At 34.9% G+C, this 49,009-nt stretch carries 50 protein-coding genes, 1 other RNA gene and 2 other annotated features; of the genes, 5 read left to right on the forward strand and 46 right to left on the reverse strand.

Going from position 1 to position 49,009, the window contains the following annotated elements:
• Positions 1 to 155 precede the first annotated feature (155 nt).
• From ssrS to ACH6CY_RS11915, 4 genes are all read right to left on the reverse strand, one after another.
• A non-coding RNA gene (gene ssrS / locus ACH6CY_RS11900) (6S RNA) lies at positions 156 to 334 on the reverse strand.
• A 95-nt stretch (positions 335 to 429) separates the two neighbouring features.
• Complete coding sequence (gene aspS, locus ACH6CY_RS11905; protein WP_374067557.1) at positions 430 to 2,193, reverse strand: aspartate--tRNA ligase; 1,764 nt, start codon at positions 2,191 to 2,193, stop codon at positions 430 to 432.
• Complete coding sequence (gene hisS / locus ACH6CY_RS11910) at positions 2,194 to 3,474, reverse strand: histidine--tRNA ligase (RefSeq protein ID WP_374067558.1); 1,281 nt, start codon at positions 3,472 to 3,474, stop codon at positions 2,194 to 2,196. It lies immediately after the preceding gene.
• 100 nt (positions 3,475 to 3,574) lie between these two features.
• Positions 3,575 to 3,810: a binding site (T-box leader), on the reverse strand.
• Positions 3,811 to 3,862: 52 nt separating this feature from the next.
• A complete protein-coding gene (locus tag ACH6CY_RS11915; RefSeq protein ID WP_374067559.1) occupies positions 3,863 to 4,036 on the reverse strand; it encodes a hypothetical protein in 174 nt (57 codons plus the stop codon).
• 113 nt (positions 4,037 to 4,149) lie between these two features.
• Here ACH6CY_RS11915 and ACH6CY_RS11920 point away from each other — a divergent pair, with 113 nt between their 5' ends.
• Complete coding sequence (locus ACH6CY_RS11920) at positions 4,150 to 5,064, forward strand: N-acetylmuramoyl-L-alanine amidase family protein (RefSeq protein ID WP_374067560.1); 915 nt, start codon at positions 4,150 to 4,152, stop codon at positions 5,062 to 5,064.
• Between the two features lie 47 nt (positions 5,065 to 5,111).
• Here the strand turns inward: ACH6CY_RS11920 and dtd are convergent, their stop codons facing one another.
• From dtd to ACH6CY_RS11955, 7 genes are all read right to left on the reverse strand, one after another.
• The gene (gene dtd, locus ACH6CY_RS11925; RefSeq protein ID WP_374067561.1) at positions 5,112 to 5,558 is read right to left on the reverse strand and encodes a D-aminoacyl-tRNA deacylase; all 447 of its coding nucleotides are present in this window, start codon (positions 5,556 to 5,558) and stop codon (positions 5,112 to 5,114) included.
• 19 nt (positions 5,559 to 5,577) lie between these two features.
• Positions 5,578 to 7,779 carry a RelA/SpoT family protein gene (locus ACH6CY_RS11930; protein ID WP_374067562.1) on the reverse strand — a complete coding sequence of 734 codons (2,202 nt, stop codon included), beginning with the start codon at positions 7,777 to 7,779 and terminating at the stop codon, positions 5,578 to 5,580.
• Positions 7,780 to 7,991: 212 nt separating this feature from the next.
• On the reverse strand, positions 7,992 to 8,510 hold the full coding sequence (locus tag ACH6CY_RS11935; protein ID WP_374067563.1) for an adenine phosphoribosyltransferase: 519 nt from the start codon (positions 8,508 to 8,510) through the stop codon (positions 7,992 to 7,994).
• Positions 8,500 to 10,854 (reverse strand): single-stranded-DNA-specific exonuclease RecJ, encoded by a 2,355-nt coding sequence (gene recJ, locus ACH6CY_RS11940; RefSeq protein WP_374067565.1) that lies wholly within the window; start codon positions 10,852 to 10,854, stop codon positions 8,500 to 8,502. The genes ACH6CY_RS11935 and recJ overlap by 11 nt, the downstream gene beginning before the upstream one ends.
• 68 nt (positions 10,855 to 10,922) lie before the next feature.
• Positions 10,923 to 11,264, reverse strand: a complete 342-nt coding sequence (locus tag ACH6CY_RS11945; protein ID WP_374067566.1) for a LapA family protein — start codon at positions 11,262 to 11,264, stop codon at positions 10,923 to 10,925.
• Positions 11,265 to 11,432: 168 nt separating this feature from the next.
• Positions 11,433 to 13,688, reverse strand: a complete 2,256-nt coding sequence (gene secDF / locus ACH6CY_RS11950) for a protein translocase subunit SecDF (protein ID WP_374067567.1) — start codon at positions 13,686 to 13,688, stop codon at positions 11,433 to 11,435.
• Between the two features lie 108 nt (positions 13,689 to 13,796).
• Complete coding sequence (locus ACH6CY_RS11955; protein WP_374067568.1) at positions 13,797 to 14,108, reverse strand: post-transcriptional regulator; 312 nt, start codon at positions 14,106 to 14,108, stop codon at positions 13,797 to 13,799.
• A gap of 119 nt (positions 14,109 to 14,227) precedes the next feature.
• Here ACH6CY_RS11955 and spoVB point away from each other — a divergent pair, with 119 nt between their 5' ends.
• Positions 14,228 to 15,781 (forward strand): stage V sporulation protein B, encoded by a 1,554-nt coding sequence (gene spoVB, locus ACH6CY_RS11960; RefSeq protein WP_374067570.1) that lies wholly within the window; start codon positions 14,228 to 14,230, stop codon positions 15,779 to 15,781.
• On the opposite strand, the gene ACH6CY_RS11965 is transcribed toward spoVB, so the two are convergent.
• Positions 15,778 to 16,434 carry a DUF421 domain-containing protein gene (locus ACH6CY_RS11965; RefSeq protein ID WP_374067571.1) on the reverse strand — a complete coding sequence of 219 codons (657 nt, stop codon included), beginning with the start codon at positions 16,432 to 16,434 and terminating at the stop codon, positions 15,778 to 15,780. The two genes, spoVB and ACH6CY_RS11965, sit on opposite strands and share 4 nt — an antisense overlap.
• A gap of 71 nt (positions 16,435 to 16,505) precedes the next feature.
• The gene (locus tag ACH6CY_RS11970) at positions 16,506 to 17,804 is read right to left on the reverse strand and encodes an ArsB/NhaD family transporter (RefSeq protein ID WP_374067572.1); all 1,299 of its coding nucleotides are present in this window, start codon (positions 17,802 to 17,804) and stop codon (positions 16,506 to 16,508) included.
• A 145-nt stretch (positions 17,805 to 17,949) separates the two neighbouring features.
• Between ACH6CY_RS11970 and ACH6CY_RS11975 the strand changes: the two genes are divergently transcribed.
• Complete coding sequence (locus ACH6CY_RS11975) at positions 17,950 to 18,324, forward strand: TIGR04086 family membrane protein (RefSeq protein ID WP_374067574.1); 375 nt, start codon at positions 17,950 to 17,952, stop codon at positions 18,322 to 18,324.
• Between the two features lie 317 nt (positions 18,325 to 18,641).
• On the opposite strand, the gene yajC is transcribed toward ACH6CY_RS11975, so the two are convergent.
• From yajC to nadB, 15 genes are all read right to left on the reverse strand, one after another.
• Positions 18,642 to 18,914: a preprotein translocase subunit YajC gene (gene yajC, locus ACH6CY_RS11980; protein ID WP_374067575.1), complete on the reverse strand. Its 273-nt coding sequence runs from the start codon at positions 18,912 to 18,914 to the stop codon at positions 18,642 to 18,644.
• 18 nt (positions 18,915 to 18,932) lie between these two features.
• Positions 18,933 to 20,072 carry a tRNA guanosine(34) transglycosylase Tgt gene (gene tgt / locus ACH6CY_RS11985; protein WP_374067576.1) on the reverse strand — a complete coding sequence of 380 codons (1,140 nt, stop codon included), beginning with the start codon at positions 20,070 to 20,072 and terminating at the stop codon, positions 18,933 to 18,935.
• 29 nt (positions 20,073 to 20,101) lie between these two features.
• Entirely contained in the window at positions 20,102 to 21,130 is a 1,029-nt protein-coding gene (gene queA / locus ACH6CY_RS11990; RefSeq protein ID WP_374067577.1) for a tRNA preQ1(34) S-adenosylmethionine ribosyltransferase-isomerase QueA, read from the reverse strand.
• Between the two features lie 13 nt (positions 21,131 to 21,143).
• Positions 21,144 to 21,344, reverse strand: a complete 201-nt coding sequence (locus ACH6CY_RS11995) for a DUF2905 domain-containing protein (protein ID WP_374067578.1) — start codon at positions 21,342 to 21,344, stop codon at positions 21,144 to 21,146.
• On the reverse strand, positions 21,341 to 22,342 hold the full coding sequence (ruvB, locus tag ACH6CY_RS12000) for a Holliday junction branch migration DNA helicase RuvB (protein ID WP_374067579.1): 1,002 nt from the start codon (positions 22,340 to 22,342) through the stop codon (positions 21,341 to 21,343). Before ruvB ends, ACH6CY_RS11995 begins: the two co-directional genes overlap by 4 nt.
• A gap of 16 nt (positions 22,343 to 22,358) precedes the next feature.
• Positions 22,359 to 22,970, reverse strand: coding sequence for a Holliday junction branch migration protein RuvA (gene ruvA / locus ACH6CY_RS12005; protein WP_374067580.1), 612 nt, complete (start codon positions 22,968 to 22,970; stop codon positions 22,359 to 22,361).
• Between the two features lie 194 nt (positions 22,971 to 23,164).
• Positions 23,165 to 23,734: a BofC C-terminal domain-containing protein gene (locus ACH6CY_RS12010; protein ID WP_374067581.1), complete on the reverse strand. Its 570-nt coding sequence runs from the start codon at positions 23,732 to 23,734 to the stop codon at positions 23,165 to 23,167.
• A gap of 198 nt (positions 23,735 to 23,932) precedes the next feature.
• Positions 23,933 to 24,262, reverse strand: a complete 330-nt coding sequence (locus ACH6CY_RS12015; protein ID WP_374067582.1) for a hypothetical protein — start codon at positions 24,260 to 24,262, stop codon at positions 23,933 to 23,935.
• Between the two features lie 93 nt (positions 24,263 to 24,355).
• Positions 24,356 to 25,087, reverse strand: a complete 732-nt coding sequence (locus tag ACH6CY_RS12020; protein WP_374067584.1) for a YebC/PmpR family DNA-binding transcriptional regulator — start codon at positions 25,085 to 25,087, stop codon at positions 24,356 to 24,358.
• 136 nt (positions 25,088 to 25,223) lie between these two features.
• Positions 25,224 to 25,964, reverse strand: coding sequence for an NAD(+) synthase (gene nadE, locus ACH6CY_RS12025; RefSeq protein WP_374067585.1), 741 nt, complete (start codon positions 25,962 to 25,964; stop codon positions 25,224 to 25,226).
• Between the two features lie 20 nt (positions 25,965 to 25,984).
• The gene (locus ACH6CY_RS12030; protein WP_374067586.1) at positions 25,985 to 26,950 is read right to left on the reverse strand and encodes a phosphotransferase; all 966 of its coding nucleotides are present in this window, start codon (positions 26,948 to 26,950) and stop codon (positions 25,985 to 25,987) included.
• A complete protein-coding gene (gene safA, locus ACH6CY_RS12035) occupies positions 26,943 to 27,923 on the reverse strand; it encodes a SafA/ExsA family spore coat assembly protein (RefSeq protein ID WP_374067587.1) in 981 nt (326 codons plus the stop codon). Before safA ends, ACH6CY_RS12030 begins: the two co-directional genes overlap by 8 nt.
• A 191-nt stretch (positions 27,924 to 28,114) precedes the next feature.
• Positions 28,115 to 29,221 carry a quinolinate synthase NadA gene (gene nadA, locus ACH6CY_RS12040; protein ID WP_374067588.1) on the reverse strand — a complete coding sequence of 369 codons (1,107 nt, stop codon included), beginning with the start codon at positions 29,219 to 29,221 and terminating at the stop codon, positions 28,115 to 28,117.
• Positions 29,222 to 29,233: 12 nt separating this feature from the next.
• Positions 29,234 to 30,061 (reverse strand): carboxylating nicotinate-nucleotide diphosphorylase, encoded by an 828-nt coding sequence (gene nadC, locus ACH6CY_RS12045; protein ID WP_374067589.1) that lies wholly within the window; start codon positions 30,059 to 30,061, stop codon positions 29,234 to 29,236.
• A 3-nt stretch (positions 30,062 to 30,064) separates the two neighbouring features.
• Positions 30,065 to 31,621 (reverse strand): L-aspartate oxidase, encoded by a 1,557-nt coding sequence (gene nadB, locus ACH6CY_RS12050; RefSeq protein ID WP_374067609.1) that lies wholly within the window; start codon positions 31,619 to 31,621, stop codon positions 30,065 to 30,067.
• Positions 31,622 to 31,732: 111 nt separating this feature from the next.
• Between nadB and ACH6CY_RS12055 the strand changes: the two genes are divergently transcribed.
• Both ACH6CY_RS12055 and ACH6CY_RS12060 read left to right on the forward strand, forming a co-directional pair.
• Positions 31,733 to 32,845 (forward strand): IscS subfamily cysteine desulfurase, encoded by a 1,113-nt coding sequence (locus ACH6CY_RS12055; RefSeq protein WP_374067590.1) that lies wholly within the window; start codon positions 31,733 to 31,735, stop codon positions 32,843 to 32,845.
• A gap of 15 nt (positions 32,846 to 32,860) precedes the next feature.
• The gene (locus ACH6CY_RS12060; protein WP_374067591.1) at positions 32,861 to 33,403 is read left to right on the forward strand and encodes a transcription repressor NadR; all 543 of its coding nucleotides are present in this window, start codon (positions 32,861 to 32,863) and stop codon (positions 33,401 to 33,403) included.
• Between the two features lie 204 nt (positions 33,404 to 33,607).
• On the opposite strand, the gene pheA is transcribed toward ACH6CY_RS12060, so the two are convergent.
• The 18 genes from pheA to ACH6CY_RS12150 all read right to left on the reverse strand — a co-directional run bounded on the left by pheA (position 33,608) and on the right by ACH6CY_RS12150 (position 48,506).
• Complete coding sequence (gene pheA, locus ACH6CY_RS12065) at positions 33,608 to 34,465, reverse strand: prephenate dehydratase (protein ID WP_374067592.1); 858 nt, start codon at positions 34,463 to 34,465, stop codon at positions 33,608 to 33,610.
• Positions 34,466 to 34,478: 13 nt separating this feature from the next.
• Positions 34,479 to 34,928, reverse strand: coding sequence for an ACT domain-containing protein (locus tag ACH6CY_RS12070; protein ID WP_374067593.1), 450 nt, complete (start codon positions 34,926 to 34,928; stop codon positions 34,479 to 34,481).
• 66 nt (positions 34,929 to 34,994) lie between these two features.
• Positions 34,995 to 36,275 carry a GTPase ObgE gene (obgE, locus tag ACH6CY_RS12075; protein ID WP_374067594.1) on the reverse strand — a complete coding sequence of 427 codons (1,281 nt, stop codon included), beginning with the start codon at positions 36,273 to 36,275 and terminating at the stop codon, positions 34,995 to 34,997.
• Between the two features lie 12 nt (positions 36,276 to 36,287).
• Entirely contained in the window at positions 36,288 to 36,821 is a 534-nt protein-coding gene (locus tag ACH6CY_RS12080; RefSeq protein ID WP_374067595.1) for a Spo0B domain-containing protein, read from the reverse strand.
• 538 nt (positions 36,822 to 37,359) lie between these two features.
• Positions 37,360 to 37,656, reverse strand: a complete 297-nt coding sequence (gene rpmA, locus ACH6CY_RS12085) for a 50S ribosomal protein L27 (RefSeq protein WP_374067596.1) — start codon at positions 37,654 to 37,656, stop codon at positions 37,360 to 37,362.
• Positions 37,657 to 37,670: 14 nt separating this feature from the next.
• Entirely contained in the window at positions 37,671 to 38,003 is a 333-nt protein-coding gene (locus ACH6CY_RS12090; RefSeq protein ID WP_374067597.1) for a ribosomal-processing cysteine protease Prp, read from the reverse strand.
• A gap of 11 nt (positions 38,004 to 38,014) precedes the next feature.
• Positions 38,015 to 38,323, reverse strand: coding sequence for a 50S ribosomal protein L21 (gene rplU / locus ACH6CY_RS12095; RefSeq protein ID WP_374067598.1), 309 nt, complete (start codon positions 38,321 to 38,323; stop codon positions 38,015 to 38,017).
• Positions 38,324 to 38,339: 16 nt separating this feature from the next.
• Positions 38,340 to 38,417, reverse strand: a sequence feature (ribosomal protein L21 leader region).
• Positions 38,418 to 38,453: 36 nt separating this feature from the next.
• Positions 38,454 to 39,905, reverse strand: a complete 1,452-nt coding sequence (locus ACH6CY_RS12100) for a ribonuclease E/G (protein ID WP_374067599.1) — start codon at positions 39,903 to 39,905, stop codon at positions 38,454 to 38,456.
• An 18-nt stretch (positions 39,906 to 39,923) separates the two neighbouring features.
• On the reverse strand, positions 39,924 to 40,772 hold the full coding sequence (locus ACH6CY_RS12105) for a M50 family metallopeptidase (RefSeq protein ID WP_374067600.1): 849 nt from the start codon (positions 40,770 to 40,772) through the stop codon (positions 39,924 to 39,926).
• Positions 40,759 to 41,532: a peptidoglycan DD-metalloendopeptidase family protein gene (locus ACH6CY_RS12110; RefSeq protein ID WP_374067601.1), complete on the reverse strand. Its 774-nt coding sequence runs from the start codon at positions 41,530 to 41,532 to the stop codon at positions 40,759 to 40,761. Before ACH6CY_RS12110 ends, ACH6CY_RS12105 begins: the two co-directional genes overlap by 14 nt.
• Positions 41,533 to 41,694: 162 nt before the next feature.
• Positions 41,695 to 42,492: a septum site-determining protein MinD gene (gene minD / locus ACH6CY_RS12115; RefSeq protein WP_374067602.1), complete on the reverse strand. Its 798-nt coding sequence runs from the start codon at positions 42,490 to 42,492 to the stop codon at positions 41,695 to 41,697.
• On the reverse strand, positions 42,485 to 43,171 hold the full coding sequence (gene minC, locus ACH6CY_RS12120; protein WP_374067603.1) for a septum site-determining protein MinC: 687 nt from the start codon (positions 43,169 to 43,171) through the stop codon (positions 42,485 to 42,487). The genes minD and minC overlap by 8 nt, the downstream gene beginning before the upstream one ends.
• Positions 43,172 to 43,295: 124 nt before the next feature.
• Entirely contained in the window at positions 43,296 to 43,832 is a 537-nt protein-coding gene (gene mreD / locus ACH6CY_RS12125; RefSeq protein ID WP_374067604.1) for a rod shape-determining protein MreD, read from the reverse strand.
• Between the two features lie 2 nt (positions 43,833 to 43,834).
• A complete protein-coding gene (gene mreC / locus ACH6CY_RS12130) occupies positions 43,835 to 44,716 on the reverse strand; it encodes a rod shape-determining protein MreC (RefSeq protein WP_374067605.1) in 882 nt (293 codons plus the stop codon).
• Between the two features lie 14 nt (positions 44,717 to 44,730).
• Entirely contained in the window at positions 44,731 to 45,765 is a 1,035-nt protein-coding gene (locus ACH6CY_RS12135) for a rod shape-determining protein (RefSeq protein ID WP_374067606.1), read from the reverse strand.
• A gap of 222 nt (positions 45,766 to 45,987) precedes the next feature.
• On the reverse strand, positions 45,988 to 46,656 hold the full coding sequence (gene radC, locus ACH6CY_RS12140) for a RadC family protein (RefSeq protein ID WP_374067610.1): 669 nt from the start codon (positions 46,654 to 46,656) through the stop codon (positions 45,988 to 45,990).
• 203 nt (positions 46,657 to 46,859) lie between these two features.
• Positions 46,860 to 47,762 (reverse strand): SPOR domain-containing protein, encoded by a 903-nt coding sequence (locus ACH6CY_RS12145; protein WP_374067607.1) that lies wholly within the window; start codon positions 47,760 to 47,762, stop codon positions 46,860 to 46,862.
• A 432-nt stretch (positions 47,763 to 48,194) separates the two neighbouring features.
• Positions 48,195 to 48,506 (reverse strand): DUF3139 domain-containing protein, encoded by a 312-nt coding sequence (locus ACH6CY_RS12150; protein WP_374067608.1) that lies wholly within the window; start codon positions 48,504 to 48,506, stop codon positions 48,195 to 48,197.
• Between the last annotated feature and the right edge of the window lie 503 nt (positions 48,507 to 49,009).

Raw genomic sequence — 49,009 nt, forward strand, 5'->3', positions numbered from 1 at the left:
ACATTATTCCTCGTCTTTGATAGATATTCAAATAAAAACTATATCATCACTTAGAACATGAATTTAAAAATGACGTTGGTGAGTTTTTTTACTCACCAACGTCATTTATTGTATAAGATTTGGTTATGTCCCAACCTCTTTGTTATGTATAGTAATGCAATCCCGATCGTGCCGTCTTACTTAAAAGTTTTGGCCCGCTCTTCGCAGGTGGGTGCTTTGTTCTATGCATTATACGTCCAAAACAAGGCGTGTACGCAACATAAAAACGTCAAGCTCCCAATATTATAAATGTTCGGTCAAAACATTAATAATCCAACGAACACATCAGGAATATGCATTACTTTTATTAACTTATATTTGTATCTTAGCATAGAACGAATTAAATTTCAAGTGGAATTGTAAGCGTTTCTATTACGATTTTTTCGCTGTTTACTCCTGTATAGTTAGGTTCAATTCATTTAATTGATCTTCACTTACGGTACCTGGTGCTTCTGTTAGCGGATCCGTAGCAGATGCTGTTTTTGGAAATAAAATGGTGTCTCTTAAATTAGATTTACCTGCTAACAACATCACTAATCGATCAAAACCAATTGCAATTCCTCCGTGTGGTGGTGTACCGTATTGTAATGCTTGTAACAAAAAGGAAAATTGTTCATCCGCTTCTTGTTTAGTAAATCCCAACACCTCAAACATTTTATCCTGAAGTTCTTTCTTATGAATTCTTAATGAACCTCCACCTAGCTCAAAGCCATTTAAAACTAAATCATAAGCTTGCGCTTTTACTTGTTCAGGATTTGTACTAAGTTTATCAATATCTTCATTAGCAGGCATCGTAAATGGATGGTGTGCTGCGAAATATCTACCAGCATCTTCATCATATTCTAACAACGGCCAATCGGTAACCCATAAGAAATTAAATTGTGTTTCATCAATTAGATTTAATTCTTTACCTAATTTCAGTCTTAATGCACCTAAGCTATCATAAACAACAGATTGCTTATCTGCTACAAATAGCAATAAATCATTTGATTCAGCTTGAAGGGTAGTAGTTAAAGCTATTTGTTCTTCTTCAGTGAAAAATTTAGCGATTGGTCCTTTTAACCCTTCATTTTCAACTTTTAACCACGCTAATCCTTTTGCTCCATAAACATTTACAAATTCCGTTAATTTATCGATGTCTTTACGAGAATATGCGGAAGCATGTCCTTTTACATTAATCGCATTTACTTTTCCACCAGCATGAACGGTGCTATTAAATACTTTAAAACGAGAATCTTTGACAATGTCTGATACATCTATCAGTTCCATATCAAACCTTGTATCAGGTTTATCAGAACCATAACAAGCCATTGCTTCATCATACCGTAAACGTGGGAAAGGTAATGTGAGTTCAATCCCTTTTACTTCTTTCATTATTTTTTTCATCATTCGTTCTGTCATCGCCATAATCTCATCACTTGACATAAAGGATGTTTCAATATCAACTTGTGTAAACTCTGGCTGACGATCAGCACGTAAGTCTTCGTCACGGAAACAACGTGCAAATTGATAATATCGTTCAAATCCACCTACCATAATCAACTGTTTAAATAATTGTGGTGATTGTGGTAATGCATAAAAGTGTCCTGGATGAACACGACTTGGCACTAAATAGTCACGTGCACCTTCTGGCGTGCTTTTTGTTAACATTGGTGTTTCCATTTCTAAGTATGCTTCATCATTTAGAAACTGGCGGATCACTTGCGTCATCTGATGTCTTAATTGAAACGTCTGCTGCATCGACTGTCTTCGTAAATCTAAGTATCTATATTTCAAACGCAATTCCTCAGCAATATCTTTATCCTCATAAATAGAAAAAGGCGGGTTTTTCGCTTCGTTTAAAACAGTTATTTCAGATACAATTACCTCTACTTGACCAGTTATCATTTTATCATTCACTGTATCAGTACTGCGTTCAACTACTTCTCCTATCACTTCTATCACATATTCACTTCTAATTGTTTCAGCAATAGTTAACGCGGATTCTGAGACAGTTGGATTGAAAACAATTTGTACAATTCCAGAACGATCTCGTAAATCTACAAAAATTAAGCCGCCTAAGTCACGACGTTTCTGAACCCATCCTTTTAAACATACATTTTTTCCAACATTAGATTTTTTTATTTCACCAGCTAACTGTCTTGATTGCTGCATTTAATTTATACCTCCTTGAACAAATCGCTTGAATGTAGCATCAATTTCATCTATTTTTATTTGTTGTTGTTTTCCTGTAGCCATTTCTTTCAGATTCACAACATCATTTGCTAATTCTTCTTCTCCTAATATAATTACATACTTAGCATGTAATCGATCAGCTGTTTTAAACTGCGCTTTGAATTTCTTCCCCTGATAATCCTTATCCACTTGAATTCCAGCTTTTCTTAATGTGTAAACTAACTCAACAGCTTTTTTCTCCGCATCGTCTCCCATCGCTATGACATAACAATCCAATGCTTCATCTAAAGGTAAAGCTAGGTTTTCTGCTTCCAATGCCATGAGTAGACGCTCAACACTTAAAGCAAATCCAATGCCTGGTGTTTCAGGCCCTCCTAAATCTTCTACTAAACCATTATAACGGCCACCACCTGATAATGTGGTAATCGAACCGAAACCTTCCGCATTGCTCATAATTTCGAAGGCTGTGTGGTTATAGTAATCTAAACCTCGAACTAAATTTTGATCAATCACATAATCTATCCCCATCTGATCTAAATAATCTTTTACTTGTTCGAAATAGGACTTTGAGTACGTATTTAAGTGATCTAAAATAGACGGTGCAGTCTGCATTGCAGGATGTTCCTTATCTTGTTTGCAATCCAATATACGCAAAGGATTTTTTTGCAAACGTAGTTGACAATCACTACATAATTCTTTTTGATATGGCTCAAAATGCTTAATCAATGCCTTCCGATGATTCGTTCTACTTTCATTATCTCCTAAGCTATTCATAACAAGTCTCAGTGATTTAAGTCCTAATGATTGGTACAAATTCATTGCTAAGGCCATTACTTCCGCATCTATTGCTGGATCTGCACTTCCTAGCGCTTCAACACCGAATTGAACAAACTGTCTCATTCTCCCTTGTTGAGGGCGCTCATATCTAAACATAGGGCCAATATAAAATAATTTCGTTGGTTGTGTTGGGTTTCCAAATAATTTATGTTGAACAAAAGCTCTGACTACAGATGCAGTTCCTTCCGGGCGAAGGGTTAAACTTCGATCTCCTCTATCCTTAAAGGTATACATTTCTTTTTGCACAATATCCGTGGTATCACCTACACCTCTTTGAAATAACTCGGTATGTTCAAAAATTGGTGTGCGAATCTCTTTATAATTGTATGTACGACATAATGCTTTAAATTGTTCTTCAACATATTGCCACTTTTTAGTTTGTTCCGGCAATAAATCTTGTGTTCCTCGTGGTAAATTAATCACGTCACATTCCTCCCTATTTAATAACCAGTTATCATGTTTAGTAAAATTTTTAGACATTTCTGCCAATTCGAACAAACATAAATAAACTCCCATCCCTTAAAAAAGGGACGAGAGTTAACCCGTGTTGCCACCCTAGTTGAAATACACTTACTATAGCAGTATAGTATTTCCACTTTAACAGTTAACGCCTGTTATTACGGTTGCATTTACTATTTTTTTCAATACAACACCTACAGAATGTCTTTCACTTAGACGTTAAGTAAGAATCTTTTCAGCCGATGAGATTCTCTCTCTTTTCTCACATATCTAAACTACTGTTTCCCTCATTGGTTTTTATTTAATACGAAATTAGAATTGCTTATAATAATACTGTTTGCCCAATGAATTGTCAAGATCGTTTTAATTTTTCTTTTAGTTTATGCACATCCTTTAATGAAATCCCTAATTCTTCCGAAATTTCTAAGTTATGTTGTTCCACTTCTAGCAATACATATTGTTGAAAATCAATACCAAACAAAGATGTATGTTCCTGAGATAGATGCATTTTTATCGGTTTGCGCAATCGAATCACCTCTCTATCCTTTCGTTACCGATTAAAAAAATTTTGACTTACAGATGCATCATTGATTATGATAAAGAGACAAGTAACCATCCTAAAATTGGAGGAATAGGAAAATGCACCAATCTTTGAAATGGGCAACTGTTTTCATCTTATTTGCCATTATCCTGTCCTTTTCTACCATTACTTATGCAGCTGATGTAATCATTCAAGTAAATGATCTTCAGGTCCGAAATGGGCCAGGTCTAGGTTATGATGTAATTGGGGAAGTAAATCAAGGTGAAAGCTATTCACTTATGGATGAGCAACAGCACTGGGTAAAAATTAAATATATCGATCGTTCTGGTTGGGTAGCAAAGGAATACATAGAAATTGATAAACAAAATCAAATGAATATTGATGAGGATAAAGAGCCTTCTTCAGATGAAGGTACCATCAAATTAGATCAAAAGAAAATCAATCCCCAATCCATTTCCACTTTAAAACAAAAAGTGATTGTGTTAGATGCTGGTCACGGTGGAAGAGACATTGGAGCAACCGGTGTTAGTGATACTTATGAGAAAGAGTACACACTTAACACCGCATTAAATATTAAAAGTTATTTAGAACAGCTAGGTGCAATTGTTCATTTAACTCGCTCAAGTGATCGCTTCATATCACTTACGCCTAGAGCTAGCTATGCAAATCATTTGAAAGCTGATGCATTTTTAAGTATTCACTATAATAGTACACCACAATATCCAAGCGCAAGTGGCATTGGAACTTATTATTACGATGATAAAGACAAAACATTCGCCAAGTTCGTGCATGAGGAATTGATTAAAACTACAAAAAGTAACGACCGCAATGTGCAATTTGGCGATTTTCAAGTGCTTCGAACAAATCATACACCTGGATTATTACTAGAGCTTGGATTTATTTCAAATACATCTGAAGAAGAACGAGTACAGACGAACATATACCAAAAAAAAATCAGTAGAGGGATAATTGCGGGCTTACAGAGATATTTTTCAAACGCTATAAATAAGTAATCGATACAATAAAGACAAATAGTTAGAGGGAATAATGTGCCCGCTAACTATTTGTCTTTACTATCAATAATTAATGTGACCGGTCCATCATTGACACTATCCACTTCCATCATCGCGCCAAAAACACCAGTTTCAACAGGAATGCCTGCCTGTTGTATTTGTTCGTTAAAATATTCATAATATTGTTGTGCAATCTCTGGACGTGCAGCGCTCATGAAGTTTGGACGCCTTCCTTTACGCGTGTCACCATAAAGAGTGAACTGAGATACAGATAATAATTCGCCATTTTTATCTTTTAAAGAAAGATTCATTTTTTCGCTTTCATCTTCAAAAATTCGCAAATTAATTATTTTATTCGCTAAGTATGCTGCATCAGCTTCTGTATCATCGTCGGTTACTCCTAGCAAAACTAAAATACCTTCTTTTATTTCTCCAACTGTTTCTTGATTCACACGCACACTAGCTTTTGATACTCGTTGAATAACTGCTTTCATTTATAAAACTCCTTTAGAACTACTGAATAACTCTTTCTACTGTATAAACATCTTTGATTTGTTTTAAATGATCAACAATTTTTCGCAAATGATCGATATTATGAATTAATATCGTAAGGTTTACAACTGCCATTTTGTTTCGATCTGACCGGCCATTTACTGCAATAATGTTTGTTCGCATTTCATTAACGGTTTGTAACACATCATTTAACAATCCTCGGCGATCATATCCTGATATTTCAAGATCAACATGATACTGTTTCGACTGTGTACCTGCATTTTCCCACTCTACATTTAATAATCGATAATCAAGTTGTTCCGTTTGCATATTCGGACAATCTTTTCGATGAACAGAAACACCACGGCCTTTTGTAATATAGCCTACAATAGCGTCACCAGGAACAGGATTACAACACTTGGCTAAACGAACTAATAAATTATCAACACCCTCTACCTTAACACCGGAATCTTTCTTTTTAGGTGACTTTGGCTTGACGGTTTGCTTCTGTGCATCCTCAATTGTTCGTTCTAATATTTGATTTTTCTCTTCTTTTCTTAGTTTTTCAGTTAAACGTGTGGCAATTTGTGCTGCAGTAATGCCTTGATAACCGACAGCCGCAAACATATCATCGATACTAACAAAATTAAATCGATTGGCAACACGAGTTAAATTATCATTAGTAGTTGCTTCTTTCGGTTCAACTCCCAATTGTTTAATTTCCTTGTCAACTGCTTCTTTTCCTTTGACCACATTTTCATCGCGTTGTTGCTTTTTAAAAAACTGTTTAATTTTATTTTTCGCTTGTGATGTTTGAGTGATTTTTATCCAGTCACGTGAAGGGCCATAGGAATGTTTAGATGTCATCACTTCAACTATGTCGCCATTTTTTAAGTTGTAATCAAGCGGCTCCATTTTTCCGTTAATTTTTGCTCCAATCGTTTGATTACCAACTTCCGTATGGATTTTATAAGCAAAATCAATTGGAACAGACCCAGCAGGTAACTCAATTACGTCTCCTTTAGGAGTGAAAACATAGACCATATCTGAAAATAAATCAACTTTTAAAGACTCCATGAATTCTTCTGCATCATTTGTTTCATTTTGCCACTCTATAATTTCTCTAAACCAAGCAAGCTTTTCTTCCGAATTTGCTCTGTCCTGCTCTAGTTTTTGGCCTTCTTTATATGCCCAATGCGCTGCAATGCCGTATTCAGCTATATCATGCATCTCTTTTGTTCTAATTTGGACTTCTAGTGGTGCACCTTTAGGTCCAATCACTGTTGTATGAAGTGACTGATACAAGTTAGCTTTAGGCATTGCGATATAATCTTTAAATCTGCCTGGCATTGGCTTCCATCCTGTATGAATAATACCTAAAACTGCATAACAATCCTTAATACTATCCACAATGATTCGAACAGCTAATAAGTCATAAATTTCATTAAACTGCTTGTTTTGCAAAATCATTTTTCGATAGATACTATATAGATGCTTTGGGCGACCAGAGAAGTCAGCATGTATATTTACTTCTTCTAGCTGACTTTGCACTTCTTTCATTACTTCTTCAATATAATGTTCACGCTCCTGTCTTTTCTGCTTCATTAAATTAACAATTCGATAATATTGCTGCGGATTTAAATAACGTAAAGCAATATCTTCCAATTCCCATTTAATTGCAGATATTCCTAACCGATGTGCAAGAGGAGCGAATATTTCTAATGTTTCATTTGAAATTCGTCGTTGCTTTTCAGCCGGCAAATGCTTCAACGTGCGCATATTATGGAGACGATCAGCAAGTTTAATTAAAATGACTCGAATATCTTTGGCCATTGCAATAAACATTTTACGATGATTTTCAGCTTGCTGCTCTTCTTTTGATTTATATTTAATTTTTCCAAGCTTAGTCACACCATCAACAAGCATTCCAACTTCACTATTAAATGCCTGCTCTATCATTTGTACCGTCGTATCTGTATCTTCAACGACATCATGTAAAAAACCACCAGCAATTGTTTCTGGATCTAATTCTAAATGAACTAGTATGCCTGCAACTTGTATAGGATGAATAATGTATGGTTCACCTGATTTTCTAAATTGATTAGCATGCGATTTTTTTGCATATTCATATGCATGTCTAATAAAATCAGTACCTTCTGTGGAAAGATACTGGGATGCCTGTTCAATCACGTCTTCAGCTGTTAGAATATTATCCTTTGACATTTTATCACCTTTGTCCTTTTTACCTTCTGTTCATTTAGAAAAAATAATTAAATTATAATAATAACGTTATCTAGTATAATAAAAGATTTTCACCATTGATACAATGGTTTGACCTCATTTTAGCACTTTCTTTTTAACATTTCACAACAATTTCTGCAGATGAATTGCAAAATAAGGAGTACCTTGTCAAAAGGCACTCCTTTTCCGATATATTATCCTTCGTATTCCATTAGTGTAAGAATATCATAGCCATCTAATTTGTCACGACCATTTAAATATGTAAGCTCAATCAAGAAGGCGCAACCAATAACAATTCCACCTAAAGCTTCAACTAATTTTATTGTTGCTTCGATCGTACCACCTGTTGCTAACAAATCATCTGTTATTAATACACGTTGACCTGGTTTAATCGCATCTTTATGAATCGTAAGAACATTCGTTCCATACTCTAAACCATAATCAACTTTAATCACTTCACGCGGCAATTTCCCCTCTTTTCTAACAGGAGCAAATCCTACTTCTAACGCATAGGAAACAGGGCAACCAACGATAAATCCACGTGCTTCCGGTCCCACTACAAGATCAATTTGCTTTTCCTCAGCATATTTTACTATCTCATTTACAGCCGATTTATAAGCGGTTCCATTGTCCATCAACGTAGTAATATCCTTAAACTGAACACCTTCTTTTGGCCAATCTTCTACTACAGTAATATACGATTTATAATCCATAAATCATTTCCTCCTTAATCGAGCGATGTTGCTCCATTTGGCTTGTTAACCAGTCTTTTAATTCTTGATATGTTGAATAGTACATTGTTTTTTCAATCTCCGCTTGTTCTATCACTTTTTGATATAGTTGAGATTCAGTAAGGTCACGTTTTGATGGTTGATCTACCGGTCGGATAATCCCATCATTTATTTTAACAAATTCCAATTCAGAAAACACCTTAATAATGCATTCAATTTTGTCTTTTTTCCAACCTTTATGTTTTACTAATAAAGGTATATCAGATGAAAGAGAGAAATTTCTACGTTTAAGTAACATACCATAAAACCATTTGAAATCATTACGATTAGGAAAAGCTTGTGATAACTCGTTATCCTCTAGTTGATAAGTCACAACCATATTTTCAGGCGTAACCGATTCCATTAACATTTGAATATCTTTAAGGTTCTTTGGTAGTTCTACAAGAATAATTGTTTTATATTCGCTTAATACACGCTTACTCTCTTCATTTTGTAATTGATCAAAATGATAATGTTTAAAAGGATATGAAACGTTATTAGAGGTTGTTTGAAACGTAATAATTGCGGTGCTATTTTTGTCGAAATTAGCAACTTGCTTCATCCATAATTTTGATCCTCTAAAATCAAATAGTTGCCATTCTTTTACGGACACATCCTGGATCATCATTTGTGTGTTCTTTCTACCATTCCACTCATTTATTTGTAAAAAACCGACCATTTCCATATCGGCTTGTGGACTAATTAAGTGATATAGGCCACCCATTCCGAATCCGATTGCTTGCATCCGTTGACTTTCACCTTGAAAGGCTGCTTTTAAATGATTTTTTTTGCTACCAATCTGACGTAATTCAATTGGTTTAGCTTTTATATGAAATAATGGCTTTGGATTCCCCATTCCAAATGGTGCTAATTGATCTAATGACTGAATTAGCTTGATATCCACATCATCTAATGCGATTTCTTGTTCGATTTCAAGTTTTTCTTTATAATCATCGATTGCTAATTTTTGTTTAGCTAATTGATTTAATGCGATTCGGATACGATCAACATCGTCAATGGACAGCGTCATACCAGCTGCTTGTGCATGTCCACCAAATTGTTCGAATAAATCTTTTATTTCCATCCCATTTTCAAATAAGTCAAAAGCAGGTATACTACGCGCTGATCCTTTTGCTCTTTGTTTGTCTGGTTGAAGCGTTAGTACAACCGCTGGTCGTTGGTATAAGCGCACTAATTTAGACGCGACAATACCTAACACCCCTTCATTCCAACCCTCTTGCGCAACAACAATGACCTGTTTATTTGCCTCTTTATTTTCTTCAACATGGCCAATAGCTTCTTCTGTAATGCCCGAAACAATTTTTTGTCGTTTTTGATTTATATCATTAATCTCAGTTGCAATCGAGTCCGCTTGTTCTGCATCCTCGGATAAAAGTAATTCTAAAGCAGGATAAGCACTTTGTAATCTCCCAACAGCATTAATTCTAGGTCCAATTAAAAAACCAATATCTTCTTCAGATACGGCATTTGATATCCCGGCGAGTTTTTTTAATGCGCTTATGCCCGGACGCTTTGTTTGACTGATTGCTTTTAATCCATGATAAGTTAATATACGATTCTCACTTACAAGTGGAACAAGGTCAGCAATGGTTCCAATTACTACTAGATCTAAAAACTGTTTCGGAAAATAACCAAGTAGATAATGTGCTAGTTTAAATGCCACACCAACACCAGCTAGTTCCTTAAAAGGGTAAGCAGTGGAGCATTTTGGATGTATAATAGCATAAGCATCTGGTAAAACAGATTGAACCTCATGGTGATCCGTTATAATCAAATCGATGCCTAATTCTTTTGCTAATTGCGCGGGAGCAAAAGCCGCAATTCCTGTATCGACAGTTATAATTAGCTGAAAGCCTTGGTTATATGCCTTACGAAATGCTTGTTCGTTAGGTCCATACCCTTCCGTAAAACGGTTAGGTATATAATAATCACACATCGCTCCTAGCTCTCGTAGTGTTTCTATTAAAACAGCAGTAGCACTTACACCATCTGCATCGTAATCTCCAAATACTAGAATACTTTCTTCATTATCAATTGCTTGCTGAATACGTTTTTTCACTTTTTCAATATCAGTTAATAATGATGGATGATATAAGTCGTCAAGATTCGGTTCTAAAAAAGATATCGCTTCTTCTTTTGTTTTAATACCACGCTTTACTAATAAATGTTCAATTAAAGGGGGTAACCCTAAACCATGAAAAGTTGTTCCTTTCAATGCCTTCATTTCATCATTTTTAAATTCCCACTTTGCTTGACTTTGTAACATAAATTCACCCCTGACCAATTTATTATACAGCAGTGAGTCAGGGGGTTCAAATAAATTGTAATCATTTTTTAAGATTTCGTTGATTCATCTGAGGGAGATTGCTCTTCGTATGCTGTAAAATGTTGATTCGATGTATCCTCACTTAATTGATTAGTTGCATTTACCTTTAGCTCCTCATTCTCCTTTTGGAGCACACGTATTTTTCGTTGTGACTTCACTAATCGAAACAAGCCAAACCCACCTGTTATAAGTCCTCCCATGAGAGCAGAAATTAGAATAACAAGAATCAACGGGACTTGCCCTGTACCAAATAAGTAATTTACTGTTACAGCTTCTCCATTAATAACAGCGAAAATAGCCACAATAAGAGCAAAAACTAATGCAGAAATAATATATGTTTGACCTCTCAACATTAACACCCTTTCTCTAAAGTAAATACTAGCTACCCATCTACAATATTCTTTTATTTATTCCACAGAAAAACTCTCCTTAAACCAAATCAAGGAGAGCTTCCCTTATTGCTATTATCATTGGTTAAAATGATAAATTAGTTTTAAATAATATGATGCTCACTTTATTTATACTACTGGTCCATCATTCTTTTTCTTTTTAACATAGACAATAGGTTTCTCTTTGATATTTCTTCCTCTCCAAATTAACCATACCTGTGCAGCTATAAATAACGAAGAGTAAGTACCAGCGATCAATCCTACGACTAATGCGAAAGAGAAGTTAGTAATTGATGTTGCGCCAAAAATATACAGCATAACTGCCGCAACAATGACAGTTAACACCGTGTTAATACTTCTCCCTAATGTTTGCATTAAGCTCTTGTTAACAATAACAGCTAATTCGTCAAAGGAACGAACACGTTTCTTGTTTTTTAGATTTTCTCTAATCCGATCAAAAGTAACGATCGTATCATTAATCGAATATCCTACAATTGTTAAGATCGCAGCGATAATCGTAATATCAAATTCTAACTGTGTAATACTAAACAGCGCTAAAATAAAGAATGCATCATGTAATAATGCTAATATTGCTGTTAAAGCAAAATAAAATTCAAAGCGAATTGTTACATAGATGATTATCCCAATAGATGCATACAACACTGCTAACAGTGCGTTTTTAGCTAATTCTTTTCCGACTACAGGTGAAACGGTACTTATATTCGGATCAGTGCCATAAGCATCATTGAAATGTGTCTGAATCGTTGCAACCGTTTCTTTTTCTAATTTTGAATCAAAACGAGCGACAGCAATTTCATTATCATTTCCTGAAAGTACAATTTTTTCTGGCTCTAACGCTAACTGTTCAAAGTGATTTTCCATCTCTTCTACAGAAACAGTATTCCCTGCATTAATTTCAACACGAGAACCACTAGTAAAGTCTATCCCTAAGTTTAAACCAAAAATGCTTAAGAACAATGTTCCTGCTACAAACAATACGCCAGATGTTAAAAAGAATTTTCTCCGATGTTTGACAAAGTCAAATTGACGACCAAAAACAGTAGATTCTACTTCTGTCGGATCAGCAATATCTTTAATTTGCGATTCTTTCACACCAAACCAACTTGGTCGTTTATTTAAAAATCTGCTTTTCACCCAAAGGCTAAGGAAGAATCTAGCACCAAAGACTGCAGTAATGAAACTTAATACGACACTCACAATTAGTAATGTCGCAAATCCTTTTACAGAACTTGTACCAAATATAAATAAAACCGTAGCTGCGATTAATGTCGTAATATTAGCATCAAAAATAGTAGATAATGAGTTACTATTTCCCGCCTTAAAGGCTGCCATAATCGATTTACCTTCTTTTAACTCTTCCTTCATCCGTTCATACGTAATGATATTTGCATCAACAGCCATACCGACACCTAGTATTAATGCGGCAATTCCCGGTAATGTTAATACGCCATTCATTAGTTCAAATACAAGTAAGACAAGGTAAATATATAAACTTAATGATACAACGGCAATAAATCCTGGGAAGCGGTAATAAACAAGCATAAATAAAAATATAAATGCTACACCAAGCATTCCAGCAAAGATCGTTTTATCCATTGCTTGCATACCAAACTGTGCACCGACAGATGTGGTGTATTTTTCCACTAAGTTTACTGGTAGTGATCCAGCATTCAATATATCAGCTAATTGCTTTGCTGATTCAACAGTGAAATTACCTGAAATCATAATATTTTTATTATTTAACACTTCATCGAATCCAGGAGCAGAAATATACTTCGGATCTGCTTTTGACGACTCTGCTTCAAAAGAGTCCCCTTCTTGATAATCCATCCAGATTACCATGCGATTAGCTAAGTTTTGATTATTCATAATTTCTCTTGTTGCATCTCCGAAAGCGGATGTGCTTTTAAACTCTACTGTTACAATTGGTTGATTCGTATTAGGATCAAAATCTTGCCTTGCACTACCTTCGACGATATTTGATCCATCTAAATATTCCTTATCTTCGACATCTCGAAAAGATAGTCTTGCGGAAGTAGACAATAATTCTCTTGCTTCGTCTTCATTCTCAATTCCCGCTAGTTGCACTCTAATGCGATTGGGTTCCTCTATATTAAAATTCGGTTCACTAACTCCTAGTACATCAACACGCTGTCTAAGTGACTCAACGGTTGCTTCTAACACATCTATATTGATGTCTTGACTTTCATCTAGTGGCTCCACCTCATATAATATCTCTACTCCACCTTGTAGATCTAACCCTAACTTCATATCTTTTGTAATTCCTGTTATTGTTGTTCCAATTGTCCCAATAAGTGTGAGTACAATCAGAAAAAAGGCAATTATTCTGCCTCGTTTCACCATATGTATTACGCCTCCTTTGCTTGATTTACATGATAGAATCAAGCAAGTCTTTTCATATATATTCTTTTTTTAGTTTCAAACGTATTATGCTACCAATAAGTATTAATGTCAATTAGAAATTCCGTTGTCTTGGCCTTCATTTTCAGTAAGTGCTGCAATAGATGCCATTAAATCATCCTGTTGATATGATTGAACAGTTAGATAACTCATGTATATATTTGTATTCAGATGCAAAATATCCTCAACAATTTGATATAAACGTTTTTCCGGGTTACCTTTCCACACTTTTTGCTTTAAACATTGCCACACGATATTCTCGGTAGTGTCTTTATACCCCATCAACTTGAATTCTTCTGTCTTACTTTCTAATACGACAGAAAGAAACACACGCCAATCGTCTACTTTTCTTAATATTGTCAATACAACCGCTCTCCCTTTTAATATGTGAATTTTAGTTGCTTGTCATGCTTGACCAACTTATGTGCATATATATTATTGTATAGGAATTTTATTTTTTTGAGAAGGTAGGATTGGCAATAATGACAAAGCAATCATTTGTTAAAGGTACACTTATCTTAGTTTTGGCTGGATTAATTACAAGATTATTAGGTTTTATTAATCGTATTGTTGTAGCAAGATTAATGGGGGAAGAAGGGATCGGACTATATAACATGGCGCTCCCCACGTTATTTTTAATTTATACTTTATCCCAATTTGGGTTACCAATCGCTATTTCTAAGCGTGTTGCCGAAGCGGAAGCCAATAATAATACAAGACAAATTAAAAAAATATTAGTCATCTCTCTAGCCATTACCGGAACGTTAAGTATTGTGTTTACAATCGGAATGATTATTAGTGCACCTATAATTGCAAAGCATTTCTTGACGGATGAACGTACACTATACCCGTTACTTGCCATTACGCCAATGGTGCCGATTAGTGCCATTGCTTCTGTTATTCGTGGTTACTTTCAAGGTAGACAAAATATGAAACCACAAAGTTATGCACAAGTGATTGAGCAAATTGTTCGAATTTCTTGTGTTGCTTTTTTTGTTAAACTATTACTTCCGTACGGTATTGAATTTGCAGCGTGCGGCGCAATGATTTCAGTCATTATAGGGGAACTAATTTCTTTACTCTTTATGCTACGAATGTTTCGTTTTCATAAACGGATCACCTTACACCATCGATTTTTCGCTTATTTATCATCAGGAAAGCAGACGTTAAAATCATTACTTTCTATTGCTTTACCGAGTACTGGGAGTAGACTGGTTGGGTCTATTTCGAATTTTTTGGAACCGATTCTTGTCTCCCAAAGTTTAGCGATTGCAGGGGTACAAACAGTAATTGCAACCAAGCAATACGGTGCGTTAACTGGCTATGCGATTCCATTACTATTTCTCCCTACATTCATCACACACTCACTAGCAATTGCTTTAATACCTAATATTAGTGAAGCGGAAGCGAAGCAACAGCATAACTTAGTTCAGTACCGTATCCATCAAGCAATACGGATTTCATTTGCTTCTGGAGCGATTGCAACAGTTATTTTAACTATGTTCGCTAAGCCGATCTTAATGTTTATGTACGGAACAAGTAGTGCTAGTTCATTTTTAGTGCTAATGGCTCCTTTTTTTCTTTTGTTATATATTCAATTTCCTTTGAACGCAGCGCTTCAAGCACTAGACTATGCTAAACCTGCAATGTGGAATAATATTATTAGTACAATTGTTAAATTCATTTTATTAATTACTCTAACAACAAATCCAAATTATGGCATTATGGGAGCCGCCATTTCAGTCACCGTTGGCTTTGTATTGGGAACCTTTTTACATTTAGCGACATTATATAAAGTTGCTAAATTTTACATCCCTTCTCTAGACGTATTAAGAATGATCCTATTAGTTGCAGCGACTTGGTTGATTAGTTATGTGTTAAAGCAGTGGATACCATCCTACTCATCTAGCTTACAAGTGTTCCTTGGCTTACTTAGTTTACTTTTTATTTTATACATTTGCTTACTTTTCATTTTACGTTTTATTACTAAAGATGAGTTACGGCAAATCCCTTTAATTCAGCGCTTCATTAATTAACGGCGTTCATTTTTTATATCGATATACCATTCCCCTTTTTTATCAATGGAACAGAAGGATATCTCCTCTACTGATGGGTATCCTTTTTGATTTAATTGTCCAATCAACCATGCTGCTGATTTATTCATTTTTTTTAAGCTTCTTTGTTGGACTTCTCCATCCATCACTAAAGGATACACATAGCCCTCACTCCCATCTTCGTTTTTCTCAAAGATAGATAACTTACCTGATGGTTCCAAGATTGCAAAGGCAACATCATCAATACTTCTTGTCCCATTCTCACGCAATTGTTGCATTAAGTCGTTCAAATTGTATCGTTGTTTTTTCATTTCGTATTCATCTATTTTTCCATAGGAAATAATAACAGACGGCTTTCCTTCAAACCAATCTCTAAATTTTTTACTTTTCAGTGACACCCAGGCTATAAGTCGTTGAATAATTAATAAAATAAACACAGGAATAATTGCTTCCAGTAGTTGACGTTTCGGTTCTTCAATTGTAAACGCACCTATTTCAGCAACCATAATAAAGATAACAATATCTAAAAGACTTAACTCGCCAATCTCTCTTTTTCCCATCAAACGGAAAACAAGAACAATCATACTGTACGTAAAAATTGTTCTGAAAATTAATTTCCCTATTTCGATATCCATATCGTGCTCACCCCTTCTTTATTTAGCTTCACCCTTTCCTTATTTAATATCCAATCGTGATTAAAGTCGGATTAAAAATTTTGTATAAAAGGAATCAAATAACGCATGTAAACATATACACTTGATACGATTAAAGAAAATATCACCATCGGAATGCCATACTTAAGAAATTGCATAAAGGCGATTCCTTCGTCTTCTGCTTCAGCCATGCCAGCAACAACTACATTTGCAGAAGCACCAATCAACGTTCCATTCCCCCCTAAACAAGCGCCTAACGCTAAAGACCACCACAATGGGTCAACATTCGCCATACCATATGTCTGAAATTCTTGAATAACTGGAATCATTGCCGCTACAAATGGGATATTATTAATAATCTGAGAAACTAATCCAGAAATCCACAAAAGCAAAATTGCTGTGACTGGTAGATCACCAGAAGTTATCCAAATCATATAACGTGCCAATTCATCTATTGCCCCAACCTCTTCTAATCCTCCAACAAGCATAAAAAGTCCAATAAAAAAAAATAATGTAATCCATTCCACTTCTTGAAATACTTTTTCGGTTGATAGTTCTTTTTCTGTTAACAGCATTAGTAAAATCGCTCCACTAACTGCAACAGTAGTTAAATCAATATGAAGAAATGGGTGCAACAAAAAACCAGCAATCGTTAAACATAAAACAATAATTGATTGATAAACCATTGGTGATTTTTTGATATAAGCAGATGGATTCATTTGCAATAATTGTTCCACTGCTTCTGGACTTCTTTTTAATTGCTTGTGAAAATACAAACAGAAAAAAGTTAACATGCAACTAAAAATAATAAGTACAACAGGGCCTAAATGATTGACAAATGACAAAAAATTAAGATGTTCTACGGCTTGTCCGATCATAATATTTGGTGGATCACCAATTAATGTAGCCGTTCCACCAATATTAGAACTAAAAATAATAATCAATATATAGGGAAACGACGGTAAATTAAGAATTCTTATGATGGTAAACATAATTGGAACAAATAATAATACAGTCGTTACATTATCAAGTAATGCCGAACCAATCGCTGTTAAAAAGGCAGTTCCGATCAATAAAGCTATTGGCTCTCCTTTTACCTTCTGCGCAAAATAAATTGCTATAAACGAAAAAACACCTGTTTTTTTCGTAATAGATACAAGTACCATCATCGAAAAAAGTAATGCAATTGTTTCCCAGTCAATATAATGAATAAATACATCTTCTAACGTGTATATTTTCGTTAACAGGAGTAATATTCCACCTAGAAGGGCAATTAATGCCTGATTTATTTTTTCAGAGATAATAAAGACATAGCATATAACAAAAATAGATATTGCAATGATAGGTGCCAAAATGAATACACTCCCCCTTAGTCTTTATAAATAGTTATAATCAACTGCTTTATCAATATATGTATTATATTGATAAATATTTTATTCTAATTAACCTTATCTTGCATATCCTTTACTAAAGGACAAGCAAGAAAGGGGAATGTATATGAAGCGTCATTTGAACGGTTTATTATACGGATGGCTTACGATTTTAACGTTGATGATTCTGGCAAGTATTATTTTATCTCTATTACTTCGGTTTACTAGTCTAGAAGCATCCACACTCTCTCAAACTACAACGGTAATTAGCCTTATTTCTTTTTTTAGTGGAGGTATTTTTGCTGGACTTAAAACAGGAGAAAAAGGCTGGCTTGTCGGTTTATTAACAAGCCTAGGATTTAGTTTATTTGTATTTTTATATCAATACTTAGGATTACAGCAAGCTTTCTCTTGGCTACAATTAATCTACCATGGTGGGTTTTTATTGGCAGGTATAATTGGTGGCGTGATTGGTGTGAACATCAAGCGAAAGAACCGTTAATCTAACAACTACATTATTTCATGACAAATGTGGTTGATAAACGATCTCTTATGAACACATTTACCTTATTTCATTATAAATATGTTCGATAAACACTCTGTTCTATCTCATATCAAGACAATTCGGTTCGATAAACAATACGTACAATTTTTGAAGTAGTAAGTTTGGTAAAAGTTCAACTAAACGCAATGGTGCTTAATCAATACGGGGAAAGCAGGGCCTTTTGAGTTCTCTAATTAACTATAAAAACACCCCCACAAGTTAGAATGTTTCATCTAACCTGAGGGGGTGTTCATTTTGTCATCTCTTAACTACACTTATTCTTGTTCATTTTTTGAGACAACTTCTCTTATAGCTGATCGATCATATGTAAGCTTTGTGCCTTCATGTACATCAATCACAATTGCGCTCTCATCGATAGCATGCACGATGCCATGCATTCCACCAATGGTAATAATTTTATCACCTTTTTGTAAATCAGCTTGCATTTCCCTTACTTGCTTTTGTCGTTTTTGTTGCGGACGAATCAAAAGAAAATAAAAGATCACAAACATTAAAATAAATGGTAGTAAACCTGCAATTGCTTGCAAACCATTCCCCTCCTTTCTTTAAAAGTTTTTCGCATTAGGCTTATTAAAACCATATTGTTCAAAGAATGCTTCTCTGAAATCGCCAAGACGATCTTCTTTTATCGCTTTGCGTACTTGCTGCATTAATTCTAACAGAAAATATAGATTATGATAAGTAGTTAACCTTAATCCAAACGTTTCATTTGCTTTTACTAAGTGACGAATATATGCACGTGAGTAGTTCCTGCAAGTATGACAATCACAATTTGGGTCTATTGGCGAGAAATCACGGGCATATTTTGCATTCCGTACTACTAAACGACCATTTGAAGTCATACATGTACCATTTCTAGCAATTCGAGTCGGAAGTACACAATCAAACATATCCACCCCACGAATAGCACCATCAATCAATGAATCCGGGGAACCTACTCCCATTAAATAACGAGGCTTGTTATTTGGCAATAAAGGTGTCGTAAAGTCCAGCACACGATTCATTACATCTTTTGGTTCTCCAACTGACAAACCGCCAATTGCATAACCAGGGAAGTCCATCGAAGTAAGATCACTTGCACTCAAACGCCTTAAATCTTCATATTCACCACCCTGTACAATACCGAACAATCCTTGATCATGCGGCCTTTCATGTGCTTGTAAACAACGTTCTGCCCACCTGCTTGTGCGTTCAACAGAGTCTTTCATATATTTATGCTCTGCAGGATACGGTGGGCATTCATCAAATGCCATCATTATATCAGAACCAAGTGCATTCTGAATATTCATTGCTTTTTCAGGGGATAAGAACAACTTTTCACCACTAATATGATTACGAAAATGAACACCTTTTTCTTCAATTTCACGTAAATCACTTAAGCTGAAAACTTGAAATCCTCCAGAATCGGTTAATATCGCACCATCCCAATTCATGAATTGATGCAATCCACCCGCTTCTTTTATTATATCCTCACCTGGACGTAACCATAAATGATACGTATTAGATAATATAATTTTAGCACCCATTTCTTCTAACTCTTCTGGGCTCATTGTTTTTACTGTAGCTAATGTGCCAACAGGCATGAACATCGGTGTTTCAAATGAACCATGCGGTGTATGCACCTTACCAAGCCTTGCGCCTGTTTGTTTACACGTTTTTATTAATTCATAATGAATAGCTCCCATTATTTGTTCCTCTCTTTTTAACTTCTAAATTATAAAATAAGCATTGCGTCCCCGAAGCTAAAAAATCGATATTCCTTTTTAATTGCTTCGTAATAGGCTTGCATAATAAAGTCTCTTGTTGCAAATGCACTAACTAACATTACTAAGGTGGATTTCGGTAAATGAAAATTCGTAATTAGTCCATCGATCGCTTGAAATTGATAAGGTGGATAAATAAAAATATCTGTCCATCCACTAGCAGAAACAAGCTTTCCACTATTATCTCTCGCAATAGTTTCTAATGTGCGTGTTGATGTCGTACCAACAGAAAAAACCCTTCTACCACTTTGTTTCACTTGGTTAATAACATCTGCTGTTGCTTGTGGCATGTGATAGAATTCTGCGTGCATGTCATGCGACTCTATTGTATCCACACTGACAGGGCGAAATGTGCCCAATCCCACGTGTAAAGTCAAAAATGTAATCTTTACACCTTTGTCTTTTAATTCAGCTAATAATTCCTGCGTAAAATGTAAACCAGCTGTAGGCGCCGCTGCCGATCCTTCTTCACGCGCATAAACGGTTTGATAACGTTCTTGATCTGGCAATTGTTCTTTAATATATGGTGGAAGCGGCATTTCTCCAAGTTCAGTCAACACTTCTAAAAAAATACCATTGTAATTAAATTGAAGCACTCTACCACCATGCTTTTTTTCTTTTGTGCAAATGGCAGTTAATTTTCCATCGCCAAAAGTTATTTCAGATCCAACTTTTATTTTCTTAGCAGGTTTAACTAATACTTCCCATTCATCTCCTTCTTGTTGATGAAGCAGAAGCACTTCAATCTTTGCACCAGTTTCTTTTTTTGAACCATATAACCGTGCAGGTAATACTTTTGTATCGTTAAGAACTAGACAATCACCTGGTTGGATATAATCGGTAATATCACTAAATTTATGATGTGAGATAGATTGTTCTTTTTTGTTCATTATCAATAATTTAGATGACGTACGATCTTTTAGTGGTGTTTGTGCGATTAAATGTTCAGGTAATTCAAAATCAAAATCATTTATGTTCATTTTTTACTCCCGTCTAACGAAACTTACTAACAATAATAAAAATAATAGATAAAATGATACTTACTAAAATAGATGTCATAATCGGAAAATATATTGAGACATTCCCTTTTTTAAAACTAATATCACCAGGTAACTTACCAATTATGCCTGATAATAAACCAATAACAATTAATATAGCCCCTATTACAATAAGCATTTTACCAAAATCGGTCAAGTGTTTGGCACCTCCCGATTAAAATGTTGGTAAGCTTTTGCGGTAACAACGCGACCTCTTGGAGTTCGTTGCATAAATCCTTGTTGTAATAAAAAGGGCTCGTACACATCTTCAATCGTTTGCGATTCTTCACCAATCGTTGATGCAAGCGTGTCTAATCCAACAGGTCCACCTTGAAAAGCGTCAATAATTGTTTGCAGTATTTTATGATCAATATGATCCAAACCGGATTGATCAACTTGAAGCATTTGTAGTGCTGTTTTCGTCGTTTCTAAGCTAATTTCTGTCTCACCACGCACTTGGGAAATATCCCTTACACGCTTAAGCAGTCGGTTCGCTATTCTGGGGGTTCCCCTTGACCTTCTTGCAATTTCGATTGCCGCTTCTTTAGCAATCGTGACATGAAATATCATTGCGGTTCGTTCAACAATATCACACAAATCTTCTGTTGTATAAAATTCTAAGCGACTTAGCACACCAAAACGATCTCGTAACGGTGCGGTTAATAATCCTGCTCTTGTTGTTGCCCCAACTAATGTAAAGGGTGGAAGGTCAAGGCGAACAGACCTAGCACTTGGACCTGTACCAATTACAATATCAAGGCAAAAATCTTCCATTGCTGGATACAAAATTTCTTCCACAGATCTAGGTAAACGATGAATTTCATCAATAAATAAAACATCACCTACTTCCAGAGAAGAAAGAATTGCAGCCAAATCCCCTGCTTTTTCAATTGCAGGGCCAGAAGTAGTTCGAAACTCCACTTCCATTTCATTTGCAATAATTGACGCCATTGTCGTTTTCCCCAATCCTGGAGGTCCGTATAATAATACATGGTCTAACGCTTCATTACGTAATCTTGCTGCCTCAATAAAAATCGCTAAATTGTCTTTTGCTTTATCTTGACCAATATATTGTGCCAATGTATTCGGACGCAAACTAAGTTCGATCGATGCATCATCTGCTTGACGTTCATTAGATACCATACGCTCTTCCATTAACAATCACCCCATGTTATTTTTGCGTCAGTAAAGCTAAACCCATTCGAATATAATGGTCTGTCTTCCCATTCGTTTCTTGTTTCAATTTAGGGATAATTTTCTTTAATTCTTTATCTGCATAGCCAAGTGAACGAAGTGCTTCTAATGCTTCTTCTAAGGCTTGAATTGTTTCCATCCCCATTGTTGTCGTTTCAGTTTGCTTCTCTTGTGTAGTCACATTAAACTCAACAGCTAACTTTCCTTTTAAATCAAGGATCATTTGTCTTGCAGTCTTTTTTCCTACTCCAGGAAAGCGTGTAAGAAATTTCTCATCTTCTGTTTCGATAGCAACAACAAGATCATTTACACTTGCTGTACCTACAATAGATAATGCGCCTTTTGGACCAATACCGGATACTTGAAGCACTCTGGAAAATAACTGCTTTTCTTCAGGATCGGCAAATCCATATAAAATTTGTGCATCTTCTCTTACGTGATGAAAAGTATATACTCGTAATTTCTCACCTAACTTACTTTGAAAATGCAATGGATTTGCGCAGACCAATTCATAACCAACACCATTTGCCTCCAATATAATAGATGTTTCATTAATGATTTCAAGTTTACCATATATATAAGCTATCATTTTAATCGTTACTCCTTCTCCACTAATCCAATCGTTATGTCTACTATTATTTTATCATACAATCATACGTTCGCACATGTTTTACAGTCAAAGTAATACCCCTTCTAATTGCTATATAGATCATAAAGCTTATTTATTTCACTTTATCCAGTATAGCAAATAAAACAAGCAAAGGACTAGAGCCACTTTGCTTGTTATCCATTCATTTCTTTAGTTGGTGAAAGGTCTCTATAGACTTCGAGAACTTGTAAATATTTCTCTTTAGAGTCGATCTTGATTCCTTTTTGTAGTGATTCCATTTGTCTGCTTTCTAATGTATCTGTGTCAATTTGGTAAAAAGACTGAATAACTTGTTGATGAATCGGCTCACCTTCAAAGATAGAGAGCATACTATTTTGCAATCCAAAATAACCAGATTGTTTAAGGTAAGGAGAAATATCATCAATCTGCTTTCTAAAGATCATTTCTTCTTGACTTTGATCAATTAATTGCCAATCTTCATACTTAGACCAAAAATCTTCCATCGCATGAATTGTTTTTTTCTCCGTACTTTCAGTTATATTTCCATCTAAATATTGTTTTTGTAGTGTAACAGATAATTGAAATGGTTCTTCAGCAACAATAGTAGTTGAATTAGTCACTTCTGTCGTTTCGTTATCCATGCCTTCAGTCGGCATATTTTCCTTTAACAATACAGCATGTGTACTAAATCCTACAAGAAACATGAGCATCGCAAGGCCAATTAAATGAATCTTTTTTTTCATTTTTCACACCTCAGTCAAGCATAGATTGAATCGGCTTATTCATTGATTAACAGCCGTTATTTCTATGTTTAACCAATTTGTTGAAGTTTATGCTTTTTACTGTGTGAATGTTATCCATTTATATTTTTAAGTTAAAGAAACAATCAGTGACTCCTTCGATACTTCAATCGACTTCATACAACATCACGCAGGAAAATATTAATCCGTATACACAACAAATTCATATTCATCGGGGTCAATAATTTGTAATTGAATAATTTCATCTTGATGAACAATTAACTCTTCTCCATGATAGTAACGTACAGCATCTACCGTATCTTCATTGTGCATTGCGATTAAAAAAGTATCATCTGATCTTTTTTCCACTTTATTAAACTGCAAACTCCTTTTTGCTTGTTGATTTTTTTTTTGATAAACAACATAATATTCTTTATTATCCGCTTGAAAATGTTCTAATCGATCAATCGCTTTTTGTTTTTTAACTATTTGTTGACCTTGTAAATCCTCACAATCATTTGATTCATCCATTATTAGACACCTCATTATATTTTTTATCATTGTATTCTAAATCGATCAATTAAAAAAGTCTTTCTGAATTGTAACAGTACCTAAAAGCTATTGCTAGTCATCGATTTCTGCATTATGATAAATTTCCTGTACATCTTCAAGTTCTTCTAAATGATCAATTAAGCGTATCATTTTATCTGATTCATCATCAGATAATGACGTATATGTCTGTGGAAACATTGTTACTTCTGTTATAGACAACTGATAATTTTCACTTACTAGTTGCTGCACTACTTCTTGAAATTGTTCAGGTGTAGTATAAATTTCAAATGTTTGTTCTGTTGTTTCCATTTCTTCTGCACCTGCATCAATCGCACTAAGCATCATCGTATCTTCATCAACAGTTGTTGCCGAACGTTCGATGACGATATATCCTTTTCTATCAAACATAAAGGACACACAACCATTTTCCCCTAAATTACCACCATATTTAGAAAACCCATGTCTAACATCTGAAGCTGCTCGATTTTTGTTATCTGTTAGTAATTCAACCATAATAGCAGCTCCACCAGGACCATACCCCTCATAAATGACTTCTTCATAATTTGATCCATCTAAATCCCCTGTTGCTTTTTTTATCGCACGGTCAATATTATCATTTGGCATATTACTTGCTTTAGCTCTATCAATTGCTAAGCGGAGAGAAGGGTTCATCTCAGGGTCTCCCCCGCCTTCCTTTGCCGCTACATAAAGATCCTTTGCCATCTTCATAAATATTTTTCCTTTTTTAGCATCTTGTGCATTTTTTCTACGCTGAATGTTTTTCCATTTAGAATGTCCTGCCATATGTGTGAACTCCTTTCTTACAAATCGATTATCCGCTAACACTATAACATATCTATATACACTAGAAAAACGAAGCGATAAACCAGCAAAAACCTCCTTATTTTATATTTAACAAAGAGGTTTATCACATGTAGTGTTACAATTTTTCTGGTGTTTTTGGTAATTCTCGTTTGTGAGCGCTTCTCTTGTGTAATTGTTCAATAATTCTTTTATCTTTTTCAGGGATTTCATTTCCTTTTAAATAACTATCTATCATCGCATAACTCGTTCCCATTTCATTTTCATCAGTTTGCCCTTCCCAAAGTCCTGCACTTGGTTTTTTGTTAATCACTTCTTTAGGAACATTGAGATATTGAGCAAGTTGCTTCACCTCTTCTTTCGTAAGGTGAATTAAAGGACCTAAATCCACACCACCATCTCCATATTTAGTGAAATAACCGGTAAACCATTCTGCAGCATTATCTGTCCCTACGACAAGATAATTATGGTTCGTTGCAACACTATATAACGTACTCATTCGTAAACGTGCACGAAGATTCGCATCAGTAAGTCGATCATTTTCTTTATTAAACACATTCGCTTGTGTTAGTTGTTCCTGAATTTCTTTTAGCATAACTATGTGTGTATTAGTTAAATCTACTGTAATATGATCAATTCCTGCAGCATTAACCACACTTTTGGCGTGTATTAAATCTTGTGGATTGCTGTTACACGGCATCATAACACCAAGTGAGTTATTTGGAGCAGCACGTTTTATTAAGTTAGCCACGACCGCCGAGTCAATCCCACCACTTACACCAACAACAAGACCTTTAACACCGGTTAATTGTATTTGTTCTTGTAGCCATTTTACGAGTTTACTTGCTGTTTCTTGCATTTTTTTTACCCCTTCCACGTTTATCTATATAATTCTTTGTTTATCGTTTCAACAAATTGTTTCCGTTCCTCCCAGCTTAATTGAAAATCAACTAGATAATTTGAGATGTCAGCCATTTCTTTCGTTTTTATAACAAAATACCACCATTCACGAACAAAATCAGTAGGCATTGTTAAAGCAACACAAAAAAGTTCATAGGCTTGTTCTGTCACTGGTTCTATGTATGTATACAATTGATTAAAATCGTGATTAATGTATGGTAAAAACCGTTGTCCTAGCTGTATCTCATCATAGATAGAGGGGGAGGGGGACAATAAGTCAAAATCGATCAAATATACATTACCTTTATTATCGCTTAAAAAATTATGGGAAGCAACATCTCCATGTATCCAATTTTTTTGAAAAAGAGGCTGTTTTTCAATTACTGGTTTATTAATCGAAACAAACCAAGCGATACTTTCAACTAATTGTTTTTCAATTTCTTGATATACATTTTGATAACCAAAATGATGCATTAGATCCTTTGACTGTTTCCATTTAGCTAATCGACTTTTCCACTTCGATACAAAAGCTGTTGAATGAGGTTGATCTGACAAAGTAATTCCATCTGTTTCCTTGTGAAATTGTTTCATTACTTTCCAAGCATGATCTCGATCGATTTTGTTGTAATAATCTAATTTTCTTGTTGCATAAAATTTCTGTAAAGTCCAATAGTAGCCCCCCCATGTTACATATTTTTTTTGATTCGGAAAATAACAAAAAGGTATAACAAAGGACAGATCTAATTGATCAAATAACGCCCATTGCTTATCAATTATTTCTAGTTTTCGATATCCCTTTAAAATAAATTGCTGATTTTGCTCGTCCTTTATTAAATAAATAGATGGTTTTATTAATCTGATCGATTGAATTGATAAACACGCTTGATTGGTTAAAAAAGTAGCGAGACGATTCAACATGGAATCGTCTCTTCTATTGTTACTCATTCTCCTCGTTATTCTCACGATAAGGATACACACCTTGTTGGTGGTAAGGATTTATATTCCCTTGATGAGGCATTGGCACACCAGGCTGTTGTGATGACATCGGTTGGTAAGGTAAAGGTTGCGTCATTTGTGGTGGCATACCTGGCCCTTGCACTCCCATATATGGTATATGCTCCATGGAATTCTGCTGTGGGGACCATGTTGAAGCTTGTTGTTGCATCATTGGTGGCCAATCACCATATGGCAGTTGCTGATTCGGTTGTTGCATTGGCATGGATTGATTTGGTAATGGCGGCAGTTCTACACTTGAAGACTCCATTTGTTCTTCGGCCTGATAATAGGATGGCATCATTGGTTGTTGATGCATCCATTGTTGTGGTGTTTGAAAAGTTTCACAAGGATCAACAGGTTCAACACAATGATTTGGTTTTGGTTGCATCGGTTGAGGATGTGGCATCGGATACATCGGAATACATGGCGGCATCATATAACACACAGGCATGACTGGTAGTTGGACAGGTTGTTGCTGGACTGGTTGTTGATTCATCTGATGATGGAAAGCATACTGATTTATCTCTGTGTCATTATCCTCTATGTCTACATCAATATTATAATTATTTGAGTAAAAATCAGGTAAGCTAGGCATTTGAATTGGTTGCATTGGCATTTCTTTTTTTGGAGCAGGTTTTGGCATTTCTTTTTTTACGGTTGGTGCAATTTTTTTATCGTCCTCTTTTACTACAGGCATTGCTTTCGGCGACATATTTTTATAAGGGTGGATTGTTTTATCCGTTGTTGGTTGTTTTTGTACTTGCTTTGCAGAAGAAGGTATTTTAATTTTCATTCCTGGCATTATCATACTTGGGTTCGCTAATTGGGTATTCATTTGTTTTAAATCTTCAAAGTCCACATTATATGCTTGAGCAAGCTTCCATAGGGTATCCCCTTTTTGCGCAATATGAATTTTCAACATTGTAACTCCTTCCTTTATTTTAATCAACAAAACACAGAATAATTAGCAGTCTGATTCATTAACAACATATGCGAATGACCCAAAAAGTTGATTCTTTTTTTAAAAAAAGAAGATTGTTTTGTTAAATGTATTTTAAAGAAAGGAACAAACGAATGCTTTGCTCTTTTCGATCCGTTTGTTCTTTTTATTATTCATACCGTCGTTAACATTTTTTCTAATGCTTTATTTGCAAACTTTGAAATAGTTGAATCAACTTGAATACGATTAATAATTTTTCCTTGTTTCAATGATTCTAATGACCATAATAAATGAGCTAAATCAATCCGGTTCATCGTTAAACAGGGACACATATGGGGATTTAATGAAATAATATCTTTATCAGGATATTGTTTCATTAGGCGCTTCACAAGATTCATTTCCGTACCTATTGCCCATTTTGATCCCGAACGTGCTGCATGAATTGTTTCAATAATGTACTTTGTTGAACCAGCATAATCCGATTGCTGAACAACCTCCCATTTGCATTCTGGATGAACAATAATTTTCCTATCCGGCTCTTTTTCTCTAAGATGAGTAATATTGTTAGTCGTAAAATTTTCGTGCACGGAACAGTGTCCTTTCCACAATATAACTTGTACATCTTCAAGCTTTCCTTTTCTATTTAGTTGATTGTTAATCGGGTCCCAAACAGCCATCGCATCCAATGGAATGTTCAAATCAAAAGCAGTATTTCTACCTAAATGTTGATCCGGTAAAAAAAGAATTCGTTTTTTTTGTGTAAAAGCCCATCTCACCATCTCTTTTGCATTTGATGAGGTTACTGTTGCACCATCATTCTTACCAACAAATGCTTTAATTTCTGCTGTAGAGTTGACATATGTTAATGGGATAATTGTATCTCCAAACAGTTGTTGTAATTCATTCCAACAATGTCTCGTTTGTTCCATATTAGCCATGTCTGCCATAGAGCAACCAGCTTTCATATCAGGCAAGATAACAATCTGATCATCAGTTGTAAGCATATCAGCTGTTTCTGCCATAAAATGCACGCCACAGAACACAATATAGGTAGCTTCTTTGTTCTGTTTGGCAAGTCTCGCTAATTGTAAAGAATCACCTGTATCATCGGCAAACTGAATCACCTCATCCTTCTGATAATGGTGACCAGGTATATAAAGCTTAGGTCCTAATTCTTCTTTAATCCACGCAATTTTATCCATCATCTCTTTATCAGATAGTTGCCGATAATATGCAGGAAGTTGTTGATCCATTTGTTTTAAAAAATCAAGTGTTTGCATCTTTCTCCTCCCCTAGCTTTTCATACTAATGTCTAATGCCTTCGCACTATGCGTGATAAATCCTAATGATATATAATCAACACCTGTATTACGGTAGCTTGCTATATTTTTAAGGTTAATATTTCCAGATGATTCTGTAATTATAGACTTCGGAACATAGTTAATTAATTGCTTCACAGATGTTGCATCTTGGTTATCAAACATAATAATATCAACCCCACATGATACAGCTTCCTTCACCTGATCAATGGTTTCGGTTTCCACTTCTACCTTAACCATCTGACCAATTGTTGATCGTATCCTATTGACAGCATTTGTAATGGAACCATATAGCTCTATATGATTGTCTTTCAACATTATTCCATCGTATAGCCCATATCGATGATTGACACCCCCACCACATGTCACTGCATATTTTTCAAACATTCGCAAACCTGGTGTAGTCTTTCTCGTGTCGGAAATTTTTGTATGTGAGCTATTTAAACATTGTACTGCACGATTTGTTAACGTGGCAATCCCGCTCATTCGCTGTATAACATTCAATGCTACTCTCTCCCCCATCAAAATATGAGCAATACTTCCTTTAATCTTTGCAATCACATCACCAGTTTCAATCGTTTGACCATCTTGCATATAAGAAACAACATAAATGGATGGATCAATGATTTGATACACATAAGCTATCGTATCAACCCCTGATAAAATGCCTGTTTCTTTTGCGATCACATATGTCTCACCCATAAGGTTCGTATCAAACAATGATTGGCTAGTTGCATCCTTATCTCCTATATCTTCAAACAAAAAAAATTTTAATTGTTCTTTTACTTTAATAGGATTCATTTATTATCCTCCAGCGATCATTTGCGGTTTGTGAATTGACCGTCTTCGTTTTATATGATATTGCTCCAGTCCCGCTTTGCTTATTGGGTGATCATGACGATAATGTGCACCTCTACTCTCCGTTCTTGCTAATGCAGACGTTACGATAAGCCAAGCTGCCATTGTTTGGTGATACATTTTTTTTTGAGAAGGAGGGATCGTATGAATACGCCGATGCAAATCAAAACTTTCTAACCATTGCTTCATGAAGCGTAAGCCAAGACCATCTCGGTAAATCCCAACATATTTATTCATTTTCTGACGTAATACTTGTACCGATGGTAAAGCAATTCGTTTCGCTTCATGTGTAACATCTGTTTTACTTCTCTTTAGATTCATCTCTTTAGCTGATGTAGGTGAATCCTTTATTGCTTTAGCTACTTCTTTGCCAAAAACAAGCGCTTCTAATAATGAATTACTTGCTAATCGATTTGCACCATGAACACCTGTACATGCCACTTCACCAACTGCATATAAATTTTTCACTTCCGTACGTCCTTGTAAATCGGTTGCTACCCCTCCCATACTAAAATGTGCACCTGGGGCTACTGGAATTATTCCTTTTGTTAAATCTACGTTAGCTTTTTCACATAGATTTGTAATAGTAGGAAACTTCTTCTGAAAGTTTTTAATCATTGATATATCTAAGAAAACATCAAAACCAGCTCTTCTTAATTTTTCTATATTTCTAGAAACAATATCTCTAGGAGCTAAATCTTCAAGTACATGTTCATCTTTCATTACACGCTCCCCATTTTCTAATACTAATTGCGCTCCTTCCCCTCTTATAGCTTCTGAAACCAGACCAAATGAATGCTCATTTTTCCAAAGTAGTGTAGGATGAAATTGGATAAATTCTAGATCACTTAAAGTTGCTCCAGCATAATATGCTAAGGAAAAACCTTCTCCCATGACAGATCGATGATTAGAGGTCACTTCAAATAATCCACCACAACCACCAGTAGCTAAAACAACGTCATTTGCGTACATTATTGATACATGTCCTTTACAATCTATCATTTCTACTCCAATACATTCATTATTTTCTACAATTAATTGAGTCACCGTTTGTTCTGAAAGAACCTTTACATTTTCTTGAATCTGTTTATGCAAAAAGTCTAGTACTCTCCTTCCAGTCTCATCGCCTCCAGCATGAAGAATACGTTGATCTCTATGAGCTCCTTCCTTACCAATAAGTAATTTCCCTTTATGATCTCTATCAAAAGGAAATCCTTGGTTTATCCAGTCTTTTATATACCGTTGACCGCTTCTTACTAATAATTTAACTGCTTCAGAATTATTTGTATGGTAACCGGCATGCAATGTATCTTCATAATGGTATTGCCAGCGATCCGTCTCATTAACAACTGTAGCAATACCTCCTTGTGCTCGAATGGTATTATTACTTTCTAACCCTTTCGTTATCATTACAACCTCTTTATATTTACAGAGATCTATCGCTACAACACTAGCACTTATTCCACTACCAATAATAATAACTTTCCTTTGTGTACTTATTATTGCTCACCTACCTCACCTTATGTCTTTACACATATCTTTACATATATCTTTACATATAGCAATGTTTATTTTAAAATATTATTAATAAATGTTGAAGGTAGGATGGTTAAAATGATTTATTTAGATTATGCTGCAACAACTCCCATGTCAAATGAAGCGATCACCGTGTATTCAAAAATAGCCAAACAAGCATATGGAAATACATTCAGTTTACACGACATCGGAACAACAGCTAATGATGTCGTTACATACAGTCAACAACAATTAGCCGAACTCCTTCATGTAAATCCAAAAACAATTCATTTTACAAAAGGAGGAACACACGCTAATCAACTCGCCATAGATTTATTACTTAAAAAACGAAAGAAAAAAGGAAAGCATATTATCGTCAGTTCATTGGAGCATAAATCCATCGTTACTCATTTGACACGTTTAGAAGCGGAGCAATCTTACAAAATTTCTTACTTGCCGATTACATCTAATGGCATAGTTGATATACACCAACTCAAACAATTAATTCGAACCGACACCGTGTTAGTCATTGTTCAACATGTAAATTCTGAAATAGGTACAATTCAACCGATTCAACAAATTGGTAATCTATTACAAGCAAAAAGAATTTTGTTTCATTGCGATGGCATACAAGCATTTGGCAAGTTAGCAATTCATATTGAATCACTACAAGTAGATAGCTATGCATTATCTAGTCACAAAATTTATGGTCCTAAAGGGAGTGGAGCATTGTATTTGCATGGACGCTTACATCTAACAAAGGAAGAAATCGAATCCGGTACACTTGATGTCCCTGCAATTGCGTCTTTTGTGACAGCAGCTAAAAAGGTTGTGGCTAATCAAAAAAAACAGCTCAGCTATATGTATAAATTACGACAAATAGTTGAGGATCAGCTACTTGCTCGAAAGCTACCTGTTGAAATATTAACTTTCAATGAACAACTCCCCTTTATCATTGGTATGGTTTTCAATGACATTCCTGGTGACTATGCTATGCTCCACTTCAATCAAGCAGGAATAGCAATTTCAACGGGCAGTGCTTGTACGATAGGCAATCAGGAACCAAACCGTACGATGCTTGCACTAGGATATCAAGCTGATCAAGCAAAACGATTTATTCGTTTATCACTTGGTAAAAACACCACAGAAGAAGAGCTAGCAAAAGCAGTTCAAGTATGCGAAAATATGATTAATAAGTGGTATGCAATATAGAAAGGAAACGGTAGGATGACATCGACAAAAAAATTAATTGGTCAAGAACGACGTGCACAACTGTTATCTTGGTTAAAAGAAGAAAAAAAAACGATGACTGGGTCAGATCTAGCTGAAAAAGCCGGTGTTAGTAGACAAGTTATCGTCCAGGATATCTCCCTATTAAAAGCAAAACAAGAACCTATTATAGCAACTAGTCAAGGTTATATGTATTTGGAACAAGTATCAGAGAAGAAAAAGGTTCAACGAATCATTGCTTGTAACCATAGCAGATCACAAACGAAAGAAGAGTTAGATTGTATTGTTGATCAAGGAGTAACAGTAAAAAATGTCATTATAGAGCACCCAGTCTATGGAGATCTTGAAGCATCTATTATGGTTAGTAATAGACAAGAGGTAAAACAATTTATTGAACGGATCAAAACAACCAACGCACCATACTTGCTGCAATTAACTGATGGTGTTCATCTGCATACAATCGAAGCAGATCGTGAAGAGCAACTAGATGCGGCCTATCAACAACTTAACAAGCTCGGTATAATTATTAACAATAATTAGTACATGGGAATCTTAAGGAAATGCACTCTATGTTTTCACTTTTGTAAAGATTATATGCAACGATATACAAGCTTCCTGACTATAAAATGAACTATTTCACTAAATACTTTCACCCTATTCAACTAAAAAACTCGCACAGTGATGATTTGTCTTCATTACTGTGCGATCTTGTTTTAACATAATGATTTTTTTAAAAGTGCTGCCTTATTTAATTAGATAATAAGGGTAGCTTCCCAATACTTCTACAGAACATCCGAGTGCTTCTAGCTCTAGTATCGTATTTGGTATTAAAATATCATCCATTTGTTGTTCAATATCAATTAAAAAATAATAATTGCCTAAACCTGTTTTCATTGGTCTTGATTCTATTTTTGATAAGTTAATATTTCTCCAAGCAAAAGCGGATAAAACTTGGTGAAGTGCACCAGCATGATCTGTAGGTAATGTGATCATTAACGTTGTTTTATACCCTGTTTCTTCTAATTGTTTGGATCGTACCGCATTATCATTTTTGTGTAGAACAACAAAACGAGTATGGTTATTAGAAAAATCATGAATGTCATGTTTTACAATTTCCAATCCATATTCTTTTGCAGCGTGTTCATTCGCAATGGCACCGACAGGAAGCTCCGGATGCTCACTCACATATTTTGCTGCTGCTCCTGTTGAAGTGAACGTTTCTGTCACTACATGCCTCATTCCATTATGTAAGAAACGATGACACTGCGCGAGAGCATGAGGGTGTGAATAAATAGTTGTAATGTTTCCCAAGTTTTTTTTGTTATATGGATACACCATCAAGTGTTGGCGAATTGGCATAACGACTTCACTTACTATTTTCAACATTTTATATTGAATTAAATAATCTATGGTAAGATTTACTGTACCTTCTAACGCATTTTCTAAAGGCAACACACCAAATGTGACATATCCTTGTTTTACTGCATCTATACATTCTGGAATTGTTTTATAAGCTTGGTTATCTTCATCGTTAAAAATAGCATCCACGGCCGCCTTTGTAAATGTCCCTTTAGGACCTAAATAACCAATTCTTGTTGCCATTACATTCTCCCCTTTACCCACCTGAACTTACTATTTCAATCTTTTCTATAAATGAAAGCTCTTTTACTTTATTCATCAGTTGCTCAATTGGTACTTTCATTTGGTGCACATCTAATGAAAGAGTTACGTTAGCCTTGCCTTGTATCGGTATAGTTTGATGAATCGTTAGTATATTCCCACCAGCTTGAGCTACTGTAGTTAACAGTTTTGATAATGCCCCTGCCCGATCTTCTAAATGAATAAACAATGTAATCATACGTTCTTGAATAACTGTTTTAAAAGGAAATACTGCGTCGCGATATTTATAGAAAGCACTCCTTGACAAATCGACCTGTTTGACAGCTTCAAAGATAGAGTTTACTTTTCCTCTGTCAAGTAATTGCTTTGCTTCGAGTGTCTTTCGCATCGATTCCGGAAGAAAATCACTTCGAATGAGATAAAAGGTATCTTCTCTTTCTGACATGTCAAACAATCCCCCTTTACTGTCGCGGTCCGAAAGTTGGATACACGTTTCACATTCGGCCTGTTTTTACTCAATGAACTCAAATTCATAATCCATTATTCTAATTGTATCGCCATCTTCGGCACCTTTTTTACGAAGTGCATCATCTACTCCCATCCCACGAATTTGACGAGCAAATCGTTGTACAGATTCATCTCTTGAAAAATCAGTCATTTTAAATAATTTTTCAATTTTCTCTCCCGTCAAGACAAACGCCCTATCAGAATCGCGACTTATTTCAAATGCCACTGGCTCTTCTTGATGACGATAGACTACACGCTTAGGTGCATCTTCAATAGGCTTTGTAAATTTAGGTGTTACATCCAATTTATTCGCAATAGCAAATAATAAATCCCGCACACCTTCTTTTGTTATTGTAGAAATCGGATATATCAAATGATCTCCAGTTAATTGCTGTTTAAATATTTCTAAATTTTCTTTTGCATCTGGGATATCCATTTTATTTGCTACAATGATCTGAGGACGTTCCATTAAAGTTTCATCATATTCACGAAGTTCTGCATTAATCGTAACAAAATCTTCATATGGATCACGACCTTCTGTTGCAGCCATGTCGATTACATGCACGATCACTCTCGTTCGTTCCACATGCCTTAAAAATTGATATCCTAATCCAATACCTTCACTCGCACCTTCAATGAGACCAGGTAAGTCTGCCATAACAAAGCTTCTATTATCAGCGGTATCAACAACCCCAAGGTTTGGAGCCAATGTAGTAAAATGATAATCTGCAATTTTAGGTTTTGCAGCACTTACGACAGACAGTAAAGTAGATTTTCCTACACTTGGAAAACCAACTAAGCCAACGTCAGCAAGTACTTTTAACTCGATAATAATATCACGTTCCACACCAGGCTCACCATTCTCCGCAAGTTCTGGTGCAGGATTTCGTGGTGTAGCAAAACGAATATTACCGCGACCGCCACGACCCCCTTTTGCGATTACTGCGCGTTGACTATGTTCGGTTAAATCTGCAAGTACTTCTCCAGTCAGTTCATCTTTCACCGTTGTTCCAGGTGGAACAGCTAACACCATTGGTGCAGCATTTTTACCGTGTTGGCCTTTACTCATTCCATTTTCTCCACGTTTTGCTTTAAAATGACGTTGATACCTGAAGTCCATTAGTGTATTTAATCCTTCATCTACTTCAAAAACAATATCTGCACCGTTACCGCCATCACCACCTGCTGGCCCCCCCATAGGAACATATATTTCTCGGCGAAATGCAACTAAGCCATTTCCACCGTCACCAGCTTTCACATATACTTTTACCTGATCGACAAACATTTTGTCACCTCTTCAATTTACTGTCCATATTAAATTAGTGTATGCTTCTTTATATGAACTCATTTCTGTTTCTACTTCTATTGAGTGATCTATTTTTACGATTTTTTTCAATAAATCATCTCTGTTTTTAAAGGTACCATTTATAGCGAAAGACACTTGTAAATGGTTATTCTTCATTTGATGAAGTTTTATTGTACCATGATAAAGACTTGTTTTCATACTATGAGCGACAAAATGATGCATCAATTGATCTAATTGTTGAACTAATTTTTCATCATCGGCATAAATGTTATCATCTATCCTAATCGAATGATCGATTCGAAAGTTTTCATAGTGACATTTCAATTGTATAATCCGTAATGCCGTTTTTGGTAGTGGGATACGTTGTAATTTACGTTCTCTTTCTGCTTGGCTAACTGCATGTTTTATTTTTTCTTCAACTTTATCTAATTTACCCATTTGTGCATAACCAAGGATAATTTGCAAATCATTCATCCAATCATGACGATAATGCCGTAACAATTTCATCACTTCTTCTTCTCTCATATCTTACACCACCTTATCCTACATTACCAAAAGTATAGCAAAAATAAATGTCTGTTAAAAGAAAATTTATCCACAAATTGATTGCATTGGTTTTACGTTTTTCCTATTGAACATCTTTTTTAAAGCTTTTTAGTAAAATATAAGGAAGTTGTTAATAGTACTATATACAGGACTAAATAAGTTAATAGTTGCAGAATCTATCCTTATGGTGTAATTTTAGCAATAAAAAAATACGTTATTACTGCAAGCATAAATTAGAAAAATACATCTTAATTTAGTTTTTTTGATTTTGGAGATTTCATTCAATATATTTATGTAAATTAAAAATGAGTTAGTTTAATTCCGTTTATATGTGTTTTTGGTTCCTTTTAATGTTTTCATCATTTGTCAGTATAGCTTCATAAAACCCTTAGCATTCGCACTTCCTAACTAAACTAGTTAAACAATCACATATAGTATCTATCCATGTTTACAAGGCAGTAATACAAAAAACCAAACCATTCATTTCTTGAATAGTTTGGTTTCATTTTTGTAACTATTATGCTTCTTGTGTTGCTGGTAATGGATATACGCTCACTTTTTTACGGTTACGTCCAACACGTTCAAAGCGTACTACACCATCTGTTTTAGCATAAAGCGTATCGTCTCCACCACGCCCTACATTGACGCCTGGATATATTTTTGTTCCACGTTGACGGTAAAGAATTGATCCACCAGAAACAAATTGGCCATCAGCACGTTTTGCGCCTAGACGTTTTGACTCTGAATCACGACCGTTCTTTGTACTACCCACACCTTTTTTAGATGCGAAAAATTGCAAATCTAAACGTAGCATTAGTTTGCACCTCCTTATTTTTCAGAGATGGTAATGTATTGACCATAATCACGTTCAATGGTGTCTAATGAAACAATCATTCCCTCAAGTAACCATTCAGCACGCTCACGTGTCTGGATTGCTACTTGTTCAGGAAGCTCGACATATAGGTAACCACCTTCGCCACCTTGATCAATAATTGGCTCAATCTCACAAAGCTTTATCACAGCATTCACGGACCCAAATGAAACGGCTGACACTGCTGCACAAACTAAATCGTGACCAGCAGGACCACTTTCTGCATGCCCGCTTAACTCAAAAGCGTAAACTTTCTTATTCGATTTACGATAAATCGTAACTTTAATCATATTAGTCAACCTTACGCATTGATTTTTTCAATCGTTACTTTTGTATATGGCTGACGATGACCTTGTTTACGGTGGTAGTTCTTTTTAGGTTTGTATTTGAATACAGTTACTTTCTTTTGACGACCTTGTTTTTCAACTTTTGCCGCAACTGTTGCACCTTCAACGTAAGGAACTCCGACTTTTACATCATCTCCACTAACAAAAAGTACTTTGTCAAAAGTTACTGCTTCTCCAGCTTCTGCTTCTAACTTCTCAACATAAACTGTTTGTCCCTCTTCAACCTTCACTTGCTTACCACCAGTTTCAATAATAGCGTACATACTACCTGCACCTCCTTTAAAAACTCAGACTCGCCATACAGGTGTTGTAAAAAACAACTTATATGTTACCTGTTCTGTGCGGTTGTAGCAACAGGTGCTACGATGAATAACGTATTGATATTATCATGAATCAGACCAGTTTGTCAATAACTCGATCTTTATTCTTTTCCATGTAATCATTAATAAGAAGTTCTGTTCCAGCTCGTTTAACATGGAAGCCTTGTACTCCTTTTGAGTGTTCAAAATATATGGATTGTTTGATATTTGTTTCAATTTTTTCATGGTCAATAAATTGATGCCATAATTCGATTACTTTTGGTTCTACTTGAATTAATAATGCTTCTACGTCACCTGATTGATATTGGTACAATATACGTTCTAGACTAAATACAAATGAAAGTGGAGCATAATTAACTTTTTTTGTTTCGAGTTGTTCTCCTAATAATTTAGTAATAGAAGGAGATTCTCTTTTTCTCGTTAGCTCAAACAATCCCAGTTTAGTAAATCCGTGTATAACAGAAGGAACCCGATCGGAAGCAAGAGCTTTTTTTAAAGCATGAATTAGCTTCGGTTGTTCTTTTGTTGATTTCATATTTATAAAATCAATGATAATGATACCAGATAAATTACGTAATCGTATTTGTTCTGCAATTGCTTTTGCTGCCATGATATTGGTTTTCACGTAAGTTTTATCATGATGGTAGCGATCAGTGAATCCTCCAGAATTGACATCTATAACATTCATTGCCTCCGTTTCTTCTATCGTTAAAGTAATCCCGTTCGGTAAGATAACTGTTGGATCAAGTAATTGTTTAAAAAGTTGATCCATTGTTATTGGCAATAATCGTTCTAATGACCTTTTATACTGAATCTTACTGACCATTGTTGGATATTGTTTTTTAACCTGTTTACTACGTGTACTACTATCTAGATTAATCGCTTTAATTTCGGCTAGTGGATAACTACGAATTAGGCGGTCAGCAGCAGAATCATTTAAAAGAAGGGACGGAGCTTTGTTTGATTTAGCCTGATTGAATAGTTGATTCATTTGATCCCGCAATAGGCTAAATTCTACTTTAATCACTTCATCTTCTACTTCTGAAGCAGCTGTTCGAACAATGACTCCTTCGTTGTTTTTACACAACGAAGCAACCATTTTTTTCTTAGCTTCAATCGTTGACGCAGGTAGCTTTTTAGAGACGACAATATGATTGCCGTATGGTAAATAAATTAAATGTTGACCAGGTAAAGTGATATTCGCTGTTAATTTAGCCCCTTTTGATTCATACGCATCTTTCATTACTTGAACGATCAATGTCTGTCCTTCTGTAATGATTGATTCTATTCGTTTGTCTGGGCTAAACGGAAGTTCTTTCCGCTGCAAAAAACCATCTTTTTCTGCACCAATATCGATAAATGCAGCTTGCAGTCCCTTCTCGATATTTTTTACTTTTCCTAAATAAATATTGCCTACTTGTTGGGGATGATCAGGACGGTCAATCAACAGTTCTTTTATTTGATTGTTTTCAATTGCAATGGCTATTTTTTCGGTTGTTTCATCAAAAATATAAAAAGAAACCACAAGTGAACCTCATTTCTACTAATTTTCACGCACATCTTCGACTGTTGCTAAATAATTTTTCAATGTGAAATATGTATAAAGACATTGCTTTTCATTCCTCACACGTAAACTATTATGAATATAAATCTCATGATGATAGCCTCTATGAAATTGACTAAATAAATCAATTAGTTTGGTTTGGGTAGGTACTACTATTGGCCGTTTTTTTTGGTTAGCATACACAGCCTGTTGGCGATTCAATAAAAAACGTATAAAAACATAAAAGCGTTGTTTCCATTCTAATCTATTTTCCCACAGGATAAAAGCAAATAATAATAAGGTACTAAACGCCACATTTTGCTGATAAAGCATAAAGGCTATTAAGGATATTGTAAAAACAATTGATGTCACAATAGTGATCGTATGTGCTTTTCGGAATGGATATTGAAAAGATAGTATCGTTAATAATAATTTCCCACCATCCAATGGAAAAATAGGTAGTAGGTTAAACACGAGAATTGTCCAATTATATTGATGAGCTAAGTTCAACATTGAATCTGAAAGCAAGGAGAATTGTTCGATCCACTGCAATAAAAAAAACAGCCCTATATGCTGCACGGGACCAGCTAATGTTATCACCGCTTCTTCATGTAAAGGGCGATTAGCATATTCATCTGTTTCCATCACTCCACCAAACATCCACAACATTACTTTTCTTATTTTCCACTTGTAGAAAGTTGCCGCAACAAAATGCCCGAACTCATGGATACATACAATAGAGAAAATAATGATAAATTCCATGATCGTACCGGTCAGTAGTGAAACAGTTAAACTGAACCACAATGTTGGGTGAATAACAAGTGGTGGCAGGTGATTACGAAGCATCATCAACTTGAATCACCTGCACTGGATCGAGATACTGATTATTTTTCTTAATCGCAAAGTATAACTCTTTTTCATTATCTTTTGATGGAGTAAACATACCTATTTGTTGATTCGCTTTAATAAATTGATATTGATTAACATGAATATCAGATAAATTTCCGTAAATCGATGTACTTTTATCAGGATGCTGCACAATAATTGTTTTATTTGTCTTACGATCATTACCTGCAAAAACAACCGTTCCTTTGTTCATTGAAAAGACTTTCAACGGATCATTTGCTTTAATCATGATACCTTGTCCATTTACTTGAAATGACTCACTAATGGTTCCGTTCACTGGTAAAGCAGAGACAGGCTCTGTTGAGGTTGTTGTATCCTTAGAAACAAATGCAAAAGGTGAACCAAATTGCTGTTGATACCAATGATTAACTGTTGCAAAAGGAAATTCTTCAGTTAAAGCGGCAGTCGCCCAACGTTTCGGTTTTGATAACCATGATTGGTCAATCTGATGACTGATTGTAAAAAACATAAAGATAATTGCAGAAATCATTGTTTTTAATAAAAATGCAGAAAATAGTTTATGCTTATCTGATGATTGCGATAAGCTACCATACGTTGGCATATAACCATGCTTCTCTTCATCATCTAAAAAATATTTCACACTAGAAGTGGATAGGTTGTTAATTTTGCGAGGAGCAGTTGATGATTTTTTCTGTTTACGTCGAGCGATTTCTTTTCTAATCTGTTCAACATTTTTTTTCATTAGTTTCACTTTCCTTCATAAACGATTTGTACAAGTCTATGAACGAAACTTGTTTAATATGTATACACTTCCATATTAAACTCAGAGCTTAGTCTAAGAATATCACTCATATATAAGAAAACAAAAAGTATTTACGTTTGTTTGTAAATACTTTTTGTTTTCTTATGAACGTACGCCAAAGAATTTTTTCACTTTTGAAAGCACGCTTTTGTCATCTTTAAAAGATTGTAAAGGTACAGATTCACCTAAGATTCGTCTACTAATGTTTCGATATGCAATGGACGCTCTCGTGTTTGGTTGAAATGCAACAGGTTCTCCATGATTAGACGCTTTGATCACTTCATCATCATCGGCAATAATCCCTAGAAGCTCAATAGATAAAACTTGAACAATTTCATCAATATCTAGCATATCCCCATTCTTCATCATATGATTACGAATGCGATTGATCACTAGTTTCGGAGGTTCGATATCTTCTTTTTCTAACAAACCAATAATTCGATCTGCATCACGCACACTAGATTTTTCAGGTGTTGTAACAACAATAGCCTTATCTGCTCCAGCAACAGCATTTTGATAACCTTGTTCAATACCTGCAGGACAGTCGATTAAAATATAGTCAAACTCTTGCTTTAATTCCGAAATCATTTTCACCATTGCTTCAGGAGTTAAATCCGTTTTGTCACTTGTTTGTGCAGCTGGTAAAAGATATAAATAGTCGAATCGCTTATCCCTAATTAATGCTTGCTTCAGTTTACAACGTTCTTGTGCAACATCAATAATATCATAGATAATACGATTTTCTAATCCCATAACCACATCTAAATTCCTAAGTCCTATATCCGTATCCATCAAACAAACTTTCTTATCATTTAATGCTAGTGCTGTTCCTAAATTTGCCGTTGTTGTTGTTTTACCAACACCGCCTTTTCCAGAAGTGATTACAATTGCCTCACCCATTTAAAATTCTCCTTTCAAACCCATTTAACTCTGGTCTTTTTTGTGTAAGAATTTGCAATCGATCAATGACTATCTTTTCTTCACTCTCATCAATAAAGCCACATTCCATATAGACACCAGCTGATTCATAATCTGGTGATCTGCTTATATGATCTGCAATGCGTAATTGTGTTGGTTGCATGTAGGATGCAGCAATTACTGCTTGTCTATTACCATGAACACCTGCGTGAGCAATTCCTCTTAAACTACCTAAAATAAAAATATTTCCTGTTGCAATCAACTTTCCACCAGGGTTGATGTCTCCTATCAATAGTACATCTCCAACTACTTCGATAACTTGACCGGAACGAACCATTTTAGTAATTACTTTCATTTCATTCTCATCTTTCCATTTTAGTGCCTCTTCTTTTAAAAGCACATTCGATTCAATTGCTTGTACAACTAATTTATGCTTACTTCGAATCAAATCGCGAAGTGTCTGTTCCTGCTCCTTATGTAAATACCGATTACCTAAATGGATCGCAACTGTAATCATAGGGGCATCCTTATCAATATACTCCGTAGATAGGACGCGATCCAATTCATCTAATACAGCTCGAAAAGAACAGGAATCATCTATGTTCAATGTTAAGCCATCCCGTGTTCCTTTAATGGTAATCAGCTGCTTGTTTATTGTCACGGTTGGTTCACCTCATTCTTCTTGTCATTAACAATCTTTGTTATCGTGTATAGGTTATTAAAACGCTTATATTTTCTTTATAAATTATACTTTAAAATCCGATTAGATATTGTTCAAAAAAACACTATGACCCTTTGCTAGCAAATCGTTGTTCCGACCATTTTAAAAATTGTTTTTTGAAAATGGGATACAGAGCAAAAAAAGCAATTAAGTTATAACCAAGTGTTGGTAAAATCCGATAGGAAAGATAATTGATAATTGACATGTTGTTGATCCCAATAGAATAATAAACAAATGATACACCACTATCAACTAACACCAAACCAGAAATAACTAATAATAGTGTTACAAGGAAATTTGCATGTAATACTTTTCGCAATCCATGAATGAAATAAATAACCAGTCCATAAGCAAACATGTAGACACCAATAATGTCGGTGTAAATAATATCTCTCATTAACCCAATGATGATAGCAGCTAAGACCGAGTAGTAGGTATGTTCCAAATCATAAAACAAAGCCATTAGTATGAGGAAGATAAATGCCCAATTCGCAATAAACAACCAATCTTTCTGTAACACAGCAGCTGGTATAAAGTCATAAGCAATACCTTCCATTATAAATAAGAAAAGAAGTAAGAGAGGAATATATATACGCGACATTGCTATTCTTCCTCCCCTTTTGCTTCTTCTGAAGCACGATCCATTTGTCGATCAACAACAATGACATGATAAATATCAGATAAATCTGCAGACGTCTCTACGTAAGCTACTTTACTTAAACCATATTGATCCATTGTTACTTCAGTTATTTTACCTATTTCTAACCCTTTTGGAAACACGCCACCTAATCCAGAAGAGAATACGAACGAATCTTCTTTAATTTCATGATTTGAATCAGTAAATTCCAGCAATAATGCTTCCCTTTCTTCATCATAACCTAAAATAAATCCACTAGCGTCTTCTTCTTGTTCAGGTAAATTTACTTTTACAGAAATGCGGTTTGAACGATCAAAGCCATTTAACAATAAGACAGTTGAGGAAAACTGTGATGTTGATTGAATTTTACCTATCATTCCTTCACCAGTAATAACAGCCATATTTTTCTTTATGCCATCTTGCAACCCTTTGTTGATAGTGACTTGTCTAAACCATTGTTCAGGGCTTCTAGCAGTAACAGATGCTTGAATCGGATGATAAGCATCAATTTTATCAGAATCTGTCTTATCAATAATTGACGTTAATTTTTTATTTTCTTTTCGAAGTTCTTGCACTTCATATAATGTTTGTTGATACTGATTAAGCTTTTCTTTTAAGCGTTGATTTTCATCGTACACATTTTTCATGTCATCAATAGCAGTAAAAATTGATGATACATACTCTACTGGCGTATGAATAATTTGTTGCATCCAACTGGTCGCATCTTTAGCGAATTGTTCTGGAGCACTTAGTTTTTCTCTATCACGAATCGAGAATCCAATTAAACCGACAAGGATAATGATTCCGATTAATATTGTAAACAATCTTTTCCTTCGAAAAAAAGACATGCATGAACACCCACTTATTCCATTGATCTTGTAGCAATATTCGGTTGTGATTTAAAGTGTTGAATATATTCTAACGATTTTCCAGTTCCTATCGCTACACTATCTAAAGGATCTTCGGCAATGAAAACAGGCATTTTTGTCTGATCACTTATAACCTGATCTAACCCTGCAAGTAATGCTCCGCCTCCAGATAGGACAATCCCTCTATCCATTATATCTGCTGCTAATTCTGGTGGGGTTTTTTCCAAGGTGCTTTTCACAGCATCAACAATTGCACTAATCGTATCATTTAAAGAGCTAGAAATTTCTTCTGCTGTTATCGTAATTGTTTTTGGCAAGCCAGTTAATAGGTCTCTTCCCCTAATATCCATTTCGGCATAGTCTGCTGGTTTTCCTGCATAACCAATATCCATTTTTATTGATTCTGCTGAACGTTCACCAATCATTAGACTATATTTTTTCCTAACATAGTGAATAATCGCATCATCCATATCATCACCTGCAATACGAATCGATTTGCTTGTAACAATACCACCTAATGAAATAATAGCTACTTCTGTTGTTCCTCCACCGATATCAACAATCATACTACCTGTTGGCTCCCAAACTGGTAACCCTGCTCCTATTGCTGCAGCAAACGGCTCAGCAATAGGATATGCTTCCTTAGCTCCTGCTTGTTTTGTAGCATCAATAACTGCACGTTCTTCTACCATTGTAATACCTGAAGGAACACAAACCATGACATTTGGTTTTCTAGCAAAGGCAGAGCGATTTTTTTGTGCTAAACGAATGTAATATTTCATCATTGCAGCAGTTGTATCATAATCTGCAATAACACCGTCTCTCATAGGTCGAATGACAGAAATATTTCCTGGTGTACGACCAATCATATTACGTGCATCACCTCCGACCGCTTCAATATCACCTGTTGAATTGTTACGTGCAACAACGGAAGGCTCTCTAACAACGATACCTTTTGATTTCATGTAAACTAACGTATTTGCGGTACCCAAATCTATACCTAAATCTTGTGAAAAATTAAATGCCAACTTAAATCTCCCTCTCTAAAACTTACATTGTCTATTCGTTTTTTAAAAAATTATATCCATGAAGTAATATTTTTTTATTATAAATATCATAACATGAAATGGCTAGGACGATATTTCCATTTATCATAGCAATTAGCGCCAAGCACAAGAAAACTTGTAAAATGGCGCTAATAAAAATTTCGTCTATATAATTATACGAAAAAATACAAAAAATAGATAGTACTATACATATCCTTTTTCTTTTAATGAAATAAATTTATGATCACCGATAACCAAATGGTCTAAAAGTTCTATACCAATCATCTTACCGCACTCGGCTAATCTTTTTGTTACGTGAATATCTTCTTGGGAGGGAGAAGGATCACCAGACGGGTGGTTATGACAGCAAATAATCGATGCGGCAGCACGTTTCACCGCTTCTCTAAACACTTCACGAGGATGAACAATCGAGGCGTTAAGACTCCCGATAAATACGGTTTGTCTATGAATGACTTGATTCTTCGTATTGAGAAAGATACAAACAAAATGCTCCTGTTTCAACATGCGCATTTCTTCCATTACAAAGTTAGCACCGTCTTCTGGACTTCTTATACAATAACGTTCTTGAGGTTTTAGCTGATTGATTCGATTACCAAGTTCAATCGCGGCAAGAATAACAACCGCTTTTACCGTGCCAATACCTTTAATTGCCGTTAATTCTTCCAAAGTCGAGTCACGCAACAAATTAATTCCTTCAAAATGCATCAAAACCCGTTGCGCGAGTGCTTGTACTGACTCTTCTTTTGTACCTGTTCCTAATAATATAGACAGTAATTCCTGATTAGAAACGTGGTGCGCACCTAATTTCGCTAACCTTTCTCTAGGGCGATCTTGTGCAGGTACATTTTTCATTGTGACATGTATTTTATTCAAAATTCCACCTCATTCATAAAAAAGACTTTAATATGATTAAGTTTACGAATATAGATACTAAAAAACAAATAGCTAAATTGGTATAAACAAGAATACTATTCATCCTAAACACATCATTTACAGTACGATTTAAGTATTTTCATTCTCTAGTTTAGTTACAATCAACTATTTTCTATAAAAAATTATAATTGATCATATTGATACCATGTTTTTATTAATTGATCATAATATGATCGTTGTGACGCATCGTCTTTTATAGCTTTAGAAAATGAACTAGCTGATTGCTTCAAAGTGACTAAAGCGTCTGAAATCTCTTTTGGCGCAGCCTTAACCCAAGCATTCCACTCTGCTATTTTACCTTCTAACGCTTTTTCACCTGTATCGTTTTCTATCATACTAAGAAATAGTGGTGCAAATCCCTGTAACCATTTTCCTTCTTCTACTGTTAAGTCTATTGCCTTTTCCTCTGTACTCCACTGACGAACATAGCCTTCATAATTTGATTTAGCTAACTTCTCAGCCATTTGATCTGCTTTTTCTTGCGTCAAATGGACACTAGTAAATAAGCGAATTCCATCGTCTGCTTTCCAAGAAAAAACGTTGAATCCAGCTTGTTTCATTTTCTCTTTCCATTCATTTGCTTTATCCTCGGTAGAAAACATCCCTGCTTGAACAATAAACGCGGAGATACTATTTAATGTAACAGATTGTTTTTTTGAATTCGATATGTTATTGCCTGTTTTTTCTTCACCATCTACTGGGATAGACTGATCCGAAGATACTGTTGTGTCGGTCTTGTCTAATTCAACAAACATTTTTAAGACGCCAAAGCCAAAGCCGATACCTACAATAATAGCAATACTTGTTGTTAATAAAATGGACTTGATATATCGATGTTTCTTTTTTTTCGGAGTGGAGGTTGTATAAACCGGTGTCCGTCGTTCCAATTCATCCAATTCACTATCCTGCTCATCTAATGAGGCTGCCTGCTCCTTATACCAATCATAAGGTGAAACCGTTTTCTGACTATCTAATTCTATTTTTTCATTATTTAACTTCACAACAATTTTTTCTTTGTCACTCATGACTACTCTCTCCAATCTTAGAGACTTACTTTGCCATACTCTATCACAGTTCAATTAAAAAGAAAGGCGAGTTTTGTCTATTGCTATAAACTATTTTCCAACAAAAAATGTGAATTAACACCTTATAAAATTAATGAGACACTAGTGTCCTTTCTTCAATTTCATATTTTGAACATAATTCTTTTAACGTATAGTTTTCTTTCTTGTATGCCTTTAATACTTCATACTTAAACGGACTAAAGTAAATTTACATTTATCGGACATAAAAAACTCCCCTTAAGTTGAAAACAGATTTTCATTTTTTAATCTGTCTACCTTGAGGGGAGCATATCATACTAACTATAAGGCTCATTGATTTTAATTTTTAATTATCTATATATTTTGCTTCTTCTTTGTCTATTATTTCTTCATTTCCATTATACCTGTACCCTATTACATAAGTTTTTTTGAATCATCTTTAACATAAAATTCATAATAATTCTCTGTTTCATCTTTAAAAACAATGTTTGCATAATATGTTCCTAGTTTCCAATCAAAAGAAATCTCTTTTTCTTTTATCTTATCTTCATAGTTATTTTCTGTTATATTAGCATCTATTACCTCAGTTATCTCTTTCTTTTTATTAAAATAGTTCATATAAATCATTCCTGTTGCAAGTAAAATAGTAACTATGATAATTGTTACCAAAATTTTAATTACTTTTCCATTTTCTGTTGACATTTTTTTATTCGCATTAAATTCCATGTAAAAATATGAAAAAGTAATAATCTTGTTTTAAATAATGTTTTTGGCATATTATTTATTCTAACACATCTTTTTATAAATATAATTCTGACTCCAAATCGTACAGGTTATTTCTTTAAATCTATGTTGAACAGCTAAAGGTTTTGCTTTATTTGCTTTGTCAAATTAAACGAGACAATAAGTTTTTATCCAAATCTTGATCCACATAATCTATTTTACGCTTACGGTTATAAATTGAGTGTATCAGGACATTTCTTTTTTTATGTCTCGTTTAATTTTACGATTTGAAATTTTTATTGCAACTGAAGATTAAAGAATATAATATTGTTAATTTAGGAGGAATATAAGTGCATAGAATAGAAATTGATGATATAAAATGGGATTTTGATTTCAAAAAAATTTTGCTTGGAGAAACTTATAATGAATGTAAGCGTCAAATAGCCCACACCTATCATTCAGGTCTGGGCTCATGCTATGATTGGGTTACTTCTTACTTGGTACGC

The organism is Paraliobacillus sp. JSM ZJ581 (assembly GCF_044383835.1).
Taxonomy (GTDB): Bacteria; Bacillota; Bacilli; order Bacillales; family Amphibacillaceae; genus Paraliobacillus.

Bases quoted from the DNA above. Each gene is read 5' to 3' on its own strand.
- ACH6CY_RS12020 (WP_374067584.1), bottom strand. From the start codon at position 25,087: ATGGCAGGACATTCTAAATGGAAAAACATTCAGCGTAGAAAAAATGCA.
- secDF (WP_374067567.1), bottom strand. From the start codon at position 13,688: ATGGTGAAACGAGGCAGAATAATTGCCTTTTTTCTGATTGTACTCACA.
- spoVB (WP_374067570.1), top strand. From the start codon at position 14,228: ATGACAAAGCAATCATTTGTTAAAGGTACACTTATCTTAGTTTTGGCT.
- ACH6CY_RS12060 (WP_374067591.1), top strand. From the start codon at position 32,861: ATGACATCGACAAAAAAATTAATTGGTCAAGAACGACGTGCACAACTG.
- nadA (WP_374067588.1), bottom strand. From the start codon at position 29,221: ATGCAAACACTTGATTTTTTAAAACAAATGGATCAACAACTTCCTGCA.
- tgt (WP_374067576.1), bottom strand. From the start codon at position 20,072: ATGGGAGCTATTCATTATGAATTAATAAAAACGTGTAAACAAACAGGC.
- aspS (WP_374067557.1), bottom strand. From the start codon at position 2,193: ATGCAGCAATCAAGACAGTTAGCTGGTGAAATAAAAAAATCTAATGTT.
- mreD (WP_374067604.1), bottom strand. From the start codon at position 43,832: ATGTCGCGTATATATATTCCTCTCTTACTTCTTTTCTTATTTATAATG.
- ACH6CY_RS11975 (WP_374067574.1), top strand. From the start codon at position 17,950: ATGAAGCGTCATTTGAACGGTTTATTATACGGATGGCTTACGATTTTA.
- recJ (WP_374067565.1), bottom strand. From the start codon at position 10,854: ATGTTACAAAGTCAAGCAAAGTGGGAATTTAAAAATGATGAAATGAAG.
- ACH6CY_RS12070 (WP_374067593.1), bottom strand. From the start codon at position 34,928: ATGTCAGAAAGAGAAGATACCTTTTATCTCATTCGAAGTGATTTTCTT.
- rplU (WP_374067598.1), bottom strand. From the start codon at position 38,323: ATGTACGCTATTATTGAAACTGGTGGTAAGCAAGTGAAGGTTGAAGAG.
- safA (WP_374067587.1), bottom strand. From the start codon at position 27,923: ATGTTGAAAATTCATATTGCGCAAAAAGGGGATACCCTATGGAAGCTT.
- ACH6CY_RS11965 (WP_374067571.1), bottom strand. From the start codon at position 16,434: ATGGATATCGAAATAGGGAAATTAATTTTCAGAACAATTTTTACGTAC.
- pheA (WP_374067592.1), bottom strand. From the start codon at position 34,465: ATGGCAACAAGAATTGGTTATTTAGGTCCTAAAGGGACATTTACAAAG.
- nadC (WP_374067589.1), bottom strand. From the start codon at position 30,061: ATGAATCCTATTAAAGTAAAAGAACAATTAAAATTTTTTTTGTTTGAA.
- rpmA (WP_374067596.1), bottom strand. From the start codon at position 37,656: ATGCTACGTTTAGATTTGCAATTTTTCGCATCTAAAAAAGGTGTGGGT.
- ACH6CY_RS12110 (WP_374067601.1), bottom strand. From the start codon at position 41,532: ATGAAAAAAAATGTTGAACAGATTAGAAAAGAAATCGCTCGACGTAAA.
- ACH6CY_RS12080 (WP_374067595.1), bottom strand. From the start codon at position 36,821: ATGAGAGAAGAAGAAGTGATGAAATTGTTACGGCATTATCGTCATGAT.
- nadE (WP_374067585.1), bottom strand. From the start codon at position 25,964: ATGCAAGAAACAGCAAGTAAACTCGTAAAATGGCTACAAGAACAAATA.
- ruvB (WP_374067579.1), bottom strand. From the start codon at position 22,342: ATGGAAGAGCGTATGGTATCTAATGAACGTCAAGCAGATGATGCATCG.
- minD (WP_374067602.1), bottom strand. From the start codon at position 42,492: ATGGGTGAGGCAATTGTAATCACTTCTGGAAAAGGCGGTGTTGGTAAA.
- ACH6CY_RS12010 (WP_374067581.1), bottom strand. From the start codon at position 23,734: ATGAAAAAAAAGATTCATTTAATTGGCCTTGCGATGCTCATGTTTCTT.
- ACH6CY_RS12015 (WP_374067582.1), bottom strand. From the start codon at position 24,262: ATGGATGAATCAAATGATTGTGAGGATTTACAAGGTCAACAAATAGTT.
- queA (WP_374067577.1), bottom strand. From the start codon at position 21,130: ATGAACATAAATGATTTTGATTTTGAATTACCTGAACATTTAATCGCA.
- ACH6CY_RS11930 (WP_374067562.1), bottom strand. From the start codon at position 7,779: ATGTCAAAGGATAATATTCTAACAGCTGAAGACGTGATTGAACAGGCA.
- radC (WP_374067610.1), bottom strand. From the start codon at position 46,656: ATGAAAAATGTACCTGCACAAGATCGCCCTAGAGAAAGGTTAGCGAAA.
- ACH6CY_RS12150 (WP_374067608.1), bottom strand. From the start codon at position 48,506: ATGGAATTTAATGCGAATAAAAAAATGTCAACAGAAAATGGAAAAGTA.
- obgE (WP_374067594.1), bottom strand. From the start codon at position 36,275: ATGTTTGTCGATCAGGTAAAAGTATATGTGAAAGCTGGTGACGGTGGA.
- ACH6CY_RS12030 (WP_374067586.1), bottom strand. From the start codon at position 26,950: ATGAGTAACAATAGAAGAGACGATTCCATGTTGAATCGTCTCGCTACT.
- ruvA (WP_374067580.1), bottom strand. From the start codon at position 22,970: ATGATAGCTTATATATATGGTAAACTTGAAATCATTAATGAAACATCT.
- ACH6CY_RS12055 (WP_374067590.1), top strand. From the start codon at position 31,733: ATGATTTATTTAGATTATGCTGCAACAACTCCCATGTCAAATGAAGCG.
- ACH6CY_RS12090 (WP_374067597.1), bottom strand. From the start codon at position 38,003: ATGATTAAAGTTACGATTTATCGTAAATCGAATAAGAAAGTTTACGCT.
- ACH6CY_RS12145 (WP_374067607.1), bottom strand. From the start codon at position 47,762: ATGAGTGACAAAGAAAAAATTGTTGTGAAGTTAAATAATGAAAAAATA.
- ACH6CY_RS11935 (WP_374067563.1), bottom strand. From the start codon at position 8,510: ATGGATTATAAATCGTATATTACTGTAGTAGAAGATTGGCCAAAAGAA.
- ACH6CY_RS12105 (WP_374067600.1), bottom strand. From the start codon at position 40,772: ATGATGCTTCGTAATCACCTGCCACCACTTGTTATTCACCCAACATTG.
- ACH6CY_RS11920 (WP_374067560.1), top strand. From the start codon at position 4,150: ATGCACCAATCTTTGAAATGGGCAACTGTTTTCATCTTATTTGCCATT.
- mreC (WP_374067605.1), bottom strand. From the start codon at position 44,716: ATGTCTTTTTTTCGAAGGAAAAGATTGTTTACAATATTAATCGGAATC.
- dtd (WP_374067561.1), bottom strand. From the start codon at position 5,558: ATGAAAGCAGTTATTCAACGAGTATCAAAAGCTAGTGTGCGTGTGAAT.